Annotated in this window: 54 protein-coding genes and 12 tRNA genes (1 of these 66 running past the window's edge); 23 read left to right on the forward strand and 43 right to left on the reverse strand. The window is 46.3% G+C overall.

The window, feature by feature from the left end; translation table 11 throughout:
• The 3 genes from L9Q40_RS08410 to nsrR all read right to left on the reverse strand — a co-directional run.
• The coding region (locus L9Q40_RS08410; RefSeq protein ID WP_498793056.1) for an RNA methyltransferase substrate-binding domain-containing protein at positions 1–173 on the reverse strand (173 nt) is incomplete at its 3' end.
• Positions 174–272: 99 nt separating this feature from the next.
• Positions 273–2,792 carry a ribonuclease R gene (gene rnr / locus L9Q40_RS08415; protein WP_065300300.1) on the reverse strand — a complete coding sequence of 840 codons (2,520 nt, stop codon included), beginning with the start codon at positions 2,790–2,792 and terminating at the stop codon, positions 273–275.
• Between the two features lie 116 nt (positions 2,793–2,908).
• Positions 2,909–3,334 carry a nitric oxide-sensing transcriptional repressor NsrR gene (gene nsrR, locus L9Q40_RS08420; RefSeq protein ID WP_014233198.1) on the reverse strand — a complete coding sequence of 142 codons (426 nt, stop codon included), beginning with the start codon at positions 3,332–3,334 and terminating at the stop codon, positions 2,909–2,911.
• Positions 3,335–3,444: 110 nt separating this feature from the next.
• Between nsrR and hmpA the strand changes: the two genes are divergently transcribed.
• Positions 3,445–4,629, forward strand: a complete 1,185-nt coding sequence (hmpA, locus tag L9Q40_RS08425) for an NO-inducible flavohemoprotein (RefSeq protein ID WP_239949973.1) — start codon at positions 3,445–3,447, stop codon at positions 4,627–4,629.
• Positions 4,630–4,699: 70 nt separating this feature from the next.
• Here hmpA and motX read toward each other — a convergent pair whose 3' ends face one another.
• Positions 4,700–5,335: a flagellar protein MotX gene (gene motX, locus L9Q40_RS08430; RefSeq protein WP_020336182.1), complete on the reverse strand. Its 636-nt coding sequence runs from the start codon at positions 5,333–5,335 to the stop codon at positions 4,700–4,702.
• A gap of 241 nt (positions 5,336–5,576) precedes the next feature.
• A complete protein-coding gene (locus L9Q40_RS08435) occupies positions 5,577–6,893 on the reverse strand; it encodes an adenylosuccinate synthase (RefSeq protein WP_014233201.1) in 1,317 nt (438 codons plus the stop codon).
• Positions 6,894–7,055: 162 nt separating this feature from the next.
• Here L9Q40_RS08435 and L9Q40_RS08440 point away from each other — a divergent pair, with 162 nt between their 5' ends.
• Positions 7,056–7,241, forward strand: coding sequence for a DUF2065 domain-containing protein (locus tag L9Q40_RS08440; RefSeq protein WP_014233202.1), 186 nt, complete (start codon positions 7,056–7,058; stop codon positions 7,239–7,241).
• Positions 7,242–7,316: 75 nt separating this feature from the next.
• On the opposite strand, the gene hflC is transcribed toward L9Q40_RS08440, so the two are convergent.
• The 8 genes from hflC to tsaE form a co-directional block, all read right to left on the reverse strand.
• Entirely contained in the window at positions 7,317–8,297 is a 981-nt protein-coding gene (hflC, locus tag L9Q40_RS08445; protein ID WP_014233203.1) for a protease modulator HflC, read from the reverse strand.
• Between the two features lie 2 nt (positions 8,298–8,299).
• Positions 8,300–9,502 carry an FtsH protease activity modulator HflK gene (gene hflK, locus L9Q40_RS08450; protein ID WP_014233204.1) on the reverse strand — a complete coding sequence of 401 codons (1,203 nt, stop codon included), beginning with the start codon at positions 9,500–9,502 and terminating at the stop codon, positions 8,300–8,302.
• A 45-nt stretch (positions 9,503–9,547) separates the two neighbouring features.
• Complete coding sequence (gene hflX, locus L9Q40_RS08455) at positions 9,548–10,837, reverse strand: ribosome rescue GTPase HflX (RefSeq protein ID WP_243975223.1); 1,290 nt, start codon at positions 10,835–10,837, stop codon at positions 9,548–9,550.
• 38 nt (positions 10,838–10,875) lie between these two features.
• Complete coding sequence (hfq, locus tag L9Q40_RS08460; protein WP_014233206.1) at positions 10,876–11,139, reverse strand: RNA chaperone Hfq; 264 nt, start codon at positions 11,137–11,139, stop codon at positions 10,876–10,878.
• Positions 11,140–11,332: 193 nt separating this feature from the next.
• On the reverse strand, positions 11,333–12,265 hold the full coding sequence (gene miaA, locus L9Q40_RS08465) for a tRNA (adenosine(37)-N6)-dimethylallyltransferase MiaA (RefSeq protein ID WP_014233207.1): 933 nt from the start codon (positions 12,263–12,265) through the stop codon (positions 11,333–11,335).
• On the reverse strand, positions 12,262–14,292 hold the full coding sequence (mutL, locus tag L9Q40_RS08470) for a DNA mismatch repair endonuclease MutL (RefSeq protein WP_498793039.1): 2,031 nt from the start codon (positions 14,290–14,292) through the stop codon (positions 12,262–12,264). Before mutL ends, miaA begins: the two co-directional genes overlap by 4 nt.
• Positions 14,293–14,309: 17 nt before the next feature.
• On the reverse strand, positions 14,310–16,025 hold the full coding sequence (locus tag L9Q40_RS08475) for an N-acetylmuramoyl-L-alanine amidase (protein ID WP_498793040.1): 1,716 nt from the start codon (positions 16,023–16,025) through the stop codon (positions 14,310–14,312).
• Positions 16,019–16,483 (reverse strand): tRNA (adenosine(37)-N6)-threonylcarbamoyltransferase complex ATPase subunit type 1 TsaE, encoded by a 465-nt coding sequence (gene tsaE, locus L9Q40_RS08480; RefSeq protein ID WP_014233210.1) that lies wholly within the window; start codon positions 16,481–16,483, stop codon positions 16,019–16,021. The genes L9Q40_RS08475 and tsaE overlap by 7 nt, the downstream gene beginning before the upstream one ends.
• A gap of 313 nt (positions 16,484–16,796) precedes the next feature.
• On the opposite strand from tsaE, the gene queG reads away from it, so the two are divergent.
• A complete protein-coding gene (gene queG, locus L9Q40_RS08485; protein ID WP_498793041.1) occupies positions 16,797–17,924 on the forward strand; it encodes a tRNA epoxyqueuosine(34) reductase QueG in 1,128 nt (375 codons plus the stop codon).
• A gap of 613 nt (positions 17,925–18,537) precedes the next feature.
• Here queG and L9Q40_RS08490 read toward each other — a convergent pair.
• The 13 genes from L9Q40_RS08490 to orn form a co-directional block, all read right to left on the reverse strand.
• Positions 18,538–18,614: transfer RNA gene (locus L9Q40_RS08490), tRNA-Met, on the reverse strand.
• A 39-nt stretch (positions 18,615–18,653) separates the two neighbouring features.
• Positions 18,654–18,729: transfer RNA gene (locus L9Q40_RS08495), tRNA-Gly, on the reverse strand.
• 32 nt (positions 18,730–18,761) lie between these two features.
• Positions 18,762–18,838: transfer RNA gene (locus tag L9Q40_RS08500), tRNA-Met, on the reverse strand.
• Between the two features lie 39 nt (positions 18,839–18,877).
• A tRNA-Gly gene (locus L9Q40_RS08505) sits at positions 18,878–18,953 on the reverse strand.
• 32 nt (positions 18,954–18,985) lie between these two features.
• Positions 18,986–19,062: transfer RNA gene (locus L9Q40_RS08510), tRNA-Met, on the reverse strand.
• Between the two features lie 39 nt (positions 19,063–19,101).
• Positions 19,102–19,177: transfer RNA gene (locus L9Q40_RS08515), tRNA-Gly, on the reverse strand.
• A gap of 37 nt (positions 19,178–19,214) precedes the next feature.
• Positions 19,215–19,290 (reverse strand) — tRNA-Gly (locus L9Q40_RS08520).
• Positions 19,291–19,327: 37 nt separating this feature from the next.
• Positions 19,328–19,403, reverse strand: a tRNA-Gly gene (locus tag L9Q40_RS08525).
• Between the two features lie 18 nt (positions 19,404–19,421).
• A tRNA-Met gene (locus L9Q40_RS08530) sits at positions 19,422–19,498 on the reverse strand.
• Positions 19,499–19,537: 39 nt separating this feature from the next.
• A tRNA-Gly gene (locus L9Q40_RS08535) sits at positions 19,538–19,613 on the reverse strand.
• An 18-nt stretch (positions 19,614–19,631) separates the two neighbouring features.
• Positions 19,632–19,708, reverse strand: a tRNA-Met gene (locus tag L9Q40_RS08540).
• Positions 19,709–19,749: 41 nt separating this feature from the next.
• Positions 19,750–19,825: transfer RNA gene (locus tag L9Q40_RS08545), tRNA-Gly, on the reverse strand.
• 156 nt (positions 19,826–19,981) lie between these two features.
• Positions 19,982–20,527 (reverse strand): oligoribonuclease, encoded by a 546-nt coding sequence (gene orn, locus L9Q40_RS08550; protein WP_020336188.1) that lies wholly within the window; start codon positions 20,525–20,527, stop codon positions 19,982–19,984.
• Positions 20,528–20,656: 129 nt separating this feature from the next.
• On the opposite strand from orn, the gene rsgA reads away from it, so the two are divergent.
• From rsgA to L9Q40_RS08570, 4 genes are all read left to right on the forward strand, one after another.
• Complete coding sequence (gene rsgA, locus L9Q40_RS08555) at positions 20,657–21,721, forward strand: small ribosomal subunit biogenesis GTPase RsgA (protein ID WP_065297471.1); 1,065 nt, start codon at positions 20,657–20,659, stop codon at positions 21,719–21,721.
• Between the two features lie 116 nt (positions 21,722–21,837).
• Positions 21,838–22,695 carry an archaetidylserine decarboxylase gene (asd, locus tag L9Q40_RS08560; protein WP_498793042.1) on the forward strand — a complete coding sequence of 286 codons (858 nt, stop codon included), beginning with the start codon at positions 21,838–21,840 and terminating at the stop codon, positions 22,693–22,695.
• Positions 22,696–22,873: 178 nt separating this feature from the next.
• Positions 22,874–24,289: an SLC13 family permease gene (locus tag L9Q40_RS08565; RefSeq protein WP_498793043.1), complete on the forward strand. Its 1,416-nt coding sequence runs from the start codon at positions 22,874–22,876 to the stop codon at positions 24,287–24,289.
• Between the two features lie 164 nt (positions 24,290–24,453).
• Positions 24,454–25,341 (forward strand): DMT family transporter, encoded by an 888-nt coding sequence (locus tag L9Q40_RS08570; protein ID WP_498793044.1) that lies wholly within the window; start codon positions 24,454–24,456, stop codon positions 25,339–25,341.
• A 71-nt stretch (positions 25,342–25,412) separates the two neighbouring features.
• On the opposite strand, the gene gpmM is transcribed toward L9Q40_RS08570, so the two are convergent.
• A complete protein-coding gene (gene gpmM / locus L9Q40_RS08575) occupies positions 25,413–26,945 on the reverse strand; it encodes a 2,3-bisphosphoglycerate-independent phosphoglycerate mutase (protein ID WP_498793045.1) in 1,533 nt (510 codons plus the stop codon).
• A gap of 552 nt (positions 26,946–27,497) precedes the next feature.
• Here gpmM and L9Q40_RS08580 point away from each other — a divergent pair.
• The 5 genes from L9Q40_RS08580 to L9Q40_RS08600 all read left to right on the forward strand — a co-directional run bounded on the left by L9Q40_RS08580 (position 27,498) and on the right by L9Q40_RS08600 (position 31,929).
• Positions 27,498–27,932: a rhodanese-like domain-containing protein gene (locus L9Q40_RS08580; RefSeq protein ID WP_498793046.1), complete on the forward strand. Its 435-nt coding sequence runs from the start codon at positions 27,498–27,500 to the stop codon at positions 27,930–27,932.
• Positions 27,933–28,138: 206 nt separating this feature from the next.
• Positions 28,139–28,609 (forward strand): protein-export chaperone SecB, encoded by a 471-nt coding sequence (secB, locus tag L9Q40_RS08585; RefSeq protein WP_014233219.1) that lies wholly within the window; start codon positions 28,139–28,141, stop codon positions 28,607–28,609.
• A gap of 210 nt (positions 28,610–28,819) precedes the next feature.
• Entirely contained in the window at positions 28,820–29,857 is a 1,038-nt protein-coding gene (gpsA, locus tag L9Q40_RS08590) for an NAD(P)H-dependent glycerol-3-phosphate dehydrogenase (protein ID WP_014233220.1), read from the forward strand.
• A 72-nt stretch (positions 29,858–29,929) separates the two neighbouring features.
• Positions 29,930–30,751, forward strand: a complete 822-nt coding sequence (gene cysE / locus L9Q40_RS08595) for a serine O-acetyltransferase (protein ID WP_014233221.1) — start codon at positions 29,930–29,932, stop codon at positions 30,749–30,751.
• 29 nt (positions 30,752–30,780) lie between these two features.
• Positions 30,781–31,929: a murein hydrolase activator EnvC family protein gene (locus L9Q40_RS08600; protein WP_031779273.1), complete on the forward strand. Its 1,149-nt coding sequence runs from the start codon at positions 30,781–30,783 to the stop codon at positions 31,927–31,929.
• A gap of 68 nt (positions 31,930–31,997) precedes the next feature.
• Here the strand turns inward: L9Q40_RS08600 and L9Q40_RS08605 are convergent, their stop codons facing one another.
• The 4 genes from L9Q40_RS08605 to epmA all read right to left on the reverse strand — a co-directional run bounded on the left by L9Q40_RS08605 (position 31,998) and on the right by epmA (position 35,104).
• Positions 31,998–32,957, reverse strand: coding sequence for a DHH family phosphoesterase (locus tag L9Q40_RS08605; protein ID WP_498793047.1), 960 nt, complete (start codon positions 32,955–32,957; stop codon positions 31,998–32,000).
• A gap of 134 nt (positions 32,958–33,091) precedes the next feature.
• Positions 33,092–33,727, reverse strand: coding sequence for a TetR/AcrR family transcriptional regulator (locus tag L9Q40_RS08610; RefSeq protein ID WP_014233224.1), 636 nt, complete (start codon positions 33,725–33,727; stop codon positions 33,092–33,094).
• A 21-nt stretch (positions 33,728–33,748) separates the two neighbouring features.
• Complete coding sequence (locus L9Q40_RS08615; protein ID WP_498793048.1) at positions 33,749–34,123, reverse strand: VanZ family protein; 375 nt, start codon at positions 34,121–34,123, stop codon at positions 33,749–33,751.
• 9 nt (positions 34,124–34,132) lie between these two features.
• Positions 34,133–35,104: an elongation factor P--(R)-beta-lysine ligase gene (gene epmA, locus L9Q40_RS08620; RefSeq protein WP_020336197.1), complete on the reverse strand. Its 972-nt coding sequence runs from the start codon at positions 35,102–35,104 to the stop codon at positions 34,133–34,135.
• 448 nt (positions 35,105–35,552) lie between these two features.
• Between epmA and frdA the strand changes: the two genes are divergently transcribed.
• Genes frdA through frdD form a run of 4 tightly spaced genes read left to right on the forward strand, consistent with a single transcriptional unit; the run spans position 35,553 to position 38,873 of the window.
• Positions 35,553–37,358, forward strand: a complete 1,806-nt coding sequence (gene frdA, locus L9Q40_RS08625; RefSeq protein ID WP_065297478.1) for a fumarate reductase (quinol) flavoprotein subunit — start codon at positions 35,553–35,555, stop codon at positions 37,356–37,358.
• Positions 37,358–38,104 carry a succinate dehydrogenase/fumarate reductase iron-sulfur subunit gene (locus L9Q40_RS08630; RefSeq protein ID WP_014233228.1) on the forward strand — a complete coding sequence of 249 codons (747 nt, stop codon included), beginning with the start codon at positions 37,358–37,360 and terminating at the stop codon, positions 38,102–38,104. The genes frdA and L9Q40_RS08630 overlap by 1 nt, the downstream gene beginning before the upstream one ends.
• Positions 38,101–38,484, forward strand: a complete 384-nt coding sequence (gene frdC / locus L9Q40_RS08635; RefSeq protein WP_014233229.1) for a fumarate reductase subunit FrdC — start codon at positions 38,101–38,103, stop codon at positions 38,482–38,484. The genes L9Q40_RS08630 and frdC overlap by 4 nt, the downstream gene beginning before the upstream one ends.
• Before the next feature lie 11 nt (positions 38,485–38,495).
• Positions 38,496–38,873 (forward strand): fumarate reductase subunit FrdD, encoded by a 378-nt coding sequence (frdD, locus tag L9Q40_RS08640; protein WP_498793049.1) that lies wholly within the window; start codon positions 38,496–38,498, stop codon positions 38,871–38,873.
• 98 nt (positions 38,874–38,971) lie between these two features.
• Here the strand turns inward: frdD and L9Q40_RS08645 are convergent, their stop codons facing one another.
• Together L9Q40_RS08645 and efp are read right to left on the reverse strand one after the other, a co-directional pair.
• On the reverse strand, positions 38,972–40,375 hold the full coding sequence (locus L9Q40_RS08645; RefSeq protein WP_020336200.1) for an SPFH domain-containing protein: 1,404 nt from the start codon (positions 40,373–40,375) through the stop codon (positions 38,972–38,974).
• A 262-nt stretch (positions 40,376–40,637) separates the two neighbouring features.
• Positions 40,638–41,204, reverse strand: coding sequence for an elongation factor P (gene efp / locus L9Q40_RS08650; RefSeq protein WP_014233232.1), 567 nt, complete (start codon positions 41,202–41,204; stop codon positions 40,638–40,640).
• 32 nt (positions 41,205–41,236) lie between these two features.
• On the opposite strand from efp, the gene epmB reads away from it, so the two are divergent.
• The gene (gene epmB, locus L9Q40_RS08655; RefSeq protein WP_014233233.1) at positions 41,237–42,259 is read left to right on the forward strand and encodes an EF-P beta-lysylation protein EpmB; all 1,023 of its coding nucleotides are present in this window, start codon (positions 41,237–41,239) and stop codon (positions 42,257–42,259) included.
• 116 nt (positions 42,260–42,375) lie between these two features.
• Positions 42,376–42,870, forward strand: coding sequence for an MgtC/SapB family protein (locus tag L9Q40_RS08660; RefSeq protein ID WP_014233234.1), 495 nt, complete (start codon positions 42,376–42,378; stop codon positions 42,868–42,870).
• A 75-nt stretch (positions 42,871–42,945) separates the two neighbouring features.
• Here L9Q40_RS08660 and L9Q40_RS08665 read toward each other — a convergent pair whose 3' ends face one another.
• The 6 genes from L9Q40_RS08665 to L9Q40_RS08690 all read right to left on the reverse strand — a co-directional run bounded on the left by L9Q40_RS08665 (position 42,946) and on the right by L9Q40_RS08690 (position 49,247).
• Complete coding sequence (locus L9Q40_RS08665; RefSeq protein ID WP_243975238.1) at positions 42,946–43,509, reverse strand: VC2662 family protein; 564 nt, start codon at positions 43,507–43,509, stop codon at positions 42,946–42,948.
• A gap of 521 nt (positions 43,510–44,030) precedes the next feature.
• Positions 44,031–44,252, reverse strand: coding sequence for a DUF2188 domain-containing protein (locus tag L9Q40_RS08670; protein WP_000517703.1), 222 nt, complete (start codon positions 44,250–44,252; stop codon positions 44,031–44,033).
• A 185-nt stretch (positions 44,253–44,437) separates the two neighbouring features.
• Positions 44,438–46,111: a group II intron reverse transcriptase/maturase gene (gene ltrA, locus L9Q40_RS08675; RefSeq protein ID WP_258496290.1), complete on the reverse strand. Its 1,674-nt coding sequence runs from the start codon at positions 46,109–46,111 to the stop codon at positions 44,438–44,440.
• A 417-nt stretch (positions 46,112–46,528) separates the two neighbouring features.
• Positions 46,529–46,711 (reverse strand): hypothetical protein, encoded by a 183-nt coding sequence (locus tag L9Q40_RS08680; RefSeq protein WP_498793050.1) that lies wholly within the window; start codon positions 46,709–46,711, stop codon positions 46,529–46,531.
• 521 nt (positions 46,712–47,232) lie between these two features.
• Positions 47,233–48,879 carry a chaperonin GroEL gene (gene groL, locus L9Q40_RS08685; RefSeq protein ID WP_498793051.1) on the reverse strand — a complete coding sequence of 549 codons (1,647 nt, stop codon included), beginning with the start codon at positions 48,877–48,879 and terminating at the stop codon, positions 47,233–47,235.
• Between the two features lie 77 nt (positions 48,880–48,956).
• Positions 48,957–49,247, reverse strand: a complete 291-nt coding sequence (locus L9Q40_RS08690; protein WP_005381516.1) for a co-chaperone GroES — start codon at positions 49,245–49,247, stop codon at positions 48,957–48,959.
• A 218-nt stretch (positions 49,248–49,465) separates the two neighbouring features.
• Between L9Q40_RS08690 and L9Q40_RS08695 the strand changes: the two genes are divergently transcribed.
• Positions 49,466–50,851, forward strand: a complete 1,386-nt coding sequence (locus L9Q40_RS08695) for an MATE family efflux transporter (RefSeq protein ID WP_498793052.1) — start codon at positions 49,466–49,468, stop codon at positions 50,849–50,851.
• Positions 50,852–50,936: 85 nt separating this feature from the next.
• Here L9Q40_RS08695 and pfkA read toward each other — a convergent pair whose 3' ends face one another.
• The 3 genes from pfkA to L9Q40_RS08710 all read right to left on the reverse strand — a co-directional run bounded on the left by pfkA (position 50,937) and on the right by L9Q40_RS08710 (position 53,728).
• Complete coding sequence (gene pfkA / locus L9Q40_RS08700) at positions 50,937–51,899, reverse strand: 6-phosphofructokinase (RefSeq protein WP_014233238.1); 963 nt, start codon at positions 51,897–51,899, stop codon at positions 50,937–50,939.
• Positions 51,900–52,184: 285 nt separating this feature from the next.
• A complete protein-coding gene (gene fieF / locus L9Q40_RS08705; RefSeq protein ID WP_498793053.1) occupies positions 52,185–53,093 on the reverse strand; it encodes a CDF family cation-efflux transporter FieF in 909 nt (302 codons plus the stop codon).
• A 122-nt stretch (positions 53,094–53,215) separates the two neighbouring features.
• Positions 53,216–53,728 carry a CpxP family protein gene (locus L9Q40_RS08710; protein WP_014233240.1) on the reverse strand — a complete coding sequence of 171 codons (513 nt, stop codon included), beginning with the start codon at positions 53,726–53,728 and terminating at the stop codon, positions 53,216–53,218.
• Positions 53,729–53,918: 190 nt separating this feature from the next.
• Between L9Q40_RS08710 and L9Q40_RS08715 the strand changes: the two genes are divergently transcribed.
• The 3 genes from L9Q40_RS08715 to trmL all read left to right on the forward strand — a co-directional run bounded on the left by L9Q40_RS08715 (position 53,919) and on the right by trmL (position 56,679).
• A complete protein-coding gene (locus L9Q40_RS08715) occupies positions 53,919–54,608 on the forward strand; it encodes a response regulator (RefSeq protein ID WP_014233241.1) in 690 nt (229 codons plus the stop codon).
• Complete coding sequence (gene cpxA / locus L9Q40_RS08720; RefSeq protein WP_243975241.1) at positions 54,608–56,005, forward strand: envelope stress sensor histidine kinase CpxA; 1,398 nt, start codon at positions 54,608–54,610, stop codon at positions 56,003–56,005. Before L9Q40_RS08715 ends, cpxA begins: the two co-directional genes overlap by 1 nt.
• A gap of 194 nt (positions 56,006–56,199) precedes the next feature.
• Positions 56,200–56,679 (forward strand): tRNA (uridine(34)/cytosine(34)/5-carboxymethylaminomethyluridine(34)-2'-O)-methyltransferase TrmL, encoded by a 480-nt coding sequence (gene trmL / locus L9Q40_RS08725; protein WP_014233243.1) that lies wholly within the window; start codon positions 56,200–56,202, stop codon positions 56,677–56,679.
• A gap of 70 nt (positions 56,680–56,749) precedes the next feature.
• On the opposite strand, the gene L9Q40_RS08730 is transcribed toward trmL, so the two are convergent.
• Positions 56,750–57,283, reverse strand: a complete 534-nt coding sequence (locus L9Q40_RS08730) for an FxsA family protein (RefSeq protein ID WP_065300319.1) — start codon at positions 57,281–57,283, stop codon at positions 56,750–56,752.
• A 385-nt stretch (positions 57,284–57,668) separates the two neighbouring features.
• Between L9Q40_RS08730 and aspA the strand changes: the two genes are divergently transcribed.
• Positions 57,669–57,671, forward strand: the 5' portion of a protein-coding gene (gene aspA, locus L9Q40_RS08735) for an aspartate ammonia-lyase (RefSeq protein WP_498793054.1). 1,449 nt of this gene lie beyond the right edge of the window; the window shows 3 of its 1,452 coding nt (coding positions 1–3); its start codon is at positions 57,669–57,671; its stop codon lies beyond the right edge, outside the window.

Here is a 57,671-nt window from a genome sequence, read left to right on the forward strand (position 1 = left end):
GTCTTACGTGTCATTTGCTGAATGGAAACGCCACATACCTGTAAATCGTTCAGGATTGGCATTAAACGATCATCTTGGCGCCCTTTTAGCACGTACGCTTCGATAAATCGTTCTGGTTCACGTTCCAATACCGCTTTCACGGCATGAATACCGTAAATAAAATCGTTACTCATTATTTAACCTGTTGTTCTGATGACACCAATCGGAATCAATCTCATAAGTTGGTATCAGAGCCTTAGCCAGTCCAGCAACCACCAGACTGGCTATTCAGCCTACGACTCGTCTTGTTTCGAGCGTTTGGTTTTCTTTGGCTTACTGTGTGGCTTTTTCTTACTCGCTTTTCTTACTTTAGGCTTCTTTTTGCCTTCCGTTTCACCATTCCTAGTACCGCGCTTAGGACCATTACGCTGGCCTCCGGCTGCACTTTCTTCCGGGCGTTTGGTCGGTTCAATTGCAGGAACGGCACGCACTGCACCACCTTCTTTCGATGAAGAACGTGTCGCTGCGCGTTTTTTCTCTTTCGCTTTACGTTTTGCTTCTGCCGCTCGTTTCTTCGCGGTCTTACCTTCGCCGCGTAGCTTACGACTTGTTTCGACCAATTCAAAGTCAATTTGTTTATCATTTAAGTTTACGGCTAACACTTTGACTTTTACCGCGTCACCTAAGCGATAGATATTACCGAAGCTTTCACCGATAAGTCTTTGACCAATCGGATCAAACTGGTAGTAGTCATTTGCCAAGGTCGAAATGTGCACTAAACCATCAATATGCAGATCGGTTAAACGAACAAAGAAACCAAAACTGGTCACGTTAGCGATCACACCGTCTAACTCATCCCCAACATGGTCTTGCATGTACTCACATTTCAGCCAGTCGGCGACGTCACGAGTTGCATCATCGGCTCGACGCTCAGTCATGGAGCATTGTTCACCATAGAAGTCCATGTCATCAAACGAGTAATGGTAGCCACCGGTTGGTGTCCAACGATCTTGATTTCGGCCTTCGTGTTTGGCAATCAGATACTTGATAGCTCGGTGCAACAGCAAATCCGGGTAACGACGAATTGGCGAGGTGAAGTGAGCATATCGCTGTAGCGCCAGACCAAAGTGACCTGCATTGTCAGCGTTATACACCGCTTGTTTCATCGAGCGCAGCAACATGGTCTGAATCAGCTCTTGATCCGGACGATCGCCAACCTGGCTCATCAGATGTGCGTAATCGGTTGGTGACGGCTCAAGACCACCGCCAAGCTCTAAGCCAAGCTCAGCAAGAAAGTCACGGAAGCCCATCAGGCGTTCTTCCCCTGGCGTTTCATGGATACGGTATAACGCAGGCTCTTTGGCTTTTTCCACCAGCGATGCCGACGCAATGTTCGCCATGATCATGCACTCTTCAATCAGTTTGTGTGCATCGTTACGTTCCACAGGTTCAATACTTTCGATTTTGCGCTCAGCATTGAAGATAAACTTGGTTTCAACGGTTTCGAATTCAATCGCACCACGCTGCTCACGAGCTCCTTTCAGCACTTTGTACATGCTGTGCAGTTCTTCAAGATGCGGAACCAGCTCTTTGTAACGCTCACGTAGTTCTTCATCACCTTCCAAAATATGATGAACTTTGGTGTAAGTCAGACGAGCATGTGAGTTCATCACCGCTTCGTAATGCTTGTAACCAGACAGCTTACCCGTTTCTGAAATAGTCATCTCACACACCATACACAAGCGATCCACTTGTGGGTTCAGGGAACAGAGACCATTAGAAAGCACTTCCGGCAACATTGGTACAACCTGAGATGGGAAGTAGACGGAGTTACCACGATTGATCGCTTCTTTGTCCAAAGCCGAATCCGGACGCACGTAGTAACTTACGTCAGCAATGGCAACCCAAAGACGCCAGCCACCGCTTTTCTTCTTCTCACAGAAAACCGCATCATCGAAGTCACGCGCGTCTTCACCATCAATCGTGACGAGTGGCAACTCGCGCAGATCGACACGACCCTCTTTAGCTTCTTCCGGAACTTCTTCCGTTAGGTTAGCGACTTGCTGATTGACCTCTTCAGGCCATTCATGAGGAATTTGATGGGTACGAATCGCAATTTGTGTCTCCATACCCGGCGCCATGTTTTCGCCCAGTACTTCGACCACTTTGCCCATCATGCCGCGCGAGCGAGAACCACGATCGGTGATTTCAATCACCACGACGTTACCCATACGGGCACCCGCTTTGTGTTCATTCGGGATCAGAATATCCTGACTGATGCGCGAGTCATCAGGCACAACATACGAGTAACCGTATTCAAGGAAAAAGCGTCCGACGATTTGATCATTGCGCTCTTCAAGCACACGCACTAAGCGACCTTCACGGCGACCACGTTTACTGTTGTCAGTTGGCTGAACCAGCACATAATCGCCATGAATAATGTTCTTCATCTGATGGTGTGGAAGTACAATATCATTATCCTTGCCGACACTGCCTTCTGGACGCACCCAGCCGTGACCGTCTTTATGGCCGATCACGTAACCTTTCACCATTTCCAGCTTTTCAGGTAATGCGTAGCACTGACGACGAGTGAACACTAGCTGGCCATCTCGTTCCATCGCACGTAAACGACGACGCAACCCTTCGTATTGCTCTTCGCCTTCTAGCTTTAGCGCTTCAAACAGGTCATTGCGGTTCATTGGAACGCCTGCTTGGGTTAAGAACTCGATAATGAACTCTCGGCTTGGAATTGGATTTTCGTAATTCTGGGATTCACGATCTGCGAATGGATCGTTTGGAATATTGTCTGACATAGGCACGCCTATCTAGCAAGGAAGGTATAGAGCTAGTATATCCGAGTCTCTCGATAAGCTACAGAATTGCTTTGAAAAAAGAACGATCGAGATCGGCACTAAACAGACAAGATAGTTTATGGACGCTCTAATAAGATCAAAAGCTCAGAATTGTCCCTGAGTAACTCTTCAATCGTGCAGTAATCCAATTCCGCCAAGAAAGCGCTTTTGGCTTTCGCTAACTTATCTTTCAGTCGACAGGCTGGCGTGATGTGGCAAAAATCTGCGCTGCAGTTCACCAAATCTAACGGTTCCAAATCACGGACAACGCCACCAACCGTGATCTCAGCAGCAGGCTTCATCAGACGGATACCGCCATTCTTGCCACGTACAGTCTGTACATAACCCAATTGACCAAGCCGGTTAATCACCTTAACCATATGGTTACGTGACACACCAAATAAATCAGTCACTTCAGTGATATTTGTCAACTCATCTTTTGGCAAGGAAGCCAGATAGATCAAGGTTCTCAGCGCGTAATCGGTGAAGCTGGTTAACTGCATATTGCTATCCTCTCTAATAGGAAAAGTGTAAATCTTTTCTTGATTGAAAGATACATTTGAGATACAACTTTAAACATGCATTATAAATACAACTTAAATTAGGAAGCCCCATGCTCAGCAATCAGACCATTGAAATCGTAAAAGCAACCGCACCACTTATCGCCGAAACAGGACCAAAACTGACCGCACATTTTTATGATCGTATGTTTACTCACAACCCTGAGTTAAAAGACATTTTTAACATGAGCAACCAGCGCAATGGTGATCAGCGTGAAGCGTTATTTAATGCTATCTGTGCATACGCCGCGAATATTGAAAATTTACCGGCTCTGCTTGGTGCGGTAGAAAAAATTGCGCATAAACACACCAGCTTTTTGATCACAGCGGACCAATATCAAATTGTCGGTTCACATCTATTAGCGACCATTGACGAACTATTCAATCCGGGTCAGGAAGTGTTGGATGCATGGGCAGAAGCTTATGGCGTGCTAGCCAATGTGTTCATTCAACGAGAAGAGCAGATTTATCAGGCGAATGAAGCCTTGGAAGGCGGCTGGCGTGGATTGCGTGAATTCGAACTTGTCACGAAACAAGCAGAAAGCGAACACATCTGCAGTTTTGTGTTTAAACCAACAGATGGTCTTAACGTCGCAACCTATAAGCCAGGGCAATATGTGGGTATCTACATCAACAGCGATAAGTTTGATAACCAAGAGATCCGCCAATACAGCCTCTCTTCTGCGGCACAAGAGAACACGTACCGCATCTCGGTTAAACGTGAACAAGACGGTAAAGTATCCAACTATCTGCACGATGAGCTTAACGTTGGCGATAAAGTAAAACTGGTCGCTCCGGCGGGTGACTTCTTCATGGACGTAGAATCGGACACTCCTGTCGTACTGCTCTCTGCTGGCGTAGGCTTAACGCCGACACTTTCTATGCTGGAGAGCTTGTCTGCGCATCAAGCGCCAGTAACTTGGGTACACGCGACGGAAAATGGTCAACAGCATGCCTTTAAGCAGCATGTGAACCAAATTGTCAGCTCACAAGATAACGTCAATGCGCTTGTCTGGTATAACCAACCGACAGCCGAAGATAAACTTGGTGAAGACTACCACTTCACTGGTTTCGTCAACCTAAAGGAAATTGAAGCTGCGCTTAAGCAAACCAATGTTCAGATTTACTTCTGCGGCCCTGTTGGGTTTATGCAGTATGTCGCCAAGCAGCTTATCGACCTTGGCGTTCCACAAGAACAGTTTCATTACGAGTGCTTTGGCCCACATAAAGTCATTTAAAGTCATATCGTTAAAAACAACAAAGCCCACATATGTGGGCTTTGTTGTATGTATTCAATCGTGAGCAATTTTACCAGAAGGTATCTCGCCGCTTAGCTCGGGCGATAATATTTTCAGGCATACGCTGCTCAAGGCCATTTCGTAAAAGAGTAATTCGTTTGTGCTGGCGTTTATCGGCCGTTACCGAGTTATACAACCAGCGGTAAGCGTCTTCATAGTCCAGAGGGCTGCCGTAATCACGCAGGAGCAACTCAGCAAGTTGAATACGTGCATTGAGATTACCCATGGATGCCGCTTCGCGCAGATAAGGGATCGCACGTTCTTTGTCCTGCTGGACCAAGGTACCAAGAGAGTAATAGCGCCCTATTTGTTCTAGCGCGGCTGGTAATCCTTGCTGGGCAGCATTCTCCATATAGTAGAGCCCAAGTTCCACATCTTGCTCAACACAGACACCCCAAGCCAGCATATCGCCATACAAAAACTCATACGCAGGCAGGCTAATTCGAGTCGCGCGAGCAACAATGTCTTCCACCAACTGGCAGTTGTCAGCGCGTACACGCTGTAAGTGCTTATTCTGCTCAATAAGCGTTATCAGTTCTGCTTCGGTGTAAATGGGAACAGGCGCTCCGACATCAGAGGCACTCGCCCGTGATGCAACCGTCGCCAGCATCAGTAACAGTGAAGCAGCCACTGTTCGTAACTTCATAAACGTACTCTTCAAGGTGTCTGAGAAACAAAAAATCGCCGAAGGATCTGCTCTGCTTGATAAGATTATCGGCAAACCTGCCCTGAGCTTTAGACAATTTTTGCCCCTCACCACCGAGAGACGGCAACAAGTTGCCACATTGAGACGCGTGTTCCACAACCGCAGCATTCCATTGCACAAAGTATCAGACACAAAAAAGCCGACCTTAAGGTCGGCTTTCAAAATCTCTAACGAGTCGTCATTAAGATTCGAATGGGTGAACCTTGATGATAGTTTCGTTACGGTCAGGACCCGTTGAAACGATGTCTACTGGCACGCCTGTTAGCTCTTCGATACGCTTGATGTAGTCTAGAGCCGCTTTTGGTAGGTCTTCTAGCGCTTTAGCACCAAATGTGTTTTCAGACCAACCTGGCATTGTTTCGTAGATTGGCGTCGCTTTTTCAAACGCTTCAGCAGCCATTGGCGAAACTTCTAGTACAGAGCCATCTTCCATCTTGTAACCAGTACAGATTTTTAGCTCTTCTAGGCCATCTAGTACGTCTAGTTTAGTTAGACAGAAACCAGAGATAGAGTTGATTTGGATAGCACGACGCATTGCAACAGCATCAAACCAACCAGTACGACGTAAACGACCAGTTGTTGCACCAAACTCATGACCTACAGTACCTAGGTGCTTACCGATTGGGTCTTGCTTGTCTAGACCGTCGTATAGTTCAGTCGGGAATGGACCAGAACCTACACGTGTACAGTAAGCTTTCGCGATACCAAGGATGTAACCAATGTGACGAGGACCAAAACCAGAACCTGCAGCAACACCACCAGCAGTCGTGTTAGAAGAAGTTACGTATGGGTAAGTACCATGGTCGATATCTAGTAGCGTACCTTGAGCACCTTCAAACATGATCTTGTCGCCGCGTTTACGAGCAGAGTCTAGCTCGTCAGTTACGTCGATAACCATTGAAGTTAGTAGCTCAGCGTAGCCTTTCGCTTCTTCCAGTACTGCTTCGTAGCTTACTGGTTCCGCTTTGTAGAAGTTTACTAGCTGGAAGTTGTGGTATTCCATAACTTCTTTTAGCTTCTCAGCAAATGCTTCCATATCGAATAGGTCGCCAACGCGTAGACCGCGACGAGCAACTTTATCTTCGTATGCTGGACCGATACCACGACCTGTTGTACCGATAGCTTTTTTACCGCGAGCGATTTCGCGAGCTTGGTCCATTGCAATATGGTATGGAAGAATTAGAGGACATGCTTCAGAAATGAAAAGACGTTCGCGTACTGGAATACCACGCTCTTCAAGAGGTTTCATTTCTTTAAGTAGAGCTTCAGGTGATAGTACTACACCGTTACCGATAACACATTTTACGTTATCGCGAAGGATACCTGATGGAATTAAGTGAAGAACGGTTTTTTCACCGTCAATTACGAGAGTGTGGCCTGCATTGTGACCGCCTTGGTAGCGTACCACGTACTTTGCATCTTCAGTTAAAAGGTCTACGATTTTACCTTTACCTTCGTCACCCCATTGGGTGCCTAGAACGACTACGTTATTTCCCATCTTTCCAAGTCTGATTGCTAGTTAAAAATGGATTCTAGCACCGAATCCGACTTCTTGCAGTCATTTTTTGTTCACAGACTTAGAGCTGCAACGTAATCGACCATTTCAGAAGCAACATATCACTGATAATATTTAGCTTTATAAATTGGTTTAGGAAGCTTTATGTCTGAGTCGATATGGCTGGCTGTAGGGCTAGTATTAATTGTTGAAGGGATTGGTCCGCTGGTAGCGCCGAATGGCTGGCGAAATATGGTCGCCCAACTCAGTGAGCAACCCAATAATCAGCTGCGTCGAATTGGCGGCTGTCTGGTCGTTGCTGGTGCTGTCATTGCTATCATGATGAGTTAACGACTCTCACCTTACATAACTACTAGATACAAAAAAGGCTCCTGATGGAGCCTTTTGCATAACTAGAGGGAAGCTTTATTCAGCTTTTACACCTTTAGAATTATTCATGTACTGGAAGAAGTCACTCTTCGGATCCAGAACAAGGATATCGTTCTTAGAGCTGAACGACTTCTCGTAGGCTCTTAGTGAACGTAGGAAGCTGAAGAACTCAGGATCCTTGTTGTAAGCATTAGAGTAAATCTTCGCTGCTTCTGCATCCGCTCCACCTCGTGTAACACGAGCTGTTTTATCGGCTTCAGCCAGAATTGTCGCAACTTCAAGCTCAGCTTGAGCACGGATAACTTCCGCTTTCTCACGGCCTTGAGAACGGTGTTTACGAGCTACCGACTCACGCTCTGCGCGCATACGACGGTAGATAGATTCACTGATCTCATCTGGCAGGTTGATTTTCTTCATTCGGAAATCAACTACACGCACACCTAAGTCTTTCATCGCGCTTTCACGTGTGTCTTTCAACACGTTAGACATGATTAAGTCACGCTCACCATCGATTTCTAGTGCTTCACGAGCAGCTTCCGTCGTAACTTCATCACTGCTTGCATCTTCTGGTAGAACGTCGTTATTACGTGGGCCAGAAACGATTTGCTTGATTTCACGAGCACCGATTTCAGAACGAAGCACGTCAGTAACTTTACGTTCAAGAAGTGCTTCTGCCGTTAGCGAGTTACCGCCACCTGTTGCCAGGTAGTAACGTCCAAAGTCTTCAATACGCCACTTCACGTAGGTATCAATGATAACGTCTTTTTTCTCAGATGTTACAAAACGGTCAGCACGGCCGTCCATTGTTTGGATACGTGCATCCAGAGTCTTCACACGGTCAAACAATGGCATTTTGAAATGCAGACCCGGCTCGTAAATTCGAGTGATGTCGTTGTTGTCTTTCAGAACACGACCAAATCGAACTACGATACCGCGCTCACCTTCAGGAATCACAAACAGAGACATCAGCATCAATGCCAGTGCGATTACCAATACAGGGATCATTAACTTACGCATTCTTAGTATCTCCCTTGACGTGAACCAGTTGAACGAGACTGCGTGTTCGAGGTGTCTTCTTGTGTACGCTCAGACTCTAGTTGAATTTGATCGTAGGTTGAAGAAGACTTCGACTTACGTTTGGTGTCAGTTTGACCTTCTTGACCCGACAATTTATCAATCGGTAGGTAAAGCAGGTTACCGCTTGATTCAGAGTCAATCAGCACTTTAGAAGTACTTGTGTAAACTTCTTCCATCGCGTCGATGTACAGACGGTCACGAGTTACACCTGGAGCTGCTTGGTATTCTGGAAGTAGCTGTTCAAACTGTGCAACCTGACCAAGAGCTTCATTGGTAACACGTTCGCTGTAACCTTGCGCTTCTTTCTTCAAACGCTCAGCACGACCCGTTGCTTTTGGCAGAATCTCGTTTTTGTAAGCTTCTGCTTCACGGATGAAACGCTCTTCATCCTCTCGCGCTGCAATCGCGTCATCAAACGCATCTTTAACCTGCTCTGGCGGACGTGCAGACTGGAAGTTCACATCAACAAGCACAAGACCCATATCATAGCTATCCATGATTTGGTTCAGTGTCTCTTGAGTTGTTTGACGAATTTGCTGACGACCACTGGTTAGAATGCTATCCATCAGTGAGTCACCAATTACCGCACGTAGAGCAGAGTCCGTTGCCTGACGTAAACTGTCGTCAGCATTGGTTACTCGGTATAGGTATTTGTATGGGTCAGTAACGCGATACTGAACGTCCATGCCTACCGTCACAACGTTTTCATCTTTAGTCAGCATTAGACCAGATGCACGAAGTGAACGAATCGCCTGTACGTTAACCGCTTCATACTCATCAATAAAGCGAGGACGCCAGTTCAGACCTGGCTCTACGATACGATCGTATTTACCTAAACGCAGTACTACACCACGCTCTGCTTCACCGATGGTGTAAAAACCAGCGAAGAACCAAACAGCAACAGCAATCAGTGCAATCACACCAAAGCCAATTGCGCTGCCACCACCGCCGAGTGGAGAACCACCGCCGCCTTTTTTACCAAATTTGCCGCCCAGCTTCTGACTCAGTTTATTGAACACTTCATCTAAATCTGGCGGACCTTGATCTCGGCCACCAGGACGCTGGCCACCACGATTATTATTACCCCAAGGGTCGTTATCGCGGCCATCATTGCCGTTGTTATTTCCAGGCTCATTCCACGCCATTAGAAAGCTCCATCATTTGATATGACGTTATACTGTAGCAGTCCTTTAAGTGACTATAAAGCCAGTCAAAACTGCCCCTTCTCTTTTTTCAAGTCTAGACCAATCTACTTGCTGCATTCGAATATCGATCAACAAGTTACCTTCCTGGTCGTATTCTTCACGCTGAATACAATTCATTTGGAAGAATGTACTACGGAACCGTCCTTGATACTGTGGAGGAATACACAACTGATGCTCAACCATTTGTGACGCCAGACGTTCTGTCAGCGCTTCAAACAGGAGCTCGATGCCCATTCCTTCCATTGCAGATACCCAGACCGAACGAGGTACGCCTTCCTCATCGCGCTCTATACGCGGATTCTGCGATTCTAGATTGTCAATTTTGTTCATGACAACCAGACTCGGCACTTCGTGCGCGTCGATCTCTTCTAGTACTTCATGAACAGCTTGAATATTCTCACGAAAACGCTCATCACTGGCATCAACAACATGTAACAAAATGTCAGCTTCTTGCGTTTCTTGCAAGGTTGCTTTGAAGGCTGCAACTAAATCGTGAGGCAAATGTCGAATAAAACCAACGGTATCTGCAAGTATGGCAGGTCCCACGTCTGCTAGCTCGATCTTACGTAATGTAGGGTCCAAAGTAGCAAACAACTGGTCTGCGGCATATACACCCGCTTCGGTAATACGGTTAAACAGTGTCGACTTACCCGCGTTGGTGTAACCCACGAGAGAAATCGTTGGGATTTCAGCTCGATTTCGGGCGCGACGTCCTTGTTCACGCTGCTTGGCCACTTTATCTAAGCGGCGCAGGATGGCTTTGATTCTGTCACGCAATAAACGACGGTCGGTTTCCAACTGGGTTTCACCAGGACCACGTAGACCAATACCACCTTTCTGCCTTTCTAGGTGCGTCCAACCACGAATCAAACGAGTAGAGATATGACGAAGTTGAGCCAGCTCTACCTGTAGCTTACCTTCATGTGTTCGCGCTCGTTGAGCAAAGATATCGAGGATGAGACCAGTGCGATCGAGAACTCGACATTTGCACAGTGTTTCGAGGTTACGTTCTTGGGCAGGAGAGAGGGAGTGATTAAAAATCACAATTTCAGCGCCAGTTAATTGTACTGCTGTAGCAATTTCCTGAGCCTTACCCTCTCCGACATAGTATTTCGGGTGTGGGGATTGACGACTACCAGTTACCACTTGTAGCGTCTCTACCCCAGCAGAAGAAACCAGCATTTCGAACTCAGCCAGATCTTCCCATTCACCTTCTTGCGTGAAGTTGATATGAACAAGTACGGCTCGCTCACCGGATTCATAACGGTCAAACAAGCAATCAACTCCTTACTTTAAAAATATTCGATGAAGAATTAATCTTCAGATTTCTCTTGTGGACGATCACCTTGGGTACGTTCACCGCTGTGGTGGCTCACTGGACGAGCCGGCACAACTGTTGAGATCGCGTGCTTGTACACCATTTGGTTAACAGTGTTTTTCAAAAGAATCACGAATTGATCGAATGATTCGATCTGACCTTGTAGTTTAATACCATTCACAAGGTAGATAGACACTGGGATACGCTCACGACGTAGCGCGTTTAAGAATGGGTCTTGTAGAGATTGCCCCTTAGCCATTTTTATTTTCCTTATTTAATTTGTAGTTGTAATTATTTAGCTAGTGGTGCAATGCAAAAAGTACTGCTTTTGCATCTGAGCTAAACGAATCAAAATGCACTCTAAGTAATTAGCAGCATAGTCTAAAAACCGCCAACCACTGTTCCTTTCAGAGCGCGTTCACGCAAAAACGATCACATTATACACAGCTATCTCAATCAGATGCTATTGCTTCCGAAATGGTTTCGAGAGACTGTTCAATGTTATCACTATCCAACCAAGTTAAGTCATCCCAGCTGCGTAACCAGGTGATTTGACGCTTGGCCAATTGACGAGTCGCGCATACTCCGCGAAAAATGGCTTCTTCGCGAGTGCACTCCCCATCTAAATACTCCCACATCTGTCTATAACCGACGCAACGTATAGACGGAAGATCCGGGTGAAGATCTTTGCGAGCATATAATGCTTTCATTTCATCTTCGAAGCCCGCTTCCATCATTTTTTCGAAGCGCAGTTCAATGCGACGGTGAAGTTCTGCCCTATCCTTGGGAGCTATTGCAAACTGCTTGACCCGGTACGGAAGGCGTTCACCTTTCGTTTGAGTCAACTCAGTTAGAGTTTTACCTGAAATTCGAAAAACTTCCAATGCCCTAGATAAACGCTGGGGATCATTAGGATGAATTCGCTCCGCAGAGACAGGATCAATCTCTTTCAGTTCATCGTGCAACACCGACCAACCTTTAGTCAATGCTTCTTGTTCAATTTGCTGACGAATTTCAGGATTTGCAGCAGGAAGAGGTGATAAGCCTTCAAGTAATGCTTTGTAATAGAGCATTGTACCGCCAACAAGTAACGGAATTTTTCCTTCTGCAACAATATCATCCATAGCCTGTAACGCATCGCGACGGAAATCCGCGGCGGAGTATGACTCGCTAGGATCCAAAATATCAATCAGTCGGTGAGGCGCTAAGCTAAGCTCTCGTTCATCAGGCTTGGCAGTCCCGACATCCATTCCTTTGTAGATCAAAGCCGAATCGACGCTGATGATCTCAACCGGAAACTTCTGACGAAGTCTAATCGCGAGTTCTGTTTTACCTGATGCAGTTGGTCCCATTAAAAATAGAGCCAACGGTAGTTTTTCTGTCATGGTGTTAATTTGGCTATCGTGGCAGAGAAATCAACAGCAGATACAAACTGAGTATCTTCTAATGGCAATTGGCCATGCCTTAGCTGTTCAAGTTCCGCAATAATTTGAATGGCTTCGGAGAGAGTATAATTGCTTTTTACTGTCGTTACCCGCAAAGCAAGCCAATCGATCAGTGCAGAAAGCATTTGAGTGGCAGTCTTCTCACCCTTCACCCACGTTTGCGCGTAAGATAACAGATCTGGTACCAAATTTTGTAAGTTTTGTTGACGCAATGGTGCTGGTACGCCCATGATCATCAATGCTTTGTCATTTCTGGCTTTAAGCTGTATACCGAGCTGGGCGAAATCTTGTTGGTAATCCTCTGCTAACTTGACTAACTCTGCATCCAGCTTTAGCGACAAAGGCACGAGTAAAGGTTGTGCTTTTAGTGCGCCTTCGCTTGGCGTTAGCTGCCCTTTGACTCGATAAAATTCCGCGCGTGGTAATGAAACCAATGCCACGCCACTGTCACTGCTCATCAGGACAAACTGCTCATCCACCACAGCTAGCGCTTTACCTAATGCCGTCACTTGAGGCAAATGTGCTTGCTCGCTCGATGTAGCGACAACCGCATTTTCGATCCGCTTAGGTTCGAAGTCTGGCGTTTTCAAAAGCTCATGATAAGCCCGAACTTCTTGTTTACTCGGAGCAGGTTCCACATGACGCTCTTTGCTCTGAGTCGGCTTTGGAGCGGGCTTAGATTCAATCCAGTCCGAACGATGATAAGAATCTGACTGACGAGCCTCTCGCACAGACGATTCTGAAGAAGAACGCTCTCGTGGTTTTGCCTCATAGTCACTTCGTCCAGGATAGGCCGGTGTTTTGTCTATCGCCTGATAAACTCGTTCAGGAACGGGAGAAGAGACCTTGTCTTCTTTAATCGAGGCTTCTGAAATCGAGGGTTCTGAGCCAACATCGCAGTCCTGAATCGGGGAAGACGGCTCAGCGTGATGAAAGGCAGATTCATTGACATGTGGCTGTTCAATGACCGCACTTTGTACCAGTGCATCGGTTAATGCCTGATAGATAAAGTCATGCACCAGTCGAGCCTGATGGAAACGCACTTCATGTTTTGCAGGGTGGACATTCACATCCACCTGATGCGGATCGAGTTCAATGAACAGCACGTATGCCGCAAACTGATCCGGCTTTAAGCTCATTTCGTAGCTCTGGCGGATAGCATGATTAATCAGCTTGTCACGCATCATGCGGCCATTCACATAGCAATACTGCAAATCACTTTGCTGCCGAGCACCATCTGGCGTTGTGATCCAACCATGCAGCTTTAGTCCCTGATGTTCCAGTTCAATACGGAGCATATTACGGACAAAAGCATTACCACATACGGCTGCAATGCGCTTTTCGGTTTGCAGCTGATTCTTTGCTGCGCGATATTGGCGGATGATTTTTCCGTTATGACGAACGTTAATCGACACGTCGAACCGGCTCAGTGCGATACGCTTTAGCAGCTCATCAATATGGGAAAATTCCGTTTTCTCGGTACGAAGAAATTTACGACGTGCAGGGGTATTGAAGAAAAGGTCCAACACTTCTACCGTGGTACCAATAGGGTGTGCGGCAGGTTGAAGTTTGACCTGCATTTCGCGCCCTTCGGAATACGCACTCCACGCCTCTTCTTGCGCTGCGGGACGCGAGGTTAAGGTCAAGCGTGAGACTGAACTGATACTCGCGAGGGCCTCACCACGAAAGCCCAAACTCATGATCGCTTCTAAGTCATCCAAACTATGAATTTTGGATGTTGCATGACGACTTAATGCCAAGCCTAACTCATCTTTCGCAATCCCTTTACCGTTATCACGAACACGGATGAGCTTAGCTCCCCCTTTCTCAATATCGATATCGATGCGGGTAGCGCCGGAGTCGAGGCTGTTCTCAACCAACTCTTTGATGACAGAGGCAGGTCTTTCGACCACTTCCCCTGCGGCTATCTGGTTGGCGAGCCTGGCTGGCAGTATTTTAATCGTCATAACGCGTTAAAGCTCACTTATTTATTTGGGATGATCAGCACTTGTCCTACCGCAAGTTCATCTGAACGTAAGTTATTCGCTTCACGAATACTTTGCACGCTCACGTCGTACTTCGATGCGATCTTACCAAGGTACTCACCTCGTGAGACTTTATGTTTACGGATCGGCTTGTCCTTCACCGCAACCGTCACCTTCAGTTTCTGACCGACCCACAGCGTATCTGATTTGAGATTGTTTTCGCGACGAATATCAGAAACCTTCACTTTGTAATGGCTGGCAATCTTGCCTAAAAACTCACCAGACTTAACGGTGTGAGTGATGGTTTCTGTCTCCACCGTGATCGGTTTGCTTGGCACTTTGATATTACCAGCCGACGGAATTCTCAGTTTCTGGCCAATTCCTAACCCGCTCGATTTCAAGTTGTTTTCAGCCATTATCGCGTTCGAGCTTGTCCCGTATTTATTCGCAATCACCGATAAAGATTCGCCGCGCTTCACAATGTGCACCATCGGTTTCGATGAAGGTGAGAATACGGTGCCTTCTGGCGGGTTATCCTTCAGATACTTGACGACCGCCTTCGATATCGACTGTGCCAGTTTGTCTTGGTGTGCACGCTGGAACAATAATTTCTCTTCGGTCGGGTTTGAGATAAAGCCCGTTTCGACCAATACCGATGGAATCTGCGGAGAGCGTAATACCGCCAAGCTAGTGTTGATAGGTTTCGTGTTGTGCAAGTGAGCAACACGTCCCATTTCACCAAGGATTTCCGTGGCTAGCTTATAGCCTTCCTTCTGCGAATGACTAAACTGCAGATCCAGCAACGTTTGGTTGACGTTACGATCTTTGGTGTTGCTGACAAATGCGTTACCCGATCCACCTAAAAGCTCAGACTGCCTCTCATGATTCTCAACCCAACGGGAAATTTCCGTATTCGCACGACGCGTGTTCAGTACGAATACCGAACCACCACGAGGTCGTGGAGAGGTAAACGCATCCGCGTGAATTGAAATCAGCAGATGAGCATCATTCTCGCGAGCAATCGCGACACGTCGATTCAGGTTAACAAAATAGTCCCCACTGCGGGTCAGTCGAGTTTTGATGCCCGGTGTCGCATTCAACTGAGCAGCAATCTTACGAGAAATACTCAATACCGCGTCTTTTTCATACTTACGACGAGAAGGTCCAATTGATCCCGGATCTTCACCACCATGACCAGGGTCGATAACAATCAACACTTCCTGAGCACGCTGAACTGAGCTCATGTCTTTACTGGTTGTGGCTTTTTCTTCTGACTTCGTTGCGGTTGTCGCCGTTTTTGTACCATGCGGAAGATCAATGACCAAACGGTGACCATATTGCCCACCTGGTGTCGGGCTCAGTTTGAATAGCTCAGCTTGAACGCTTTTTTTCAGCTCAAAAACGAGACGATAAGTGCCCGTTTCCGGAGGTGAGCTTTTTCGCACTCGCGTTAAAACAGGGCTATCAGAGACCGTCACCGGCAATTTGGCTTGCATGGTGGCGTCTTTCAAATCCACAACCAGTCTATCCGGTTCGGATAATGAGAAATAGGAGTAGTCCGCTTCCGAGCCTAAATCGATGACAACGCGAGTCTCATCTGGAGAAGGCCAAACTCGAAAGCTTTTAACGACGTTAGCAAATGCTAAACTGGGGATGATAAGGAGAAAAGTGGCGACAAACGTCGCCACTACTCTAAAATTTGAAAAACTCAACATAGCTCCAATCGACTGAGTAACTGCACACCATAATCATTATTCGCGATGAGTTCGGCGATACGGCCTTCACCTTGATAACGGATGTTCACATCAAGATCTGGCTCAGGCAGTAAGCCTTGCCCTTTTTCTGGCCACTCAACCAAACAAATCGCATCATCAGTGAAATAATCTCGAATTCCCATGAATTCTAGCTCTTCAGGATCCGCAAGGCGATATAGGTCAAAATGGTAAACTTGCCACTTATCCAATTGGTATGGTTCAACCAAGGTATAAGTTGGACTTTTTACATTTCCTTGATGCCCAAGAGCACGGACAAACCCACGACTGAAGGTTGTTTTACCTGCGCCCAAATCACCATGCAGATAAATTGTCGTTTGTTGAGAACAAAGCTGAGCCAGAGCGGTGCCCAGTGCTACCGTTTCATGCTCATCTTTTAAATTAAATTGTTTCGTGCTCATTGATGCTTCTCTAACTAATGATCGTTGACTATATAAAAATCAAAAGAACAGGAATAGTAAACCGTGTTGGTTTTGAGAGACAAGCTTTCAAATGTCATATATGCGAAAAAAGTAGCCACAAAACGGTATCTTATTTGTCAGCTCTCTACTTTAAGCCATATGAGTTTAGCTCTCCAATATAAGAATGCAGGAGATAGCAAAAGGTTCCATTATAAATATCATTAAATAGCATACTTTTATAAGTGCGACTTTACGCTAGAACCAATACAAGAGATCCGTTAAGATCCGCCCCCCATTTATCTCGGTGGTAACCATGAACTACGAACAACTCGCACAGCAAATCAAAATTTGGGGAAAAGGACTCGGCTTTCAAAAAGTGGGGATCTGCGATGTTGACCTAAGTGAGCATGAGGCCGCACTGCAACAGTGGCTGGATGCCGGGTATCACGGTTCTATGGACTGGATGGCTCGACACGGCATGATGCGCGCGAGACCACATGAATTACTGCCGGGAACCATACGTGTTATCAGTGCACGTATGGATTACCTACCGCCAGAAGCGCAATTCGCTTCAAACCTTGCCAATAAAAACCACGCCTACATCAGTCGTTATGCCCTAGGACGTGACTATCACAAACTCGTAAGAAAGCAGCTCAATAAGCTCGGTAAATTAATTGAAGAAGAAGTCGGTAAGTTTGGCTACCGCCCTTTTGTTGATTCCGCCCCGATATTAGAGCGACCACTGGCTCAAAAAGCTGGGCTAGGTTGGACCGGGAAACATTCTCTGATCTTGGATAAAGACTGTGGTTCTTGGTTCTTTCTGGGCGAGTTACTGATTGATTTGCCATTGCCGGTTGATCAACCAAGTGTCGATCAGTGTGGAAAATGCAAAGCGTGTATCACTTCATGTCCGACGCAAGCAATTGTAGACGACAAAGTGGTGGATGCACGACGTTGTATCTCCTACCTGACCATCGAGTTCGATGGCATCATTCCAGAAGAATTTCGAAAACCAATGGGGAACCGAATTTACGGCTGTGATGATTGCCAACTGGTGTGTCCATGGAACCGATATGCCGATATCACCGAACAAGAAGACTTTCACCGCCGTGATAGTTTTCAACACCCAGACTTAGTCGATATGTTTGGTTGGGATGAAGCCGCTTTCTTAAAGAACATGGAAGGCTCCGCGATTCGCCGAATTGGTCACTTACAATGGCTGCGTAATATTGCTGTCGCACTTGGCAACGCAGAATACAGTCAACGTGTCATTGATGCACTTGTCTCTCGTCAGGGAGAAAGTGACTTACTCGATGAACATATTATCTGGGCATTGAATCAGCAGCTGAACCAAACTCCGGTCAATGAGACTGAGTCAGTTGAAACGAAGAAAAACCGTTTAATCAGGATTGTAGAGAAAGGCTTACCGAGAGATGCATAAGGCGTAGTCTATATGCAAAAGATTGAAATGCTTTTTTCATGCGCAATTCATGACCTCGTTCTCAATTTTGTAATGTGGAAAAAAATTTGAGATTAGATAAAAAAGAGGTAGGAAAAAAAAGTTAAACACAATCCCAGTAAATGACTAGGATCAAAAAAATACAATGTAATGATCGTATTTTAACAACCAAGATCTATGTAGTTGTGCTTTTTTTCTTTATTTAACAGCCAGTTAAAACAAAATCCAATCACAATTCAAACACTTAAAAAATAAAAGATCTTCGTTTACTAACAAATAATGTCAAGCTAAAAACACTTTATCAACCAAGTTATCCACAGAACGCTGTATGTGGATAAGTCTGTTAATGAAAGATAGCAAAAACACTCGCATACCAGAGCACTATTGTGTCTGCCGATTCATATAATGTTTTCAACACAAACGAAAACACCCGACATCATACAATGCGGATTAAAATTTATTTTAGGGGAGTTATGCTTCACAGCATGATGAAAAGAGCGATGTGGATTGGTTGCGGGGGCTGGATTTGAACCGAGCGGCGCATCCGTCGACGACCTGAGGGTTATGATAAATAACAATCAAACTGTCTTGAATTTGGTTGCGGGGGCCGGATTTGAACCGACGACCTTCGGGTTATGAGCCCGACGAGCTACCAAGCTGCTCCACCCCGCGTCCGTATTTCACTGTTAAGCACAATGAGAGCTATCTAACTGGAGCGACACACGAGGTTCGAACTCGTGACCTCAACCTTGGCAAGGTTGCGCTCTACCAACTGAGCTAGTGTCGCATGACTAACCGCTAGTGCGTTTAATCTTAATTTGGTTGCGGGGGCCGGATTTGAACCGACGACCTTCGGGTTATGAGCCCGACGAGCTACCAAGCTGCTCCACCCCGCGTCCGTATTTCATTGTTAAGCACAATGAGAGCTATCAAACTGGAGCGACACACGAGGTTCGAACTCGTGACCTCAACCTTGGCAAGGTTGCGCTCTACCAACTGAGCTAGTGTCGCATGATTAACCGCTAGTGCGTTTAATCTTAATTTGGTTGCGGGGGCCGGATTTGAACCGACGACCTTCGGGTTATGAGCCCGACGAGCTACCAAGCTGCTCCACCCCGCGTCCGTATTTCATTGTTAAGCACAATGAGAGCTATCAAACTGGAGCGACACACGAGGTTCGAACTCGTGACCTCAACCTTGGCAAGGTTGCGCTCTACCAACTGAGCTAGTGTCGCATTTTGTCACTGTTAAGCACAATGAGAGCTATCAAACTGGAGCGACACACGAGGTTCGAACTCGTGACCTCAACCTTGGCAAGGTTGCGCTCTACCAACTGAGCTAGTGTCGCATTTTGTCACTGTTAAGCACAATGAGGGCTATCAAATTGGAGCGACACACGAGGTTCGAACTCGTGACCTCAACCTTGGCAAGGTTGCGCTCTACCAACTGAGCTAGTGTCGCATATTCTCAGAAGAGAATTGGTTGCGGGAGCCGGATTTGAACCGACGACCTTCGGGTTATGAGCCCGACGAGCTACCAGGCTGCTCCATCCCGCGTCCGTATTTCATTGTTAAGCACAATGAGAGCTATCAAATTGGAGCGACACACGAGGTTCGAACTCGTGACCTCAACCTTGGCAAGGTTGCGCTCTACCAACTGAGCTAGTGTCGCATATTCTCATAAGAGAATTGGTTGCGGGGGCCGGATTTGAACCGACGACCTTCGGGTTATGAGCCCGACGAGCTACCAAGCTGCTCCACCCCGCGTCCGTAATCATCATTCAAAGCATGATGAGCGCTTATCAAACTGGAGCGACACACGAGGTTCGAACTCGTGACCTCAACCTTGGCAAGGTTGCGCTCTACCAACTGAGCTAGTGTCGCATTCACAACGTTTCCGTTGTTCAGGGCTGCGAATTATAAGAGCATTTTTTTGTGATGCAAGTCCTTCCTTCAAAAAAACTTTAAATTTTTACTGAATGATGAAAAAGCAAGCAAAACAACCATGAATGACAACTATTTAGATCGCAGCCTTAACAATTAAATCTTAAAGATTGTCTCGCGGTAGTACTTCAGTTCAGCAATAGACTCACGAATGTCATCTAAAGCCAAATGTGTACCTTGTTTAGAAAAACCATCCAGCACTTCTGGTTTCCATCGACGAGTAAGCTCTTTCAGAGTGCTGACATCCAAATAACGGTAGTGAAAGTATTCTTCCAGCTCTGGCATGTGCTTGTACAAAAAGCGACGATCCTGGCCAATGCTGTTACCGCAAATTGGAGAAGCGCCTTTAGGCACCCACTGCTCTAGGAAAGCAATAGTTTGAGCAACCGCATCTTGTTCAGTCACTTTGCTGTTGCGAACACGCTCAACCAAGCCACTTGCGGTATGAGTATTGGTGCACCAGTCATCCATCTTAGCCAATTCTTCTTCCGGCTGATGAACTGCAAGTACCGGCCCTTCTGCCAGAATATTTAATTCGCTATCGGTGACAATAGAAGCAATTTCTATGATTTTGTGCGTTTCAGGATCGAGCCCCGTCATCTCTAAATCAACCCATATCAGGTTTTGATCGCTAAAGGACATGGTTACGCCGCCTATTTGTTTATCGATAAAAAAGGTACTATACCTCAAAATACTTGAAACACGATACTCACTAACTTGAGCCGAGAGCGAGCTCAATAGCTTGAGTTAACTCATATTAAGTACAAAATTGTGGCTAAAAAGAAAAAGTTAACTAAAGGTCAGGTACGACGCGTTCGTAACAACCAACAGAAACGTTTGAAGAAACAAGAAGAGTCCATCCAATGGGATGAGAACATGCTAGGCGCGAGTAAACAGGGCTTAGTGATCACCCGTTTTGGCCAACATGCTGATATTGAAGATTTAGAAACGGGTCAGGTCCAACGCTGTAACCTTCGTCGCGGTGTTGAATCTCTGGTTTCTGGAGACCGAGTACTGTGGCGCGAAGGTCTCGAGTCGATGGCTGGAATATCTGGTGTGGTGGAAGCGGTTGAACCTCGTACTTCAATGCTGACTCGACCGGACTACTACGATGGCCTAAAACCCGTCGCGGCGAACATCAACCAAATGGTGATTGTCTCTTCTGTTTTGCCAGAGCTTTCGCTCAATATCATCGACCGTTACTTAGTTGCTGCAGAGACACTCAGCATTGCGCCTTTACTCGTTCTGAACAAAGTCGATCTGCTTGAAGATGACGATCGTGCGACGTATGAAGAATGGCTAAAAGAATATGAGCGCATTGGCTATAAGGTACTGTTTGTCAGCAAGAAATCTGGAGAAGGCATTAAGGAACTGGAAGCTCAGTTACGCGATCGTATTAACATCTTCGTCGGCCAGTCAGGTGTGGGCAAATCCAGCCTGGTAAATGCCCTGATGCCAGAACTCGAGCAAGAAGTGGAAGAAGGCGAAATTTCTGAAAACTCAGGATTAGGTCAACATACCACAACGGCCGCACGTCTTTACCACATCCCGACAGGTGGCGATTTGATTGACTCCCCGGGGGTTCGTGAGTTTGGTCTGTGGCACTTAGAGGCAGAAGAAGTCACGAAAGCGTTCGTCGAGTTCCGTCCATATTTAGGTGGCTGCAAATTCCGAGACTGTAAACACAATGATGATCCTGGCTGTATTCTGCGTGAAGCCGTGGAGAAAGGTGAAGTAAGCGAAGTTCGGTTTGAGAACTACCATCGTATTCTCGAAAGCATGGGCGAGAATAAAGCAAACCGTCAATATTCTCGCAGTAAGAAAGCGGATCTGTAACCGAATTGTCGCCGCAACTGTGTAATAATTCTTCACCGAATACTGACAAGCCAATTAAATTTCAGTAACATCACGCGCCCTAACGTGCGTATCTAACAGAAGTATCGGAATTAAAGATGGACAAGATTAAAGTTGGACTGCAGTACTGGATCCCACAACATGGCTTAACTCGCCTGATGGGTAAACTAGCTTCATCAAAAGCTGGCAGTCTGACCACAGCAGTTATTCGCTGGTTTATCAAACAGTACAATGTGAACATGGACGAGGCGAAGCACTCTGACCCTAAGCACTTTAAAACGTTCAACGAGTTTTTTGTTCGTGAACTCAAAGAAGGCGCACGTCCGATTGCTGAAGGCGAAGCGGTGATCACTCACCCTGCAGACGCTTGTGTCAGTCAATTTGGCCCGATCGAAGACGGTCAGTTGATTCAGGCAAAAGGCCACAACTTCTCGGCACAAGAACTGCTTGGCGGTGATGCAAAGCTGGCAGAAGAGTTCCAAGACGGCTCATTTGCAACGCTATACCTGTCACCTCGTGACTACCACCGTGTGCACATGCCATGTGACGGAACGCTGCGTCAAATGATTTACGTACCGGGCGATCTGTTCTCAGTAAACCCACTGACTGCGGAAAATGTGCCAAACCTATTTGCACGTAATGAGCGCGTCGTTTGTATTTTTGATACCAAGTTTGGCCCAATGGCTCAGGTTCTTGTTGGCGCAACCATCGTAGGCAGCATCGAACAAGTTTGGGCTGGTACGATTACGCCTCCTCGCGGTAATACCGTTTACAAATGGGACTACCCAGCAGAAGGTAACAAAGCAGTTATCCTGAAAAAAGGCGAAGAGATGGGTCGCTTTAAGCTAGGTTCAACCGTTATCAACCTGTTCGCAAAAGATGCCATCACATTCGATGAAAGCATGGAAAATGGTAAGACAACGGTAATGGGTACGCCTTACGCTCATAAGCAGTAAGTTTTCCTGTAAAAAAGCTGATTTCAAAGCCTCCAAATGCGGAGGCTTTTTTATTGATAAAAAACAAAACTCTGTTCGAAATTTAGCCTAACATTTTCAAACTCATACCTGCCTCTAAGTACTTAAAAGCGCAATCAATTATTCTGTGCAATGGAGTGACTATTTAAAGGGGCTACCAATGCCAAAGATGAGTGCGAGTACGCTGGTCAAATTGCTGGTGTGTTTTTTGATTCCGCTTGGCGTCCTAATGATGCCGATCGATGCTATTCCTATTGATGACCTGACTTTAATTCAACATCGTCTACTGGCTATTTTTCTTCTTGCCGCCTTACTTTGGGTACTAGAACCCGTTCCGGTTTTCGCTACCTCGATTCTGATCATCGCACTTGAGCTGATCATGATCTCGGATAAAGGGTTGCATCTCTTTCGTGCTCCGCCAGCAGGTCACGATCTCGGTGAGCTGATCGCCTACACCGATATTTTTTCTGCATTCTCATCGCCGATCATCATTCTCTTCATGGGTGGTTTTGCCCTTGCAATTGCTGCCTCAAAATACGATCTCGACAACAACCTTGCACGTGTTCTGCTCAAACCATTTGGTACACAGCCTAAATTCATCATGCTTGGCCTGATGCTAATCACCGCCGTATTCTCGATGTTTATGTCCAATACCGCGACAACGGTGATGATGCTGGCTCTATTAGGCCCAATTGTGGCTTCTGCCCCTAAGGGCGATCTAGGCATTAAAGCACTGGTGTTATGTATCCCTATCGCGGCAAACACAGGTGGTATCGCAACACCGATTGGTACACCTCCCAATGCGATTGCTCTGCAGTATCTAACCGGTGAAAACACGATAGACTTTCTGAGCTGGATGATGATGGGTCTGCCGTTTGTATTAATACAACTCACCATTGCCTGGTTTTTACTGCAAAAGCTTTTCCCCTCTAGCGAAGCGGAAATGAAACTCAAACTAAATGGTACGTTTAAAAGAAGTTGGCGTGCTTATGTGGTCTACGTAACGTTTGCAATGACAATTCTGCTGTGGATGACAACCAAAGCCCACGGTATGAACACTTATGTCGTCGCCATTATCCCGCTGGCAATCTTCACCTTGACGGGCATCATGGGCAAAGAAGAGCTGAAATTGATTAACTGGGACGTGCTTTGGCTGGTAGCCGGTGGTATTGCGATTGGCATTGCACTGGATAAAACGGGCTTAGCAGAAGCCCTAGCTCACGCAATAGACTACGAGTCACTCTCTCCGTTTGCGGTTGTGATCGCTCTCTCGATTGTCTGCTGGCTAATGGCAAACTTTATGTCGAACACCGCGACAGCGAACTTATTGATGCCAATTGCTGCCGCTATTGGTGCGTCCATGCCGAGTCTGGCTTCTATCGGTGGGCTTCAGGGGCTGTTGGTCGTGGTCGCCTTCTCCGCATCACTCGGTATGATTTTACCTGTCTCGACACCACCAAACTCTCTGGCTTACTCGACAGGCTTGATAGAAAGTAAAGACATGGCGAAAGTCGGTCTTATCCTTGGATTGGTCGGCTTGTTTATCGTTTATGGCGCCGTGCTTATTCTCTTTTAGCTCTCAAGCCTGACCATCAGATACAATCGGAAAGCCAATCTTGGTTTTGGAGAAAAAGCAGCTTATCACGCTGCTTTTTCTTTGCCGCTAACTTGTTCTTTTACATCGATACAATTTAATGCATATTAATGCTCCCTCCCGAACCAACAGGACTTTACTCAATCATGGGTTATGAATGGCTGGCACTTTGTGCTGCTTTTTTGTGGGCGATCTCTAGCTTAATTTCCGTCATTCCGGCGCAGCATTTGGGCGCTTTCGCTTATAGCCGTTGGCGTATGGGATGCACGGCAGTCATCCTTACAACCATGGCGTGGATTACTGGCGGCTGGTTAAGTGTGTCGATGGAACACGTCACACCAATGATGGCATCTGGCTTAATTGGTATTTTCATTGGTGATACCGCCCTGTTTGCCTGTATGAACCGTATGGGGCCAAGGCAAGCGGGTTTGCTGTTCTCCTGTCACGCCGTATTCTCAACCATCCTTGGCTATTTCATGTTTAGTGAAAGCATGACCAATACGGAATTGCTCGGCTCAGCGCTGGTATTTAGTGGCGTCGTCATGGCTATTTTCTTTGGCCGACGCGGGCAAACGAATAACGTTTTAGAAGAGGTCAAAGGCAATATCTGGCTAGGCATAGGATTAGGGCTCACTGCTGCAATGTGTCAGGCGCTTGGTGGCATCATTGCCAAGCCAGTAATGCAAACGAGCGTTGACCCTGTAGCAGCATCGGCGATTCGTATGATCAGCGCTTTTATTGCGCACTGCTTGTTACTGGTCATCGGAGTAAAAGTCGCCAGACCGACACAACATATTACGTGGCGTGTTTTTGGCATTACTGCACTGAACGGTTTTCTCGCCATGGCGGTTGGTATGACACTGATTCTTTACGCACTTCGCGAGGGGAATGTAGGCATGGTTGCTCTACTGTCTTCCACCACACCAATCATGTTGCTACCGCTGCTCTGGATTTATACCAAGCGCAGACCAAACAGATTTGCCTGGCTAGGCGCCGCTCTCGCAGTGATTGGAGCAGGGATTTTGGTCCACTAGAATCCATAGAGCATCAGAAACAAAAAAGCCCGAGATCAACTCGGGCTTTTATCATTCTGCATTTCAGTTAATTACTTAACCAGAATATCACCAGACATTTCTGCAGGGATTTCCAGACCAGCCAGAGAAAGCATGGTTGGCGCTAGATCAGACAGTTTACCGCCTTCTTTAAACTCAACCGCTTTGTCACCTACGTAGATTAGAGGTACTGGTAGGTTGGTGTGTGCAGTGTGAGTACCGCCAGTTTCTGGGTCAACCATCATTTCTGCGTTACCGTGGTCAGCCGTGATAAGTAGCTGGCCGCCCGCTTCTTTGATAGCTTCAACCACTTTGCCCACGCTTTCGTCTAGCGCTTCGATCGCTTTTTCAGCCGCTTCGTAAACACCAGTGTGACCAACCATGTCTGCGTTCGGGTAGTTACAGATGATAGTGTCGTACTTACCCGATTTAATAGCCGCTACCAGCTTCTCAGTTAGCTCTGGAGAGCTCATTTCTGGTTGAAGGTCGTAAGTTGCAACTTTTGGAGAAGCAACAAGTTGACGCTCTTCACCGTCAAACTCGCTTTCAACACCGCCGTTGAAGAAGAAAGTCACGTGCGCGTATTTCTCTGTTTCAGAGATACGTAGCTGAGTTTGACCTTGCTTAGACAACCACTCACCGTACGTGTTCTCTAGAGACGCAGGTGGGAATGCGATTGCTAGTGGGATATCCGCTGCGTATTGAGTCAGCATCACGAAGTGAAGTGATGGGAATGCTTCGCGCTCAAAACCATCAAATTCAGGTACGAATGCACGTGTGATTTGACGTGCGCGGTCTGCGCGGTAGTTCATGAAGATAACAGCATCGCCATCTTGCATGATTGCATCTTCTTGGCCTTCCGCTTTGATTGCTGTCGCTTTCACGAACTCATCGTTTTCTTCACGAGCGTAAGCCGCTTCCAAGCCAGCTACTGCAGTTTCAGCTGTGAATTCTGCTTTCGCTTGAGTTAGAAGATCGTAAGCTACCTGAACACGTTCCCAGTTGTTATCACGGTCCATTGCGTAGTAACGGCCCACTAGAGAAGCAACGCGGCCTTTACCTAGTTTCGCGAATAGATCTTGGAAACGTTGTAGCGAGTTTTCTGCACTGCGAGGTGGCGTGTCACGGCCGTCCAGGAAGCAGTGTAGGTAGATTTTTTCTGCGCCACGAGCTGCAGCCATTTCAACCGCTGCGTAGATGTGATCTTCGTGAGAGTGTACGCCACCTGGAGACATCAGACCCATGATGTGTACTGCTTTCTCAGCTTTTACAGCTGCATCGATAGCTTCAACCAACGCTGGTGTTTCAGCGAATTCGCCGTCAGCGATAGATTTAGTAATACGAGTTAGGTCTTGGTATACAACGCGACCTGCGCCAATGTTAGTGTGACCAACTTCTGAGTTACCCATTTGACCATCAGGAAGGCCAACATCCATACCTGAAGCAGAGATTAGAGTATTTGGGTTGTTCGCAATCAGTGCATCCATTACTGGCGTTTTCGCATTCGCAATTGCGTTACTTGCTGTGTCTTCACGGTAACCGTAACCGTCAAGGATAACTAGAGCCAATGGCTTCTTAGCTGACATAGTGATGACCTCATCAAATTTAGTAACTTTTTGGCGTAGGGCTTCTCTGCCCCATCTAACCCTGAAACAAAACTAGCGTAATTTTACTACACTTTTTAACCAAAACTGTAGGGTAAGATCAAATATTGTTTGCGATTTATCGTTGCTATCTTACAAGTTTAGGAAACAACGAGTCTCTGTCAGCAAACCTGTCCAACAAGCATAGTCACTCCCCACAAGCTTTGTACACCCGGTCTATATTCGATTTTTACGACCGATTTTGGCTGTAGATCTTTCTAAGCAAGTCGCGTTTTAGACCTGTGTTGTTGCTTGAAAGACAAAACCTATCGCTTATTGTTCTCCTTTTCCTGAAAAACAGAAGTCACTTAGACCAATAGCTACAATAGGAAATCTTGATGAATAAAGCCGCGGCCAGTGGCAGGGTAATTCTGGCGTGATGAATTTGTAGAGATCTCAATTATTCGTTAGAAAATTTTAACCCTCTCGCCTAAGAGGCCTAACCTCGCTATACTCCTGCTTTAATTTTCCGCCAACAGTGCAAGAGCTCAAGACATGCAAGAGTACATTGAATTTTTCCAACAAAACATGATTCTATCTTTGGTTTGGGTAGGTCTTCTTATCGCATTTATCCTGAATATCGTTAAGTCAGCGACAGCGGCATACAAAGAAATCAACGTAAACCAACTGACTCACCTTATTAACCGTGAAAACGGTGTTGTGGTGGATATTCGTACACAAGATGAATACAAAAAAGGCCATATCACTGACTCACTTCACATTTTACCGTCAGATATCAAAGCAGGTAGCTTTGGTAGCCTTGAAAACCATAAATCCGACCCAATCATCTTAGTATGCAAGACGGGCCAAACCGCTCAGGAGAGCGCAAACCTACTAGCAAAAGCAGGCTTTACAAACGTAAGTCTACTTAAGAATGGTTTGATCGCATGGAATGAAGCGAATCTTCCTTTAGTACGCGGTAAAAAGTAGTACAAAGGTCGCCTTCATCGCGATTGAGAGCCTAGTGAATAACAAACTGAGCAAATAAAAAGCAGTTGAAGCCCTAAGTTGTGACGCTTTGCACGTAATACACGCTTCATCTAGTCACGGTAAACTTGCTCAGTTAGTCTCAGGACAAACCAGATTTCTGGGTTTAGGCGTTCTAAACCCAACAAATGTTTATTAAGGATTTAAAAATGGCAGAAGCTACACCACAAGACGCACAACAAAACTTCGCAATTCAACGCATCTTCCTAAAAGACGTTTCTTTCGAAGCGCCTAACTCTCCAGTAGTCTTTCAAAAAGAGTGGAACCCAGACGTTAAACTAGACCTAGACACTCAAAGCCGTGAGCTTGGTGAAGGCGTTTACGAAGTCGTTCTACGTCTGACAGTTACTGTTAAGAACGAAGAAGAAACAGCGTTCCTATGTGAAGTTCAACAAGGTGGTATCTTCACAGCTGAAAAAATGGAAGCTGGCCAACTAGCGCATTGCCTAGGTGCATTCTGCCCTAACATCCTATTCCCATACGCTCGCGAAACTATCTCAAGCCTAGTGGTTAAAGGTACGTTCCCTCAACTGAACCTAGCACCAGTAAACTTTGACGCTCTGTTCATGAACTACCTACAACAGCAAGCTCAACAAAGTGAAGGCGAAGCTGAAGCGTAATTCACATTTGTAAGTGACACGTCGGTTTGAAGACAGCCGAAAGTGTCACATACCTAAGAAAATGCACAAAGCGTCCACCGAGCGATGCGATGTGCATTTTTTATTTCTGAATAAGTTGCAAGACAAACCCTAGTTCCTAGCCCCTAGACAGCGTAAAATCTGGCAATAATGAACTAGATTCTACTAGTAGAACAACGATTAGGCGGTAGCATGACACAAGCAAATACCAACAATGCTTACGGTAAAGACATCGCAATGACTGTGATTGGCGCAGGCTCCTATGGCACCTCACTGGCTATTTCTCTTGCCCGTAACGGTGCAAACGTGATCCTTTGGGGTCATGACCCAGAGCACATGGCTCGCCTTGAAGCAGATCGTGCTAACCACGAATTCTTACCTGGTATCGATTTTCCAGAAAGCCTGATTATCGAATCGGATCTGGAAAAAGCGGTGCAAGCAAGTCGTGACTTGTTGGTTGTCGTTCCGAGCCATGTATTTGGTATCGTTCTGAAAAGCTGTAAGCCTTTCCTACGTGAAGATACGCGCATCTGCTGGGCAACCAAAGGCCTAGAGCCAGAAACCGGTCGTCTTTTAAAAGATGTCGCCTTTGATATCATCGGGGAAAACTACTCGCTGGCGGTATTGTCTGGCCCAACTTTCGCCAAAGAACTGGCCATGGGGCTGCCAACGGCAATTTCCGTTGCCTCACCAGATGCTGAATTTGTTGCTGATCTGCAAGAAAAGATCCACTGCAGCAAAACATTCCGCGTGTACGCCAACAGTGACTTTATTGGCATGCAGCTTGGTGGTGCCGTGAAAAATGTCATTGCTATCGGCGCTGGTATGTCAGATGGTATCGGATTTGGTGCTAACGCACGAACTGCACTGATCACACGAGGCTTGGCCGAAATGAGCCGTTTAGGTGCCGCTCTTGGCGCGAAACCAGAAACCTTTATGGGTATGGCTGGGTTGGGTGATCTTGTGCTCACCTGTACCGATAACCAATCCCGTAACCGTCGTTTTGGTTTGGCATTAGGTCAAGGTAAAGACGTCGATACCGCGCAGGAAGAAATTGGTCAGGTTGTGGAAGGTTACCGCAACACTAAAGAGGTATGGATGCTCTCCCAACGTATGGGTGTTGAAATGCCAATTGTTGACCAAATTTATCAAGTATTGTATCAAGGAAAAGACGCGCGCCTGGCAGCACAAGATTTACTTGCTCGTGACAAAAAGTCTGAAGGTAAATAGCACCCTAACGCCTCATCTGAGAAGAATATAAGTTGTCGGGTCACGGAAGAAGAACTACTCAGGATATTGAGAATGAAACACTGCGAAAAACAAAAAGTCTGGAACAAAATTGTTGCAGAAGCCCGCGAAATGTCAGAGCAGGAGCCAATGCTGGCCAGCTTTTACCACGCGACGATCATCAAGCATGAAAGTCTCGGTGCTGCCCTGAGTTACATTTTGGCCAATAAATTAGACACAGCCTCGATGCCTGCTATGGCAGTGAGGGAGGTAATTGAAGAGGCGTTTATCGCCGATCCAAACATTACCGACTGTGCGGCCTGCGACATTTGTGCCACAGTGAATCGTGACCCTGCGGTTTCTATGTACTCAATGCCCCTGCTGTATTTAAAAGGCTACCACGCGCTGCAAGGATATCGTGTCGCTAACTGGTTGTGGTCACAAGGTCGTCATGCATTAGCGACCTATCTGCAAAACCAAATTTCGGTTGCGTGTCAGGTGGATATTCACCCTGCGGCGCGAATTGGCTGTGGGATCATGCTCGACCACGCGACAGGTATCGTGATTGGTGAAACCGCCGTTGTGGAAGATGATGTATCTATCCTGCAGGACGTGACCTTAGGTGGTACGGGTAAAGAGTGCGGCGATCGTCACCCGAAAATCCGTGAAGGCGTGATGATCGGTGCCGGTGCAAAAATTCTCGGTAACATCGAAGTAGGTGAAGGTGCAAAAATTGGCTCTTGCTCCGTGGTTCTACAACCGGTTCCCCCTCACACGACCGTGGCAGGGGTACCAGCAAAAATCGTGGGCCGACCAAAAACAGATAAGCCATCACTCGATATGGACCAGGGCTTCAATGGCAAATCTCAAAGCTTTATCCATGGAGATGGTATTTAATCGTTCTCTAATTTTTATATAACAACAATGTGGTAGGTAACTCTCAAGTGCGAAAACAAAATCATCCTGTGCTCCGCTCGGCTATTTTATTAACTTGTGCTTTATCTGCCACGTTCCCTCTCACCTCTTCTGCTGTGAGTCAGCAAGAGTTGAAAGGGGTCTCCAGCGAAATCAATCGCCAGAAGAAAGCCCTCACCTCTCAAGAAAAGCAACTGAATGAACTGCAAAAATCTCTGAAAGACCAAGAGCTGGGGATCTCAGCTCTAGAAAGAGAGATCAAACAGACCAAAGCAGAACTCACTCAAGCCGATAAAAACATCAATAACTTAGAAGAAAAGATCGCCTTACAAGAGGGTCAGCGTCAGGCGCAGGAAGAAGAGCTGAAACAGCTTCTGCAAACCTATTACGTGACTGAGCGTGCTAAAGCCAATGGGCACTTGCTCAATCAGGGCGTCGAAGAAGATCGTATCAGCCAGTACTTTCAGCACCTGGCAAAAGCGCGCTCCGAAATCATTGATGCCATTACCCAAACCACTCAAAAGCTGGAACATAATAAGAACCAACTTGAGCTGGAAAAAGAGCAAATTGAAACCCTGCTAAAACAGCAATCCGAAAAGCGTACCGCGCTGGCAAGTACGCAGTCGAAACGTAAACAAACGCTGAGTAAAATTCAGGGCAGCATTACTAACGACAAACGCTATCTGGCAGAGTTGCAGCGTAATGAAACCCGCCTCAAAGCCGAAATAGCTAAAGCCGCTAAACGCAATGCGGTACCAATGGATGGTTTAGGTAAGCAACGCGGTAAACTGCCTTGGCCAATAACAGGTAGTGTTCTGCATAACTTCGGCACTCGTCAGACTGGTCAGGTTAACTGGAAAGGCATGGTGTTATCCGCCAACTATGGCCAGCAAGTCAAAGCGGTTTATCCCGGTACTGTCGTCTTTGCCGAGTACTTACGTGGTTATGGATTAGTGGTACTCCTCGACCACGGTAAAGGAGACATGACCCTTTACGGATACAATCAGGCACTAACGAAGAAAGAAGGCGATAGAGTGACAGCTGGTGAGGTTATTGCTCTTGCTGGTGATACCGGGGGCCAAGACAGAGCATCCCTTTACTTTGAGATTCGTCGTAACAGCGAAGCACAAAACCCGAAATCCTGGTTAAAGCGCCTGTAAGTAAAAATAGCCTAAAACGAAAAAGGAGCCGATGGCTCCTTTTTACACAAATGAATGACTCTAAATCGTTACGCGTAATACGTTTCAACCGCATCAATAAATGCGCTCACATCATCTTTGCTTAACGCATTGATTCCCGCCGCAGCCTCTCGACCACCGCCTGTCGGGAACTGTCCACAAACCGCTACTGCACCCTGCTTGTTATTCAATGGAGCGCGCAGTGATACCGTATAAGTACCATCTACGTTTTCGGTTAAAACAGCATGAGCTGAATCTGGGTTTTGGTTCGCCAACCAGTTGCCATAAACCCCGCTGATACGGCGTGAAGCCGCATTGTCTGGTAGCTCGAACAGTTTCAGTTTATTGCTTTCATGGGTGGCAGGAATCGCTTGGGCGGCATCCATATCTTGCTGATAGGCCGATTGCAGCAAGTAGAATGGAGAAGACGCATCTGCAATGACATCAAATGGCGAAGTATATTTCATCAATGCTTGATATAAATCCGCCGGATGAAAATGTAGATCGTCAACCTTCGAACCATAGCCGTTGTAATTGATCAACGTGCCCAGCTCTTTCAGTTGCGCTTTCTGCTCTGCCGAAAAGCCAGCAAGGTCAGCCAGTTCATCAGCTTTAGCAATCAGGTTATCACCATACGCTGCCGTTATAGCCCAGGTATGAAAACGTCCCTGCAACAGTTTATCGACAATCAAAGCCGTACACATATTAGCATCATCGAGATCGATGTGCGCATCTAAGTTGCCATGCTGTGGAATGTCACCCGCTTTATGGTGATCGGCGTAAAAAACATGAGCGCCCTGAGCTAAAGCATGCTCCAGACCTGCCATGTTCTTTTCCATCGAAACGTCTAATACCGTCAGCTCGTCACCCGCTTGCGCATCCACGGTTTCCACCAGCTTGATATCGCGTTTTACACCCGTTACCAATTTGGCTTCCAGAGGATCAGCTAAGCGCAGTTGCAGCAGAGCGATAATGCCGTCCGCATCACCATTAAATATGTCGTAATTCATTGAAAGATAATTCCTTTATCGAGATAACTTTGCTCAGGTATAAATTGAGGTTTGTAACTATTGTGCGCTGCGCGTGCCACAAGTCAACTCAAGTTACGATTCGAAAATGAAATTAAGCTTAAAATAATACGCCATTAGCCCTGCATAGCACTTACGCCATCTTCCAACAGTAACAGCTGCTCCAACCCTTGCTCCGTTGCGAGTGGTTTTACAACATTTATCATCTGAAGCATGCCTTGTCGCACCATTTGCTCGGTAATGTTGGATTTAGGTAGCATCGCAGATTGGTAAGACAACCAACTACAAGCGATGAGATGCAGCGTGCATACCAAAGATGTTAATTGCTGCTGATCAACGTTCAGCAATTTGAGGGCAACGAATTCCTGCATGATCGCAATCAGATTGGCTTGCAGTTTGTCCTGCACCTCGATGTATTGCTCGTGAAGTTGCTCATCACGCGACAAAATCTCTGGTAAATTGGCGTAGAAAAAACGGTACTTCCACATCAGCGTAAAGGTCGAATCTAGGTAACTCTTCAGCATAGTCAGACTCTCTTGAGAGCCTTTAAGGGGGGTAAATCTTTCTAAAAGTTCTGCTGAATAAAGCGCAAAAATTTCGCGGACGATTTCTTGCTTATTGCGAAAGTGGTAATAAAGATTACCTGGACTGATTTCGATGTGATCGGCAATGTGATTAGTGGTGATATTTCGCTCACCATGTTGGTTAAACAACTCCAGTGCCGCGTAGACTATTTTGTCGCGCGTTTTCATTATTATCGTATTCCCTTTTCTTTAACGAATCGAGTATAGCGACTTCACCAACCTAGGTCGATAGAGGCTCCAAATACGATAACTTAGCAGACCAGTCAGAATCCCCGTGCCATTAGCGACAAGGTCTAACCAAGAGGTTTCTCTACCGACATAACCTTGTAGCCATTCAATCACCGCGCTGAACAACAGGATACTAATTGCCACTATCCAGCGTTTTCGCCAATGACGAACACAGCAACAAGCAACAAAAGCAAAACTCGAGTATGCCATTAAATGTTGTAGCTTATCGAGGTAAGTAAAAGACCCCCACTTTTGTAGCTCTCCTGAGCTGAGCGATAAATACGCAATCACAACAGCGCAACCGCAAATAATCAAACGTCCAACCGTTCGGTTCATGGGATATCCTTATGCAATAGGGAACGGGAATGCTGTTACCTGATCAATATGATCACAGCCTAATGCCAACATGATGAGTCGATCAACGCCTAACGCTACGCCAGCACAGTCCGGCAACCCAGCCTCTAGTGCCGCAATAAGATGATAGTCAATCGGCTGAGGCTTCAAACCCATCTCTAAGCGTTTCGCATTGTCTTGCTCAAAACGCGTAAGTTGTTCTTTAGGATTGTCTAACTCATGGAAACCATTAGCGAGCTCTATCCCTTTAAAATACACTTCAAAGCGATCAGCGACACGGCTGTCTTGAGGGTTTATTTTTGCTAATGCCGCTTGCGATGCAGGAAAGTCATAAACAAACGCAGGCGCATCCTGACCAATCTTACTTTCGACACCAATACTAAACAGGAGTTGCAGTAAAGTATCGCGGTCATCTTCCGGATCAGCAATATCACTCAGCCCCAACTTTCCGGCGACAACTTTAAGCTCTGACATTGAGCCTTCAAGCGGACACACGCCAAGAACATCAAGAAACGCCTGCTGATACGTCATACGATGAGCCGAGCCACACTTCAGCACTCGCTGTAGCAACTCATCCATCTCATCCATTAACTGATGATGGTCAAAACCAACTCGATACCATTCCAGCATGGTGAATTCTGGATTGTGGTAACGGCCATTCTCTTCGTTGCGAAACGCTTTATTGATCTGGTAGATGCAGCCACTACCCGCCGCCAATAAACGTTTCATATGGAATTCGGGACTGGTCATAAAGAACAGCTTACTGCCGTCAGCGTAGCCAGGGCCAACAAACTCGGTTTGAAAGGTATGCAAATGAATATCCGTCACCGTCGCGTGGCTCATGGCAGGCGTATCCACTTCCATCACTTGTCGCTCGGCAAAAAATCGGCGAATAGTGGCGATCAACGCCGCACGTTGACGAAGTTGTTCAATGGAAGCAGTCGGTTGCCAATTGGTTTGCATAACAAGTATCTCAAAGCTTAGGGCTAGCAGCTAAAGCCCACATTCTACATGTTTTTACTTTGGGGCGAGAAACGATTTCATTCGCTTTTAAAGACCGGTTTTTACTGTGCGACAAAGCAACATGAAGCCAAGATTTTTCGTACTACAAAGCAAAATCAACACTCACCACAAAACCTGTTATCAACCTCGCCAACAACAAGCAACACTCCATTAACACTCAATAATTTCAGTTAGAGGTTACAAATATTCTCGCCGTGATAGTAATCACATAACCTGTAATTTTTATGCTCTTAAGTGCATTACCAAAGAAAAAACCTAATTACATCAATATTTATCTCATACAGCTCCACTACACTAATCTCTACTACTTTCGGGGAGCTTCTCTTCGAGAACCCCTCACAATCACAATAACAAGCGGATTTCCGCAATTACTCACTGGAGGATAACTGTGCAAATTATCACCACAGATATCGCAGTCATCGGCGCTGGCGGCGCTGGTCTTCGTACTGCTATTGCAGCGGCAGAGGCAAACCCAGATTTAGAAGTCGCTCTGATTTCTAAAGTTTATCCTATGCGCTCACACACGGTCGCAGCGGAGGGTGGCTCAGCAGCAGTTATCAAGGATGAAGATAGCTTAGATAACCACTTCAACGATACGGTTGGCGGTGGCGACTGGCTATGTGAACAGGACGTCGTTGAATATTTTGTAGAAAACGCAACCCGCGAAATGATCCAAATGGAACAATGGGGTTGTCCTTGGAGCCGTAAAGAGAACGGGGAAGTTAACGTTCGCCGCTTTGGCGGTATGAAGGTTGAACGAACTTGGTTTGCAGCGGATAAAACCGGCTTCCATATGCTTCACACCTTATTCCAAACTTCAATGAAGTACAGCAACATCAAACGTTTTGATGAGTACTTTGTGTTGGATCTGCTTGTTGACGATGGTGAAGTACAAGGCTTAATCGCCATTCACATGTCTGAAGGTGAGTTGGTCACCATCAAAGCGAAATCTGTTGTGCTTGCGACTGGTGGCGCGGGACGTGTTTACCACTGTAACACCAACGGCGGTATCGTAACGGGCGATGGCATGGCAATGGCTTACCGTCACGGTGTTCCGCTACGTGATATGGAATTTGTTCAATACCACCCTACTGGCCTACCAGGCACAGGTATCCTAATGACAGAAGGTTGTCGTGGTGAAGGTGGTATTATTGTCAACAAAAACGGCTACCGCTACCTACAGGACTACGGCATGGGCCCTGAAACTCCAGTGGGTCAACCGAAAAACAAATACATGGAACTGGGTCCACGTGACAAAGTTTCTCAAGCTTTCTGGCATGAGCAACAGAAAGGCAACACCATCAAACATCCACTGGGTGACGTGGTGCACCTAGACCTTCGCCACCTTGGTGAAGAGTACCTACAAGAACGTTTACCTTTCATCTGTGAGCTAGCAAAAGCTTACGTGAACGTTGATCCTGCAAAAGAACCAATTCCAATTCGTCCGACCGTCCACTACACCATGGGTGGCATCGAAACTGATGGTGGTTGTGAGACTCGCGTTAAAGGTCTATTCGCAGTTGGTGAGTGTGCGTCAGTTGGTCTGCATGGTGCGAACCGTCTTGGCTCTAACTCTCTGGCTGAGTTCGTGGTATTTGGCCGAGTTGCAGGTGAAAACGCAGTGAAACGTGCAGCAGAATTCAAAGGCTGGAACGACGACGCTATCGCAGCTCAAGTGAAAGCTGTTGAAGAACGCATTGCCAGCCTAATGAACCAAGAAGGCGATGAAAACTGGGCAGACATCCGTACCGAAATGGGCCACACCATGGAAGCGGGTTGTGGTATTTACCGCCAAGAAGATCTGATGCAAGCAACCATCGATAAGATCACGGAACTTAAACAACGTTACAAACGCATTAGCATCAAAGACAAAGGCAAAGTGTTCAACACTGACCTTCTGTACGCAATCGAAGTCGGTTACGGCCTAGAAGTGGCAGAAGCGATGGTTCACTCTGCAATCCTGCGTAAAGAATCTCGCGGTGCGCACCAACGTCTCGATGATGGCTGCACTGAACGTGACGACGTGAACTTCCTGAAACACTCACTTGCTTTCTATCAACCAGACGCAGCGCCTAGCATCGACTACAGCAATGTAACCATTACTAAGTCTCAGCCTAAAGCGCGTCTATACGGTGAAGCTGCAGAAAAAGCCGCAGCAGAAGAAGCAGCGAAGAACGCAGAGGAGCAAGCATAATGTCAGCAAACCGCATCCAGAAAGTAGACATTCTGCGTTATGACCCAGAAAAAGACGCAGAACCGCACTTACAAACTTTCGAAGTACCCTTCGATGAAACAATGTCTGTGCTCGACGCGATTGGTTACATCAAAGATAACCTAGACAAAGATCTGTCTTACCGTTGGTCTTGTCGTATGGCGATCTGTGGTTCGTGCGGCATCATGGTTAATGGTGTGCCTAAGCTAGCTTGTAAGAGCTTCTTACGTGACTACCAAAATGGTCTGAAAATCGAGCCATTAGCGAATTTCCCGATTGAGAAAGATTTGATCGTCGATATGACACCGTTCATCGAGCGTCTTGAAGCGATCAAACCTTACATCATTGGTAACGACCGTAAACCTGAAGACGGCACAAACTTGCAAACGCCAGAGCAAATGGCGAAGTACAAGCAGTTTGCTGGCTGTATCAACTGTGGTCTGTGTTACGCAGCGTGTCCGCAGTTCGGTCTTAATCCAGAGTTCATCGGCCCGGCAGCGCTGACATTGGCGCACCGTTACAACTTAGATAGTCGTGATAACGGTAAAGCTGAGCGTATGAAGCTGATTAACGGTGAGAATGGCGCTTGGGGTTGTACGTTTGTAGGTTACTGTTCTGAGGTTTGTCCAAAGAGCGTTGACCCTGCAGCAGCAGTAAACCAAGGCAAAGTAGAGTCTTCTATGGACTTCGTAATTGCGATGCTGAAACCTCAGGAGGCAGAAGGATGAGTAACCGTAAACCTTACGTTCGTGAAGTAAAACGCACTTGGTGGAAGGACCATCCTTTCTACCGCTTCTACATGTTACGTGAAGCGACGGTACTGCCACTGATTCTATTCACCATCTTCCTGACTTTCGGCCTGGGTTCACTAGTGAAAGGGCCTGAAGCTTGGCAAGGCTGGTTAGAGTTCATGGCAAACCCAATTGTAGTCGCGATCAACATCGTTGCGTTACTTGGAAGCCTGTTCCACGCACAAACCTTCTTCAGCATGATGCCGCAGGTGATGCCAATTCGCCTAAAAGGCAAACCTGTAGGTAAGAATATCATCGTACTGACTCAGTGGGCAGCGGTCGCGTTTATCTCACTGATCGTTCTCATCGTGGTGTAAGGAGCTGAACAATGAAACCAAATTATAGTGTAAATACAGCACCAAAACGTTCGGATGAGCCAATCTGGTGGGGACTGTTTGGTGCAGGCGGTACCTGGTTTGCGATGATCACTCCTATCACCGTACTTGTCCTTGGTATCCTCGTCCCACTGGGCGTGATTGATGCAGACGCAATGAGCTACAAGCGAGTATCTGAATTCGCGACCAGCATCATTGGTGCGCTATTTGTCATCGGTACACTAGCGCTACCAATGTGGCATGCAATGCACCGTGTTCACCACGGTATGCACGACCTTAAGTTCCACACTGGTGTGGTGGGCAAAGTAGCATGCTATGCGTTCGCAGGCCTTATCAGTGCACTATCAGTTATCTTTATCTTCATGATTTAAGACACTGTTATAAATAAAAAAGCTGGCTTTATGCCAGCTTTTTTGTTTTTGGACACCCATGATCTTTTTGCTTTATAAGCTTTTGGCCACCTATGATCTTATTGCTGAGTAATCTTCTTAGTTTGATCCATTAAGCCAAGAGCACCAAAACCAGTGATCACATCTAAGTTCGTTTTCAATCCTGTTTCCTGATTACCACCAATGTAGTTTTGCGGCATTTGAACTTGGAAGTTTTGCAAATTACTGTACAACGAGTTTGCAACCTCACGGTTCAGCTCAGCTAGGTAAACTTCTCGGTTTGCTCCTAATGCCGCATACTTCGCTTTCAGGACTTCGGCTTCTGCGCGGCCTTTCTCTAAAATCGCTTTCGCTTCATATTGAGCGGAAAGAGCGTTGGCTTTCTGAATCGCTAAGTTCGCTTCTGCCATTGCCAGCTCTTTTTCTTTCTCCACTTCAGCAAGTCGCTTGGTTTTCTCCACTTCAACGATTTCACGCTCAGCAATTTGACGAGCAACCTCGACCTCTTTTTGCTGGGAAATAATAGCGAGCTCTTTCTGACGTTGTGCATCCTGAACTTCACGAGTGCGCTGAATTTCTTTACGCAGCTGCTCAGTTTCGGCCTGAGCTTTAGAAGTTTCCTGCTCCTGAATTGCGCGAATGCGATCTGCGACCAAGCGCTTTTTATCTGCCAATAACTGATCAAGCTGCTTCTCTGGCTGCGGATCACCAATGGTTACCTGAGTAACTTGAATGCCGTATTGCTGTAACGGGTTATCCTGTCGGATAGGTTGGCCTGTTTTGTCTACAACCGGTACCGTTTTCCAGACTAACTGATTCGTACGCTGCAATTGATTGGCGTTGGCCTGATTTGCACCGACAGGAGCCAGGTCAAGCTCTTCAACCTCCACCTGACGACGCTCAGTCAGATAAATACCTTCTCGAAGCTGATCACCCAACTTAGATTTAAACTGGTTCAAACCGCCCTGAAAGAACTCTTCTCCAGTATACTGAGTCGCGGTAATCACGGTTACGTTGCGGGCATTTTTTACTAATAACGCATCGATCAGATTGCTGTTATTACGAAACTCTCGGTGCATTTTCTTCACTGCTTCCGGATCATTACTCAATTTAAAACGGAATGTGACGGGAATCTGACCAATATAAGTATCCGCAAAGCGCACTTGTACCGGCTCAAGCCTCTGGTAAAAATCCTCACCCTTGTTGTTACCAAATGACACAGTGATGACTTGGTCATATTGGGTGATTTTAGACAGAAATGGCATACGAAAATGAATACCCGGTTCCGTGAACACATCCAATTCACCGGTAATATTGTTCTGGTGCACGTAACTGTAACCTGCATCGGTCATCAAAACAGAACTGTTAATGGTTAACCCTATAGCCAACAACGGTATACCAAAAACTGCCGCTTTTATCCCACGGTGAAGTAATCGACGTCGTTCTTCAACTTTTAAGCTTTGTCCTAAGCCTGTGCTTTCCATATTGTTCTCCTTATTGCGGTTGTCATTGAGTTAAATCGATAAAAATCAAATTGCTATGCAACTCAACGACCTCTGGAGATAATCTATCAAATGGTAACCTTAAGGAATAATCGAAAGATTCATCAAACAAATACGTTTTTAACGAATAATACAAAAAGAATAAAACTATGCGGTGCGCTTCTTGTTTTAGCCACATGTCAAAACTGCGGGCAATAAAAAAGGCCGCCGAAGCGACCTTTTCTATTCGATACGTTTAAGTGAATTACTTCACACGACCTACGTATTCACCAGTACGAGTGTCAACTTTGATCACTTCGCCAATTGCGATAAATAGTGGAACACGTACAACAGCGCCAGTTGATAGCGTAGCTGGTTTACCACCAGTACCTTGAGTATCACCTTTCAAACCTGGATCTGTGTCAGTAACTTCCAGCTCAACAAAGTTTGGTGGAGTAACTGAGATTGGGTTACCGTTCCAAAGCGTGATCATACAAGTGTTGTTTTCTACCAACCATTTAGCGTTCTCACCTACCGCTTTCGCATCAGCAGCGATCTGTTCGAACGTTTCATTGTTCATAAAGTGGTAGAATTCGCCGTCTGAATATAGATAATCTAGGTCGATATCCATTACGTCTGCCACTTCACAAGTGTCACCAGACTTGAATGTTTTCTCTAGCACTTTACCAGAAAGAAGTTTACGAATTTTTACGCGGTTGAACGCTTGGCCTTTACCTGGTTTAACGTATTCGTTTTCCAGAATTACGCAAGGCTCATTATCAAGCATTAACTTAAGACCGCCTTTAAATTCATTGGTGCTAACTGTAGCCATTTTTTCCTCTTACATTCTTAGAGCTAAATTCAATGCCGCACATAATAACCCGAAAAGTCGATTCTGTTGAGCAAAACTGGCTCAAACAGTTGGCGAATGGGATCTCTGATCCTGCAAAATTGCTCGAAAAACTGGAAATAGATCCCTCGCCGTGGCAAGACGGGTTTGCTGCGCGCAAGCTGTTTGCACAGCGTGTACCGCAAAGTTTTGTCGATAGAATGGAAAAAGGCAATCCCAAAGACCCTCTTTTACGTCAGGTTTTACCGTTAAGTGAAGAGTTCGAAGTGCATGAGGGCTACTCCAGCGATCCACTTGAAGAGCAAGACAACGAGATTCCCGGCTTGCTGCACAAATATCGTAATCGTGCACTGATGATTGTTAAAGGAGGCTGTGCGGTGAATTGTCGCTACTGCTTCCGTCGGCATTTCCCGTATCAGGATAACAAAAGTGGTAAACAAGCCTGGGCTCAAAGTCTCGAATATATTGCGCAGCAGCCCGAGCTGAACGAAGTGATCTTCTCCGGCGGAGACCCATTAATGGCGAAAGATGATGAACTCCAGTGGTTGATAGAGCGGATTGCACAAATTCCGCATATCAAACGTCTTCGAATTCACAGCCGCTTACCTGTGGTAATCCCAGCGCGTATAACCGATGAACTATGCCAGATACTTCGTGACTCCCGCTTGCAGGTTATCTTGGTCACTCACATCAACCATGCGAACGAATTAAGTAGCGAGCTCGCCTCACAGCTGTTCAAACTCAAACAGTCTGGTGTGACTCTACTCAACCAAAGTGTTCTGCTTAAAGATATCAATGACTCTGTGGATGCCCTGGTCGACTTGAGTGAAGCCTTATTTGATGCGGGAGTGTTACCTTATTACTTGCATGTACTAGACAAAGTCCAAGGTGCTGCGCACTACTTTGTTTCCGATGAGGAGGCAAAAACGATCATGCGCGGAGTAATAACTCGTGTGTCTGGTTACCTGGTGCCAAAACTTACGCGAGAGATCGGCGGCAGGCCAAGTAAAACACCGCTTGATCTCCATTTAGAATAAACACCAAGGCCGGATTAATTTGAGTTTAAGCTTAATTAAATTTGTCGTCACGAGCGTTTATTTTTGTTCGCTTTGAGGGGTGATTCTATGCATACTCCGCGCTTTTGGAGGTCAAGATGCATACAACATTCGAACAAATTTTCGATCTTGGCCCATTTAGTTGGTCTGCTCTTCTATGCTGTGCCATCAATGGGTTAATGATTGGCATAGAACGCCAGACCCGTGGTAAACCGGTTGGCATTCGCACTGCAATACTTATTATTTCAGGCACCTATCTTTTTATGTCGATGGCGGTATCCTTATCGCCGAACACGCTTGATCAGGCACGTGTACTGGGTCAAATCATTACCGGTGTTGGATTTCTGGGCGCTGGTGTAATGATGACGCTAGATGGCAAAATCCACGGTGTGACGTCTGCGGCGGTCATCTGGGTACTAGCCGGGTTAGGCTTAATGATTGGTCTTGGTTATTTGTCTCAATCAGTGGTCATCACAGTACTGACTTTAACTGTGTTACTGGGCGTTGATGAAGCGGAGCGACACATCAAGTCCTTACGTCGCGGTGTGCACCAAAGAATACAGCGCAGAAAGTCGTCTCGCTTAATCAAATAAGCTCAAACGTGAGATATAAAAAGACCCCGACATCAGTTCGGGGTCTTTTTGTTTAAGTATTACTATAACTGCAGGTTATTTCGCGAAGTTAATCAGTGGGAAACACTTCAAGAAGCCGTTATCCGCACAGTTAAGCAGACCAATTTGAATACCGTCGATTTGGTCTGTCATGTTGAAGAAACCTAGCTGGAAGTTAGACTTTTTAGAGATACTTGCCAGACCAACATCCGCCATTGTATAGCCCTCAGAGTAGTTCACCGCACTCCAGTTAAGGCCTTTCACATTGTTAGTAATGTTAACCGCACCCAGGTTTAGACCTGTTGTTTGGCCACGGTTCCAGTTAACAAGACCAAGGGAAGCCCCTTTCATTTCTTGGTTTACTTTCGCAGCACCGAAGAACAGGCCAAAGTTAATACCAGTTGTACGATCAGTTTCTGACATACCAAGTAGAGAGAAATCGACCCCTTTCACTTCGTTAACCTGACCGTGTAGAACGGCTAAGCGAACACCGCCCACTTCAGAGCGAGACGGCGCATTAATGTGATCAATTGTAGAAAACATCACAGGAGTGCTGTCAGCAAGCGCAACAGGTGATGCAACAGCGGCTACCACTGCCAAAGACGTCAAAAGCTTTTTCATTCTTATCTCCGTTATATTAAGCATTACTTACAACATAGCGTATGTGTACTCATTTTCTACTAATCGTACGAAAAAATTTCACTCGCATGCCATATTTAACAAGTTGACTATAATAGAAAAAATCTACAACGACCATATTTCAATATTTTCTGAAGTATTTCTTGTACCAGTCCCACACAATGGCGATGTCATGTTCAGCCACGAATCTGGATAAACAAGTACGACGCATCGCGTTTAAATCAGTATTTCATCGCACTGCATAAACGACGAATTGAATTGCGATGACGTATCAACAAATCAAAAACGCCAAGCACAAAAAAGCCGAGGTAAAAACCTCGGCTTCTTCTTGGTTTGGTCAGTTACCTTTTCGCTATAAAACGTTACAGCGATAAGGTAAGCAGCATATGTCGGGTAAGGAGCAGCCATTCCTGACTACCCCTCCCCTAAGAACCGTACGTGCGAGTTTCCCCGCATACGGCTCAAGCCTTTATAAACCCACACTTGCGTGTAGGCCGACAACACTACCCCTTGGGCGGAAATGGGTCATTACCATAAGAGTCTTTATCTCTTATTTGACCATTAGGTCTGTGAATTACAACTTCACTTTGCTGATTCTTCGCTATCTCGCGAGCGGCCTGTCTGGCTTCCTCTTGAGTACGATGATGTGAAGTGTCGCGTGAGTTATTCTCTCCGCGCACAGCCCACCCGTCGGGGCGCTTTACAACGTGTTGGTTTTTGCCCATTGATCACCTCCTTAGTATAGGATTTGGACAAATACTATATAAGGACAGAAACGACAACTTTCAACCCTACATGTTGTATTATTTCTGGTTAAAGACATTATTTAAAACGACTTGATAACCAGAAGACCACTCCAACACAGGCTATGGTTGCTATTAAACCTAATAGCCATACCCATAGATAAAGCTCATTGTTCATAGCGACTAACTCCTTTGTTGTTGTGGATCTGCCTGTGACAGTTTATATGCAACATCATCAAATTCGAGCTAATGTCCGTGCCGCCATCCACTCTTCTGACAATATGGTGAATATCCCATTCATCTTCTGAGTTGAACTGCTGATGGCACACCGCACATTTGTAGTCTTGTCTCTCGACAATCTTCCATAGCTTCCAGTTACCCGACAAAGATTTCTTCAATCTTTGCATCTTCAGACGCTCAAAGTATTGTTCGTCCTCCGGTAGGTAACAGTTAGCTGTTGCCCGAATTTTCACATGTTTATCGACTTTCACTCTCGCTGCACTAAGCAGGCGGTAGTGGCCATCTTCCCCTTTCGGTTTTGGTGCGCTGAATACCCAGTTTCTATCGCCCACTGATTTGAAGTACTTGTCTTTAATCCAGCGCTTACGGCGATTCAAATGAATTCGACGGCACCACTGCCACAACATTTTCCAGATCCGGTAATCAATATACTTGAATGTCTCACTCGCACATACCCAGCGGTGGTAGTTACACCACCCTCTGATCATCGGGTTCAACTTCGCTATCATAGCTGAAGCTGGCACCGTTTTATGGCTGTTGAGATAATCTCGTATACCGCGCAGAAAGTTCTTCACGTTTTTCTTTGACGGCTTAATCAACATCTTGCCGTCGTATTTACGCAAATTCTGCCCGAGAAAGTCGAACCCGTCGTCTATGTGCGTGATCAGCGTTTTTTCTGCTGACAATTGCAACCCACGTTCTGCCATAAAGGCTTCAACAATGGGTAAAACCTCATTTTCCAGTAGCTCTTTCGAGATTCCAGTGATGATAAAGTCATCTGCATAACGCACATAGTTGACCTTAGTTTTGTAACTGGCTTTTGTGTTCTTCTTCCCGAAGTGGGTTTCGAGCACCGTTTCCAGTCCATCTAAGGCCATATTGGCTAGTACGGGTGAGATAATCCCACCTTGTGGTGTACCCGCCTCCGTCGAGTTAAACTTCCCAGATTCCATAAATCCGGCTTTCAGCCATTTCTTGAGTATCGCCTTATCCATAGGGATATTGCCGATAAGCCAATCATGGCTGATAAAGTCAAAACACCCTTTGATGTCACCCTCCAGCACCCAACGAGCACTGGCCTTGCGACTGAGATTCACGAAACATTGTTCGATAGCATCAGCACAAGAGCGATTCGGGCGAAAGCCATAGCTGTTTCGATCCGCCGTGGTTTCCGATATGGGTTCAAGAGCTAGCAAGTATAGAGCTTGCATTGCTCTGTCTCTCATTGTCGGTATCCCCAGCGGCCTCTTCTTACCATTGGCTTTGGGAATATAGACTCGCCTGAGCGGTTTGGGCTTGTAGCCCGCTCGCTGTAGCTGCTCTATTGCTTCCCATTTCTTTGCAGGTGTACTCCAAGTTTCCCCGTCAACCCCTGCGGTGTTTTTCCCTCTGTTTTCGGTGACTCGCCGAATGGCTATCACCTTGGCAGCAAACGAACGAGTTAACATGCGTTGCAGTCTTTTGACCTGTCGCCAGTCAGACTTTTTCGTTGCCTTTGCGATCCGTACCTGTAGCCCTCTCACCGTACGATACATTAGTGACCAGTCGATGCTGTGCCACTGCTGTGTCTGGTGGGAGGATGCAGATACGTCAATTTGCATTGAAGTATGCACCTTGCTTTCCTCCATTAACGATAAGTTAATCAAGCAACACAAGGCGCATCTGTGCCCCATAGGGCAGAGATTTACCCTATGAGGCTTGAACTTGTTACTGACAGTACCCGAAATCCTCAAATAGGAAAGGTAACGCCCACCATTGGGCTCTGACAGTTTCAACTACCGTAAAACTTGACGGCTTTACTGATTTTCACGCAATTAAAGACCAAGCAGACGTGGGCCCCGTTTCCGGTGAAAGCACGTTGGCTTTCTATCCAGCTCATTACAAACTGGCTTTCGCTTCTTCTGCTCTCCTGTGCCCGCACCCTCAACAGCTTCTCTTACAAGTTGCCTGCCCGTTGATAGGCAAAGATACGGGGTTTCCGAGTTCCGTTTTCATTACACGAGTTACTTAGGTTCTACCTATCCACCGATGGCGCATGAGTCAGCGTATCCCCAGATGTAAAAGAGATAACCGGCCATATACCTTTTGGTCAGAGCGTTGGTGACGGCTAATCCTCCGAGGGGACAATTAATCGTCACGACAATAGCGTTACGCTCGTCGCGGCTGACGGTGTTTATCAGTAGTTCACTTACGTTAACCATATAACTCAGCCTAGCCCCTCAACCACCTGCTATTGGCGATTGTCTTAACCTTCACTTCGCAGCAAGGATTAACCACTTGCGTGGGGGTACATTGTCAGGAAGCTCCGCACACCGCGTTACCGCAGATGCACTATCCCTAGGCTACTATTGGCTGAACAATAGGTCTCACTGTCCAATCACCTACCCGTTCGAGTATGAAATTGGTTGAGACAATAATGAAAACAGCTTCGCACCGTGCAGGTGGCTCAAGCTTAAATAAGACACGAATATTCCCGTTACTTCACAGACACTGATAGCGCTGCTTCAACGTATATCATTCGCCTAAAGCGAGGGACACAGACTTTCGCCCATGCCTAAAATCGGACCTCTTACGAGGACCGATATTCGGGCTTGGGTTCAGCCCGAATATCGGGTTTTATTTATTTGCTATTTCGGCGGGTGGGATAGTAACCACAACACAAAGTTAGTGGTTACTATGGACGTAGCCCGCTCGGCTAGCTACCTACGCGACTCTCGTCGCACTACATCATGCCGCCCATACCACCCATACCGCCCATGCCGCCCATATCAGGCATGCCTGAGCCGTCTTTCTGTGGCATATCAGTAACCATTGCTTCAGTTGTGATCATAAGACCTGCAACCGATGCTGCGAATTGTAGTGCGCTACGAGTTACTTTAGTTGGGTCTAGGATACCCATCTCTAGCATGTCGCCGTATTCACCTGTTGCTGCGTTGTAGCCGTAGCTGCCTTCGCCTGCTTTCACGTTGTTCGCTACTACTGACTCTTCGTCACCCGCGTTCTTCGTGATTTGACGGATTGGCGCTTCCATTGCACGTAGTGCAACGCGGATACCAACGTTTTGTTCTTCGTTGTCACCTTCAAGGCCAGCAATCATAGATGCTGCACGGATTAGAGCAACACCACCGCCTGCTACTACGCCTTCTTCAACCGCTGCGCGAGTTGCGTGAAGTGCGTCTTCTACGCGGTCTTTCTTCTCTTTCATTTCAACTTCAGTTGCTGCACCAACTTTGATTACTGCAACACCGCCAGCTAGCTTAGCTACGCGCTCTTGTAGTTTCTCTTTGTCGTAGTCTGAAGTTGACTCTTCGATTTGCTGACGAATCTGAGCAACACGGCCATGAATCATTGTTTCTTCACCGATACCATCGATGATAGTCGTGTTTTCTTTCGTGATAGCAACGCGTTTAGCCTGACCTAGGTCTTCTAGCGTTACTTTTTCAAGCTCTAGACCTACTTCTTCAGAAATCACTGTACCGCCAGTCAGAACCGCGATGTCTTGTAGCATTGCTTTACGACGGTCACCAAAACCTGGTGCTTTTACTGCCGCAACTTTCACGATGCCACGCATGTTGTTCACAACTAGTGTTGCTAGCGCTTCACCTTCTACGTCTTCTGCGATGATTAGCAGTGGACGAGATGCTTTAGCAACTGCTTCTAGAGTTGGTAGAAGTTCACGGATGTTTGAAATCTTCTTATCAACCAGAAGGATGAATGGGTTTTCTAGATCAACAGAACCTGCTTCTTGGTTGTTGATGAAGTAAGGAGATAGGTAACCGCGGTCGAACTGCATACCTTCAACTACGTCTAGCTCGTCTTGTAGCGCCTGACCTTCTTCAACAGTGATAACACCGTCGCGGCCAACACGTTCCATTGCTTCAGCAATGATGTTACCTACGCTTACGTCAGAGTTCGCAGAGATAGTACCTACCTGTGCGATAGCTTTAGTGTCGTTACACTCAACAGACAGCTCTTTTAGCTGTTCAACTGCTGCTGCTACTGCTTTGTCGATACCGCGCTTAAGATCCATTGGGTTCATACCCGCTGCTACTGCTTTCAGACCTTCGTTTACGATTGATTGCGCTAGTACTGTTGCTGTTGTTGTACCGTCACCTGCAGCATCGTTTGCTTTAGATGCTACTTCTTTAACCATTTGAGCGCCCATGTTCTGGAATTTGTCTTCCAGTTCGATTTCGCGCGCTACAGATACACCATCTTTAGTGATTGTTGGTGCACCGAAAGATTTATCTAGAACGACGTTACGGCCTTTAGGACCTAATGTCACTTTTACCGCGTCAGCCAGAACGTTTACACCTTCTAGCATCTTAACTCGTGCGTCATTACCAAATTTAACGTCTTTAGCAGCCATCTTTGATTTCCTTTCTACAATTCTTTAAGTTCGACTTGGTTTTTGAATCTGAGCAAAAAATTACTCAATGATTGCTATTATTCAACGATTGCCATGATGTCGTTTTCAGACATAACTAGCACTTCTTTACCGTCGATTTTTTCAGTCTTAGTGCCGTAACCTTCAGCGAAGATAACAGTATCACCAACTTTAACGTCCAGCGGTAGCACTGTGCCGTTTTCTAGAATGCGGCCTTTGCCTACAGCTAGAACAACACCGCGAGTTGATTTTTCCGCAGCAGAACCAGTCAGAACGATTCCACCAGCTGACTTAGATTCAACTTCTTTACGTTCAACGATAACTCGGTCATGTAATGGACGAATGTTCATTGGTCGTCTCTCCTGAAAATTTCCATGTTTATTTGATAATTGCCCTTCTGGGACACGTGATCACTATATAAGGGGTCCAATGAACGATCCCAAGGGGCGAGCATGATTTTTTTGTGACTTAGTTAAAAGATCGCAACGGTTTGCGTGAGAAATGCGCACTCGCTCACCTTCCTGCTTTCTTGTATCCTTGCAGTTTATCCACCAGATAGACGTTAAACATGCTGGAAAAAAACAAGCCGGAACACCAAGCAACAGATAAACATGGTTTGTTGAGCGCGCCCATTCCCGAAACACTGAGAAAAATGACGGTCCCGATGACGGTGGGCATGATCGCGATATTGATGTTCAATCTGGTCGATACATTCTTTATTTCTCTGCTCGGCACTCAAGCCCTAGCTGCCATTAGTTACACCTTTCCGGTCACCTTTGCCGTTAACTGCATTACGATGGGCATTGGCATGGGGCTTTCGACCAATATAGGCCGGCTACTCGGACAGGGACACTCAACTCAAGCCGCGCGTTTTACTACTCATGGTCTACTGTTAGCTGTCGTGCTAGTTGCGATCGCGTCATCAGTTGGCTTTGTAACCATCAGACCTCTGTTCGGTTTTCTTGGTGCGACTGACGATCTTCTTCCACTCATCGAACAGTACATGCAAGTGTGGTATCTCACCATTCCATTACTGGTGATCCCAATGGCTGGCAACAGTGCAATCCGTGCGACGGGTGATACGAAAACCCCAGCTAAAATCATGATGCTGGCAGGGTTGATCAACGGAATGCTGGATCCGCTACTTATCTTCGGCTTGGGACCTTTTCCTGAACTTGGAATTCAGGGCGCAGCAATCGCGAGTGCTTTTAGTTGGCTAGGCGCTTTAGTCGGCTCGTCATACTTACTGGTTAAACGGGAGAAACTTCTGGCTAAGCCGCAGTGGTTACATCTGAAACAAGATTGGCAACAGACATTGAAAATCGGTACGCCTGCGGCCTTCTCTACCGCAATGACGCCTCTTTCTGGCGCTATTTTGATGATGCTGCTGTCAAGCCACGGCACCGCAGCTGTTGCTGCTTATGGCGCAGCACAGCGCATCGAGTCGATACTGATTCTAGTATTGATGTCACTGACCTCAGCTTTAACGCCGTTCATGGCACAAAATCTCGGCGCTAATAACCCACAGCGAGCATTCGCAGGATTATTCCTCAGCATGCGCTTCGCAGTTGTGTTTCAGGGGCTTATCTTCCTGGCAATGGTGCCTTTGAGCATTCCTCTGGCCGCTCTTTTCTCACAAGAAGAAGCGGTTAAAAACCTGCTTTGGCATTATCTCCTTGTCGTGCCATTCAGCTACGGTTTCCAGGGTATTGTGATGATATTAGTCAGCGGGCTGAATGCGATGCACAAGCCATTACGCGCTTTCCAGTGGAGTTTTATGCGCCTGTTCATCTTTACATTGCCAGCGGCCTGGATTGGCAGCTACCTGTACGATGTTGAAGGGCTATTTATCGGTATTGCGGTGGGTAATATATTAGGTGGGTTACTTGGTTATATGTTTGCGCTTCGCGAACGAAAGTTAATGCTGGTAGAACAAAGCATTTCCTCTTCATGAACCCTGTCCTCCCCTCGCTTAGAAAAACAGAGACAAAAAAACCGCGTATCAACGCGGTTTTTTATTTTAGCTAAGAGCGGTCGACTTAGAACAGCTCTTCTGCAACCTTGTACAAGTCATTACGTACAGGGCGCTTCATGTTTTCGATCGCATCAATAATATCGTGATGAACAAGCTGCTCTTTCACGATACCAACACAACGGCCACCGTGACCTTCCATTAGAAGGTGAACAGCGTAGTTACCCATGCGAGATGCAAGAACACGGTCAAATGCAGTAGGACGACCACCACGTTGGATGTGACCAAGTACTGTCGCACGAGTTTCACGACCTGTTGCCGTTTCAATATCACGTGCAAGCTCGTTTGCATCCATCATCAGTTCAGTAAGAGCAATGATTGCGTGTTTCTTACCTTTTGCGATACCGTCTTGAATGTTGCCGATCAGCTTCTCTTTATCAAGACCCGTTTCTGGAGTGATGATGTACTCACAACCACCAGCGATAGCAGACATCAGAGTCAGGTCACCACAGTGACGGCCCATGATTTCTACAATTGAAATACGTTGGTGAGATGAAGAAGTGTCACGTAGACGGTCGATTGCATCAATAACTGTGTTTAGTGCAGTTAGGTAACCGATAGTGTAATCCGTACCCGCAATGTCGTTATCGATAGTGCCTGGCAGACCGATACATGGGTAACCCATTTCAGTCAGTTTCTTTGCACCCATGTAAGAACCGTCACCACCAATCACTACCAGTGCGTCGATACCGTGTTTCTTCAGGTTCTCAATAGCTTTTTCGCGTACTGCCACTTCCTTGAACTCAGGGAAACGTGCAGAACCCAGGAACGTACCACCTTTGTTAATAACATCAGAAACACTAGAACGATCTAGCTTCTCGATGCGGCCTTCATAAAGACCTAGGTAGCCATCGTACACACCAAACACTTCCAATCCTTCAGAAAGTGCTGTGCGTACCACGCCGCGTACTGCAGCGTTCATACCAGGTGCGTCACCGCCACTTGTTAAAACACCGATCTTCTTAATCATGCTCACCCTCGATCTTTGGCAATCAATTTATTTAATTTTCTTCTAGGCCCCTTGTCACCAAGCAACCTGCATAATCCAGAACTGTGCGTTATGTTACATTTCCTATACCGGATTACCAATGAAAACACACATTTTTATGTAACTTTTCTACTTATGTAAGAGTATTACAGCTTCTACTATCAACTTCGTTGATTCACATCAGTATCAGGATTCTTAAAGCGTATTGATGGAAAGATAGACAATAAGCGCCTATTTGTCGTCAGACGCTTTTGTATTTTTCGAGCTCTACCAATCTTGCTCTTTCTGTTCTTTCTCTGGTCCATAAATGACAGATATCGGATCTTGGTGGATCAACACATCCGCTTCAGGAAAGACAGACAAGAGGTTTTCTTCCACTTTATCAGCTATATAGTGGGCTTCGATTAAACGTAAGTCATCATCTAACTCGAGATGTAACTGAATAAAACGTGTCGGCCCGGACATCCGTGTTCGTAACTGATGAACACCTCTCACTCCTTTCACGCTCAAGCACTGAGTGTGAATTTCCTCTAATTCTGTATCAGGCAGTTTTCTGTCCAATAAAGTCTGAGTCGCTTCATTCACCATTTTGAAAGCACTGTAAAGAATGAACACGCCAATACCAATCGCAAACACCGCATCCGCTTGCGTGACACCAAAATAACTTAACCCGAGCGCGACCATAATGGCCGCATTCATATAAAGGTCAGTCTGATAGTGAAGTGAATCGGCTGCAATGGCTTGGCTTCCTGTCACTCGCACTACGTGTTTCTGAAACGTCACCAAACCAAGTGTCACGGCGATAGCAAACAACGAGACATAAACGCCGAGTTCAGGAGTATGTAAAGCCTGAGGGCGGAAGAAACGCTCAACCCCATTAAGGATCAAGAATACTGCGGAGCCGGAAATAAACATGGCTTGCGCCAGGGCAGCTAATGACTCCGCCTTGCCGTGGCCAAAAGTATGTTCCCTGTCTGCTGGCTGCAAGGCATAACGAACCACGACTAAATTCACCACCGACGCGGCAATGTCCAGCATAGAGTCAATAAGAGAGGCTAATAGGCTGACCGAACCTGTCACCCACCAAGTGATGACCTTAACCAGTAAAAGAAGCGTTGCCGTGATTGTTGCAGTCCAGGCTGCTGTCGTCACTAAGCGTGCGTATTGATGTTTCATAATCAAAGAGTTAACTCAAACCATAACCAAAGTATACCTCGATAATTATTTAATGAGTATGAAATAGCCAGATCAAAAAGAGGCAGCCATGGCTGCCTCTTAAGATTATTTCGTTGTGTCGGTTAGTTGCTGCTTGGTTTAGTCATGCGTTTTTGCATTCTTTCACCACACTGTTGCATACGTTCATTTTGCAACTTCACAAACTCTGCTTTTTGCTCAGGAGTCAGTACACTCAACATTTGGTGTTTTTTCTCCAGCATTTTTACACGGCGTTCAGTTTGTTTTTCTACCATTTCTTTGGCTAACGCATTCGCTTGAGCTTCGTCAAAGTTATCCGCCAGCACAAGAGCCTGCATTTTTGCGTGGTAAGCTTGGCGCTCCGCTCGACGAGCATCACGTTCTGCCGCATTTTTACCTTTCATCTCCGCACGGTTAGCGTCACGAAATGATTGTAATTGCTCTTTTTGCGCGTCAGTCAGATCCATTTGGCGCATAATTCCTCGGTCCATTCCTGGGCCACATTCGTCGCGAGGACCTTTTTGCTGGTCTTTACCACCGTAGGCGAAGGCACCTGCAGCACCAAGAGTAAGTGGTAGAACAACGGCAGCTAACACAATTTTTTTTGCAGATTTCATAATTTGATTCCTCATACATCTGATTGCTTCTTCTGGGCTGTTCTCCCAGCGCTTGAGTATAGAATAGGACGCGCTAGGTAAAGTGACGTATAGAGAGCGTAAAGATTCGTAAAGAGTGATTTTTATACTCTTCGTCACCCATCATTCCAATGTAATATTAAATAAAAGGTAATTGATGGTAGGTCCCTAAATGGCAAACATTCTTTTGATTGATGACGATATAGAGCTAACTAGCCTGTTAAAAGAAGTGCTCAGCTTCGAAGGATTTGAAGTCAGTGAAGCGAATGATGGAGAAGCAGGTTTAGCTGCCGTGACAAGTGAAATTGATTTGATTTTGCTGGATGTCATGATGCCTAAGCTCAACGGCATGGAAACATTAAAGCGCTTGCGTGAAAACTGGGAAACTCCCGTACTAATGCTGACAGCCAAAGGCGAAGAAATCGACCGAGTGATTGGCTTAGAACTAGGGGCAGACGATTACTTACCAAAACCCTTTAGTGACAGAGAGCTACTGGCTCGCATTCGCGCCATTTTACGCCGTACCAGTGCAACTCAAAAGGACAGTAAAAGCGGCGACTGCATTGAGTATCAAGAGCTTCGCCTTTATCCAGGCAAGCAGGAGGCTTACTGCGATCAGCTGCTGCTTGATTTAACGGCAACAGAATTTGCTTTGCTCACACACTTTGTACAACACCCTGGGCAAGTACTGACGAAAGAAACCCTGAGCTTAGATGTGCTTGGCAAGCGACTTGCCGCTTTTGACCGCGCGATTGATATGCACGTCTCCAACTTACGCAAAAAACTGCCCGACCAAAGTAATGGCAAACCACGTATCAAAACCTTGCGTGGCCGAGGCTATATGTTGCTTGAGGAAGATTAATGAGCCAAATATCACGCATCAAACTGCCGAATATTAACAGCTTGTATGGACGCATATTTGCCATCTTCTGGTTCACTATGCTGTTAGTGTTAATCGCTGTGCTATCACTACCGCATCTGGATCCACGTAAAGCGCGTGATATTCCAAGTGCGCCTTATCAGCGCATGCTAGAAGTGCGTGACGAAATTCAGAATCAATACAGTAAAGAAACTGACCTTGGCCGCATTCTATTTAGTATTGAGGGACGTCGCCAAAATAAAAACGACCCTCGGCCACGGATGTTCTTTTCTGACTATAACGGCAAAATATTAACCACTGACCACCGCAACAACTTTCAAATGCGGGCGATGCAAAACTTTGTTTCCATCATCGAAGACAATAACCAACCGAAACAAAAGCTCTATGGCAGATACATGGTCGCCGGGCCTGTGCCAATTACATTAGCCGGTTCTGATCTTTTGATGTACGTCGGCTTTAAATGGAATGAGCCACCGCCACTGCTGCTGAGACTGTTTGATCACCCTGTTCAGTTATTACTTGCCGTCATGCTGGCGAGTACACCTTTGCTACTTTGGCTGGCATGGGCATTGAGTCAGCCTGCACGTCGACTCGAAGCCGCCGCACAGCGCGTAGCCAAAGGGGAGTTTGTCACAGACCCTAATCTGGAGAAAGGGACTTCAGAGTTCCGTCAGGCGGGCAGCAGTTTCAACCAGATGGTCGAAGCCGTAAATCAGATGATATCCGGTCAGCAACGTCTGCTCTCCGATATCTCTCATGAACTGCGTTCACCTCTGACTCGACTGAGGATGGCCAATGCTTTAGCGACACGCAAACAAGGCGAAAGCCCAGAGCTAACAAGGATTGATACCGAGGCTCAGCGGCTTGAGCAAATGATCAGTGAGCTACTGGAACTGTCCCGAATGCAGGCGAATAGCCACATGACACGCGAAACTCAACCGATTCAAAGTTTGTGGGAAGAGATCATTGAGGACACTCAATTTGAAGCGGAACAAATGGGTAAACAATTGCGTTACTCCCCGCTACCTAAAGGCAGTATTTCAGGCAACCCTAAGTTGCTAATGAGCGCTGTGGAAAACATCATTCGCAACGCCATTTACTACGGGAAAGATCAGGTTGAAATTAATCTAGAAACGCAAGGTAACACTCTGCACATCACCGTAGATGATAACGGTGAAGGAGTACCAGATGCCGAGCTGGAAGCCATCTTCCGACCATTCTACCGAGTCTCTACCGCTCGTGACCGTCACACTGGCGGAACAGGATTAGGGCTGACGATCACCGAAAGTGCCATTCGTCAGCACAGCGGAACGATTGTCGCTAGTCGCAGCCCACTGGGTGGATTGCGCATGACGATAACATTGCCTTTGAGTTTGTAGTCAAAGCTCACACCATTCAAGTGAGCAGGTAAGCCCTCCGCCTCAGGAGGGTTTACTTTTTCTCAACACGGTTCAATGGCGACTCACTTTCCTTTGATGTCGCATGTGTAGCTATGCCAGTACTTGGGTGTATACCCCAGTCGTAGCTACGGTATATACTGCCTCTCTCTTTTGACTAACTCTATTTCTATACCATGTTTGATATCGCTTTATACGAACCAGAAATCGCGCCGAACACCGGCAACATCATTCGACTTTGTGCCAACTGCGGTGCAAACCTTCATTTGATTGAGCCACTGGGTTTCGATCTGGAAGAGAAAAAAGTGCGCCGTGCAGGCTTGGATTATCATGACTTGGCTCGAGTAACACGTCATAAAAACTATCAGGCATTCTTAGACTATTTAGAGGAAGAGAAGCAAGGTAACTACCGCCTGTTCGCCTGTACAACCAAAACGACAGGTCACCATGTAGATGCTCAGTATCAAGCCGGTGACGTACTGCTTTTCGGTCCGGAGACCCGTGGTTTACCTGCGGAAGTGATTGAAAGCCTGCCTATGGAGCAACGTATTCGTATTCCAATGATGCCAGATGCCCGCAGCCTGAACTTGTCGAATGCCGTCGCTATTATTGCATTTGAAGCATGGCGTCAGATGGGCTTTGAAGGAGCTCAGTAATCGCTGAATTATAGTGACAAAAAAGGGCGCCAGATGCGCCCTTTTGTCTTCTGCTGGAACTGATAATTGATCAGTTAAGCTTATTTCGGTCATTACGATCGTCATCGTCGTCTTTACGCTCATATTCACCTTCGAAGGTATTGCCATTATCCGAGCGAGAATCGAATGGACCACGACGGAATGGATCTTCGTCAAATGGCCCCTGCTGCCCAGAAAAACCGCTGTGGAAGCCACCACCGTGGACCGTTTTCACCACCATTTTACTCATCAAGTATTTTGCAATCGCAGCTCTAGGCGCAGGCAACAATACCAACATACCAAGTGCATCCGTCATAAAGCCCGGAGTTAACAGCAGCACGCCAGCTACAGCCAGCATGACACCTTCAAAAATCTGCTGAGCAGGAATTTCACCTTGCTCAAGACGCCCCTGAACTGACATCAGTGTTTGAATACCCTGACTACGCACGAGTGACGCCCCAACAAACGCGGTGATGATCACCAACGCAATGGTCGGCCAGAGGCCTAAAAACCCGCCCACCTGAATAAACAAGCCGATTTCAATGATCGGAACAAAAATAAACGCCAATAATAAGATAGGAAACACACGCCCTCCTTTGTTTAATTCAGTGTAATGGTAAAAGCTAACCAAGCTCAAACGAATCGTTGTAAAAAAGCGTGTTCAGCACTTGTTGATGAAGTAAAAGATGCCTTTCCATTGGCACGAAGCAGATAGCCATAATCACAAACATGAACAGTAGAAACACTGCCCTGAAACGTAAGGCAATAACCTGTTCATACTTTGCAAACTATTGACGCATTAAAAACCAAAAAGGTGATCTAGTTACTATTTTTATGTGCTAGGTAAAGTATGATGTGCCACATAAGTCAGGACGGATTTTCCAGCCCAAAATTCTGATGAATGGATTCTAGATTGCAGAATAGGCTAATACTCAACCATATTATTAGAATTATCATCTAAGGATCCTGTTATG

Origin of the sequence: Allocatenococcus thiocycli (assembly GCF_921292965.1) — a bacterium.
In the GTDB taxonomy this organism is placed as follows: Bacteria; Pseudomonadota; Gammaproteobacteria; order Enterobacterales; family Vibrionaceae; genus Vibrio; species Vibrio natriegens.

Bases quoted from the DNA above. Each gene is read 5' to 3' on its own strand.
- rnr (WP_065300300.1), bottom strand. From the start codon at position 2,792: ATGTCAGACAATATTCCAAACGATCCATTCGCAGATCGTGAATCCCAG.
- nsrR (WP_014233198.1), bottom strand. From the start codon at position 3,334: ATGCAGTTAACCAGCTTCACCGATTACGCGCTGAGAACCTTGATCTAT.
- hmpA (WP_239949973.1), top strand. From the start codon at position 3,445: ATGCTCAGCAATCAGACCATTGAAATCGTAAAAGCAACCGCACCACTT.
- motX (WP_020336182.1), bottom strand. From the start codon at position 5,335: ATGAAGTTACGAACAGTGGCTGCTTCACTGTTACTGATGCTGGCGACG.
- L9Q40_RS08435 (WP_014233201.1), bottom strand. From the start codon at position 6,893: ATGGGAAATAACGTAGTCGTTCTAGGCACCCAATGGGGTGACGAAGGT.
- L9Q40_RS08440 (WP_014233202.1), top strand. From the start codon at position 7,056: ATGTCTGAGTCGATATGGCTGGCTGTAGGGCTAGTATTAATTGTTGAA.
- hflC (WP_014233203.1), bottom strand. From the start codon at position 8,297: ATGCGTAAGTTAATGATCCCTGTATTGGTAATCGCACTGGCATTGATG.
- hflK (WP_014233204.1), bottom strand. From the start codon at position 9,502: ATGGCGTGGAATGAGCCTGGAAATAACAACGGCAATGATGGCCGCGAT.
- hfq (WP_014233206.1), bottom strand. From the start codon at position 11,139: ATGGCTAAGGGGCAATCTCTACAAGACCCATTCTTAAACGCGCTACGT.
- miaA (WP_014233207.1), bottom strand. From the start codon at position 12,265: ATGACAGAAAAACTACCGTTGGCTCTATTTTTAATGGGACCAACTGCA.
- mutL (WP_498793039.1), bottom strand. From the start codon at position 14,292: ATGACGATTAAAATACTGCCAGCCAGGCTCGCCAACCAGATAGCCGCA.
- L9Q40_RS08475 (WP_498793040.1), bottom strand. From the start codon at position 16,025: ATGTTGAGTTTTTCAAATTTTAGAGTAGTGGCGACGTTTGTCGCCACT.
- tsaE (WP_014233210.1), bottom strand. From the start codon at position 16,483: ATGAGCACGAAACAATTTAATTTAAAAGATGAGCATGAAACGGTAGCA.
- queG (WP_498793041.1), top strand. From the start codon at position 16,797: ATGAACTACGAACAACTCGCACAGCAAATCAAAATTTGGGGAAAAGGA.
- orn (WP_020336188.1), bottom strand. From the start codon at position 20,527: ATGTCCTTTAGCGATCAAAACCTGATATGGGTTGATTTAGAGATGACG.
- asd (WP_498793042.1), top strand. From the start codon at position 21,838: ATGGACAAGATTAAAGTTGGACTGCAGTACTGGATCCCACAACATGGC.
- L9Q40_RS08565 (WP_498793043.1), top strand. From the start codon at position 22,874: ATGCCAAAGATGAGTGCGAGTACGCTGGTCAAATTGCTGGTGTGTTTT.
- L9Q40_RS08570 (WP_498793044.1), top strand. From the start codon at position 24,454: ATGGGTTATGAATGGCTGGCACTTTGTGCTGCTTTTTTGTGGGCGATC.
- gpmM (WP_498793045.1), bottom strand. From the start codon at position 26,945: ATGTCAGCTAAGAAGCCATTGGCTCTAGTTATCCTTGACGGTTACGGT.
- L9Q40_RS08580 (WP_498793046.1), top strand. From the start codon at position 27,498: ATGCAAGAGTACATTGAATTTTTCCAACAAAACATGATTCTATCTTTG.
- secB (WP_014233219.1), top strand. From the start codon at position 28,139: ATGGCAGAAGCTACACCACAAGACGCACAACAAAACTTCGCAATTCAA.
- gpsA (WP_014233220.1), top strand. From the start codon at position 28,820: ATGACACAAGCAAATACCAACAATGCTTACGGTAAAGACATCGCAATG.
- cysE (WP_014233221.1), top strand. From the start codon at position 29,930: ATGAAACACTGCGAAAAACAAAAAGTCTGGAACAAAATTGTTGCAGAA.
- L9Q40_RS08605 (WP_498793047.1), bottom strand. From the start codon at position 32,957: ATGAATTACGACATATTTAATGGTGATGCGGACGGCATTATCGCTCTG.
- L9Q40_RS08610 (WP_014233224.1), bottom strand. From the start codon at position 33,727: ATGAAAACGCGCGACAAAATAGTCTACGCGGCACTGGAGTTGTTTAAC.
- L9Q40_RS08615 (WP_498793048.1), bottom strand. From the start codon at position 34,123: ATGAACCGAACGGTTGGACGTTTGATTATTTGCGGTTGCGCTGTTGTG.
- epmA (WP_020336197.1), bottom strand. From the start codon at position 35,104: ATGCAAACCAATTGGCAACCGACTGCTTCCATTGAACAACTTCGTCAA.
- L9Q40_RS08630 (WP_014233228.1), top strand. From the start codon at position 37,358: ATGTCAGCAAACCGCATCCAGAAAGTAGACATTCTGCGTTATGACCCA.
- frdC (WP_014233229.1), top strand. From the start codon at position 38,101: ATGAGTAACCGTAAACCTTACGTTCGTGAAGTAAAACGCACTTGGTGG.
- frdD (WP_498793049.1), top strand. From the start codon at position 38,496: ATGAAACCAAATTATAGTGTAAATACAGCACCAAAACGTTCGGATGAG.
- L9Q40_RS08645 (WP_020336200.1), bottom strand. From the start codon at position 40,375: ATGGAAAGCACAGGCTTAGGACAAAGCTTAAAAGTTGAAGAACGACGT.
- efp (WP_014233232.1), bottom strand. From the start codon at position 41,204: ATGGCTACAGTTAGCACCAATGAATTTAAAGGCGGTCTTAAGTTAATG.
- epmB (WP_014233233.1), top strand. From the start codon at position 41,237: ATGCCGCACATAATAACCCGAAAAGTCGATTCTGTTGAGCAAAACTGG.
- L9Q40_RS08660 (WP_014233234.1), top strand. From the start codon at position 42,376: ATGCATACAACATTCGAACAAATTTTCGATCTTGGCCCATTTAGTTGG.
- L9Q40_RS08665 (WP_243975238.1), bottom strand. From the start codon at position 43,509: ATGAAAAAGCTTTTGACGTCTTTGGCAGTGGTAGCCGCTGTTGCATCA.
- L9Q40_RS08670 (WP_000517703.1), bottom strand. From the start codon at position 44,252: ATGGGCAAAAACCAACACGTTGTAAAGCGCCCCGACGGGTGGGCTGTG.
- ltrA (WP_258496290.1), bottom strand. From the start codon at position 46,111: ATGCAAATTGACGTATCTGCATCCTCCCACCAGACACAGCAGTGGCAC.
- L9Q40_RS08680 (WP_498793050.1), bottom strand. From the start codon at position 46,711: ATGGTTAACGTAAGTGAACTACTGATAAACACCGTCAGCCGCGACGAG.
- groL (WP_498793051.1), bottom strand. From the start codon at position 48,879: ATGGCTGCTAAAGACGTTAAATTTGGTAATGACGCACGAGTTAAGATG.
- L9Q40_RS08690 (WP_005381516.1), bottom strand. From the start codon at position 49,247: ATGAACATTCGTCCATTACATGACCGAGTTATCGTTGAACGTAAAGAA.
- L9Q40_RS08695 (WP_498793052.1), top strand. From the start codon at position 49,466: ATGCTGGAAAAAAACAAGCCGGAACACCAAGCAACAGATAAACATGGT.
- pfkA (WP_014233238.1), bottom strand. From the start codon at position 51,899: ATGATTAAGAAGATCGGTGTTTTAACAAGTGGCGGTGACGCACCTGGT.
- fieF (WP_498793053.1), bottom strand. From the start codon at position 53,093: ATGAAACATCAATACGCACGCTTAGTGACGACAGCAGCCTGGACTGCA.
- L9Q40_RS08710 (WP_014233240.1), bottom strand. From the start codon at position 53,728: ATGAAATCTGCAAAAAAAATTGTGTTAGCTGCCGTTGTTCTACCACTT.
- L9Q40_RS08715 (WP_014233241.1), top strand. From the start codon at position 53,919: ATGGCAAACATTCTTTTGATTGATGACGATATAGAGCTAACTAGCCTG.
- cpxA (WP_243975241.1), top strand. From the start codon at position 54,608: ATGAGCCAAATATCACGCATCAAACTGCCGAATATTAACAGCTTGTAT.
- trmL (WP_014233243.1), top strand. From the start codon at position 56,200: ATGTTTGATATCGCTTTATACGAACCAGAAATCGCGCCGAACACCGGC.